The sequence below is a fragment of the Rhodococcus sp. BUPNP1 genome, assembly GCF_002215235.1.
Classification (GTDB): Bacteria; Actinomycetota; Actinomycetes; order Mycobacteriales; family Mycobacteriaceae; genus Rhodococcus.
The window spans coordinates 1-57,052 of the sequence record NZ_NERM01000024.1 but is presented as its reverse complement, the minus strand read 5'-3'; the positions used below and the strand labels follow the sequence as shown (position 1 = coordinate 57,052).

Below are 57,052 nucleotides of genomic sequence, written 5' to 3'. Positions count from 1 at the left end.
CAGTCTCGGCGACCGCATCGGACGACGCCGGCTGCTGCTCGTCGGCGCGACCGGCTTCGCCGCCGTCTCGGTGGCCGCGGCCTATGCACCCTCCGCGGAACTGCTCGTGACGGCACGCGGCGTGCTCGGCTTCTTCGGGGCCATGCTCATGCCGTCGACACTGTCGTTGCTGCGCAACATCTTCCTCGACGCCGCCCAGCGTCGCCTCGCTATCGCGATCTGGGCCTCGTGCTTCGCGGCGGGAGCCGCGCTGGGACCGATCGTGGGCGGATTCCTCCTCGAACACGCCTGGTGGGGTTCGGTCTTCCTGCTGGCGGTGCCGGTGCTGATTCCGCTGCTCGTGCTCGCGCCGATGTTCGTCCCCGAGTCGAAGGACCCGAATCCGGGCCGCATCGATGTCGTCAGCATCGCGCTGTCGATGCTGGCCCTCGCCCCGATCGTCTTCGCGATCAAGAAGATCGCCGACAGCGGTGTCGGTGCCGTCGTCATCGTCCCGGCCGTGGTCGGCGTGGTCGCGCTCGTCGCCTTCGTGCGCCGGCAGCTGCGCCGCCCGAATCCGATGCTCGACGTCCGTCTGTTCCGCGTGCCCACCTTCTCCGGTGCCGTCGCGGTGAACCTGCTGTCCGTCGTCTCCCTCGTGGGCTTCCTGTTCTTCGTATCCCAGCACCTGCAACTGGTGCTCGGGCAGAGCCCGATGGAAGCCGGACTGAGCCTGGTCCCGGGACTGGCGGTGATGGTCGTGGCCGGGATGTCGGTGGTCGCGCTCGTACGGTGGGTGCAGCCGTCGTCGATCATCGTCTGCGCGCTCCTGCTCTCGGCGACCGGCTACGCGCTGGTGTTCCTGCTGGCCTCACCGTCGGCATTCGCACCGATCATCGTGGCGTTCGCGGTCCTCGGCGCGGGTATCGGTGCGGCGGAGACGTTGTCGAACGACCTCATCGTCTCCAGCGTCCCGCCCGCGAAGGCCGGTGCCGCGTCGGCGGTGTCGGAGACGGCCTACGAGATGGGTGCCGTGCTCGGTACGGCGATCCTCGGGTCGGTGCTGTCCGCGTCCTACAGCGCACACCTGTTGCTTCCCGCCGGGCTGGACGCAGAACAGGCGCAGGCCGCCCGCGAGACACTCGGCGGCGCCCACGCCGTGGCCGGGACCCTGCCCGCCGACCGGGCCGACGCACTGCTCGCCGCAGCGGGATCGGCGTTCGACAGCGGCGTCACCATCACCTCCGGAATCGGCGTGGTCCTCATGATCGCCTCCGCCGGAATCGCGTGGTTCACGTTGCGCCCGAATCGCGTGGTTCACGCTGCGACGCCGCCCGTGACGTAGCACCCCACGCGGAATCCGACATCGTTTAAATTTGCAGGATGCGGAAACTGGTGTGGGTGCTCGTCGCCGTCGTGGTCGTGGCGCTGCTCGGCTTCTTCGTTGCCCCATGGGTATACGGGACGTTCATCGCCGAGGACGACGCACCCGCCGCGTCCGTTTCGACCGAGGGCGCCGAAGCCGCGACCGGTGAGCTCGACGGGGAGTGGACCGTCGTCGAGGGTGCCGAACCCAACCGCACCGCCGCCGGCTACACCGTGCACGAGATCCTGCGCGGGGCCGACGTCACTGTGGTGGGCAGCACCGATCAGGTCTCCGGTTCGGCGACCATCACCGACGGCACCCTCGAGACCGCCGAGGTCGTCGTGCAGGTCGAGGGCATCACCACCGACAGCGGCCAGCGCGACAACCAGTTCCGCACCCGGGTGATGGACACCGCGGCGCACCCGACGGCGACGTTCGCCCTCACCGAGCCGGTGGACCTGTCGTCCCTGCCCGACGACGGCAGCATCGGTTCCGTCACCGCGACCGGCACGCTCACCCTGCGCGGCGCCGAACGGCCCGTGACCGTGGACGTCGACGTCCTGCGTACGGGTGAGCGCCTCGTGGCGTCGGGAAGCATCCCCACCACCTGGACGGATTACGGCGTCGAGCCGCCGAACCTCGGATTCGTGACAGTCGACGGCGCGGGCAGCGTCGACTTCCTCGTCACGCTCGAGCAGAGCTGACGCTCTCGGTCTCCTCCGCGCGGGTCTGCTTCGGCACCCAGCCGGGCGGGCCGAAGGCGTAACCGAGCTTGTCGCGGAACTTCCCGGCCGTACGCCAGTCGCGGGCGATCGCCCGGTACTCGTGCGTCTGCAGGTCCCAGATGTTGTACGTGCCCACGGGCTTGGTGAGCCCGTAGGTGGGCCGGTGGTCCTCGGCCTTGAAGGTGCCGAACATCCGGTCCCAGATGATGAGGATGCCGGCGTAGTTGCGGTCGAGATAATCGGGATCGGAGCCGTGGTGCACCCGATGGTGCGACGGCGTGTTGAACACGAACTCGATCGGGCGGGGGAGCTTGCCGACCCGCTCGGTGTGCACGAAGAACTGGTAGACGAGGCTGACGGAGAAGCCGACGAAGACCATCCACGGCGGGATGCCGATCAGGGGGAGCGGCAGCCACATGATGATCTCGCCGCTGTTGTTCCACTTCTGGCGCAGCGCGGTCGCGTAGTTGAAGTATTCGCTCGAGTGGTGCGCCTGGTGGGTCGCCCAGACCAGGCGGACGCGGTGCGCCATCCGGTGGTACCAGTACCAGAGGACGTCGATGCCGACGAGCAGGATCACCCACGTGTACCAGGCGTCGGCGGGCAGGTGCCACGGCGCGACGTAGACCCACAGGGCCGAATATCCGACGAGGGCCAGCACCTTCCAGGCGGCGCTCGTGACGATGGAGACCAGGCCCATCGAGATGCTCGCGCGCGCGTCCCGCTTCTCGTAGCCGCCGCGCGGGGGATGGGCGCGTCCGTCGGGGCCCGGTTCGACGTGCTCGAGGGTGCGGGCCGCGATCCATTCGAGGATCAGGAAGGTGAGGAAGGCGGGAATCGCCAGGGTCACCGGATCGTGGAGGGGGTCGAGCAGCGACCCCCACGATTCCTGCAGGGTTTCCCACATCGCAACGACCTCCGATAGCTGTGAACAACCGTCCACGTTACCGCTCGTGTGGCATGGATCACCAGGGTCCTCGGTCGCGACCCGGGTGACGACTCGCGTCCGCACGATTCCGGGTGGTTCGGTATTGCTGGTAGGAATTGACCCGTCCCGTCGAGACGGGTCGGCCGACGACATCAGGCAGCGCGAGAGGCATGGCATGCACATCACCGCGAGGGTCGACTACGCCGTGCGGACCCTGCTCGAACTCGCGGCGATCGAGGACGGTCGCCTGACGAAGGCGGAGACCCTCGCGACGGCGCAGACCATCCCGCACAAGTTCCTCGAGGCCGTTCTCGCCGACCTGCGTCGCGGCGGGTTGGTGAACAGCCGGAGGGGACCGGAGGGTGGCTACTGGCTCGCGCGACCCGCGACCGAGATCTCCATCGCCGACATCATCCGCACGGTCGAGGGCCCGCTGGCATCGGTGCGCGGGGAGCGGCCCGAGGGCGTCGTCTACAGCGGAGCGGCCGAACGACTGCAGGACGTGTGGATCGCGGTGCGCGTGAACCTGCGCGCTGTGCTCGAGGAGGTGTCGCTCGCGGACGTCGTCGCGGGGGATCTCCCCGGTTTCGTGGAGGACCTCACAAAGGATCCGGGGGCCTGGGAGCGTCGCCGGGTGTGAAGGCCGCAATAGCCCTCGGGCGCATGTGGGCGATGTCATAACTTTGCACGACTCTGCAAACTTACAGAGCTCTGCAAAATCGGTACCTTGGATGAAGTGACCACCTCTCCGGGCCTGCGCGATCGCAAGAAGGCAGCCACTCGCGCGGCTCTCGCGACCGCCGCGGCCGAACTGGCCCGCGAACACGGTCTGCCCGCCGTGACGGCCGATGCGATCGCAGCGCGCGCAGGCGTCTCGACCCGCACCTTCCACAACTACTTCGCCAGCAAGGAAGACGCCGTCCTCGCGTATCTCGAGACCCGGGTCGAGGAGTGGATCGACCTGCTCCGCGATCGTCCCGCCGACGAGGACATCATGGACTCGCTGCTGACGGTGGCCCTGGACGTCGTGCAGAACGCCGACTGGCCGTTCGACGAGATCGTCGCGTGCATCACCCTGCTCGAGGAGAGCAACGTGCTGCTGTCCCGGCAGATCGAGGTCGAGCGGCGCTCGTCGCAGTTGCTCGTCGAGATCATCGCCGAACGCACCGGCACCGACCCCGATTCCGACCTGTATCCCTCGCTGCTGAACTACGCCGCCATGGGCGCAGTGCGCGCAGCCATGGAGACACACGCGACCGGGACGACGGACCGGTCGGTCGAAGAGCTCATCCGCGAGGCGTTCGACCGGCTCCGCCGTGGTTTCCCGTAGCCGTAGCCCCGCCCGACCGCTGTCACCGCTGTCACCGCTGTCACCGCCCCACCATCCGACCCCGCAGGATCTTCCGACATAGAAAGGGTGCCCCGTGGCGACCTACCTGTACCGGCTGGGCAAGTTCGCCCACAGACGGAAGGGCGCAGTGCTGTCCTTCTGGATCGCGCTGCTCGTCCTCTTCGGGGTCGGTGCAGCAACTCTGTCGGGGCCCACCACGGATGCGTTCACGCTTCCGGGCACCCCCGCGCAGAAGACCCAGGACCTCATGGCGGAGCGGTTCCCGTCGACCGAGGACCCGATGAACGGGCTCAGCGCGCGCTACGTCTTCGCCGCGCCCGACGGGCAGACCCTCGACGACCCGGAGAACCTGGCCGCCGTCGACGAGGTCCTCGCCGCGGTCCGCGGCATCGACCGCGTCTCGCCGCCCGCCAAGGTCGATCCCGCCACCGCCTCGCCGGAGGAACAGGCCGGCGCGCTGGTGAACCCGGTCCTCGCCGACGCCGGTCTCGTCGAGCAGATGAAGGCCGTCGCCGCGCAGCAGGGCACCCCCGAAGAGGCTGCGCTGTCCGACGCCCAGGCCCTGTCGCCGCTGAGCGCCGACCGCACCGTCGGCTTCGTCACCGTCCCGTTCGAGGGCGAGATCACCGACGTCGACCAGGCCCTGCGCGACCAGATCTTCGACGCCGCCGAGATCGGCCGTGACGCCGGCCTGACCGTCGAGGTCAGCGGTACGGCCGCCGCCGAGATGGGCATGCCCGGTGGCACCGCCGAACTCATCGGCATCGGCATCGCCGCGATCGTGCTCACCCTGACCTTCGGCTCGCTCGTCGCCGCCGGACTTCCGCTGATCACCGCACTCGTCGGCGTCGGCATCGGCAGCCTCGGCATCACCATCGCCTCCGGCTTCGCCGACCTCAGCTCGATGACCCCGACGCTCGCGGTCATGATCGGCCTGGCCGTGGCGATCGACTACTCGCTGTTCATCGTCTCGCGCTTCCGGCACGAACTCACCGTCACCTCGGATCGCACCGAGGCCGCCGGCCGTGCCGTGGGCACCGCCGGTTCCGCGGTCGTCTTCGCCGGCCTGACGGTCATCATCGCCCTCATGGCGCTGAGCGTCGTCGGCATCCCGTTCCTGTCGGTCATGGGTTACGCCGCCGCGTTCACGGTGCTCATGGCCGTGCTCATCGCCGTGTCGCTGCTGCCCGCCGTGCTCGGACTGTTCGGTGAGAAGGCCTTCGCCGGACGCATCCCGTTCCTGAACAAGCGTGGTTCCGACGACACCCCCAAGGCCGGCGCCAAGTTCGTCGGTCTGATCACGCGCCGCCCGGCCATCCCGCTGGTTGCCGCTGTGGTCGTCCTCGGCGCGCTCGCGCTGCCCGCCACCGGACTGAACCTCGCCCTGCCGTCGGAGGCCACCTCCGACCCGGCGACCAGCGCCCGCAAGGCCTACGACCTGGTCGACGAGGGATTCGGTCCCGGACGCAACGGCCCGCTGGTCGTCGTCGTCGACACCCAGGACGCCGACGTGGAGGCCCCGGTCGCGTTCGGTGCCGTCGTCGGCAAGCTCTACGAGAACGACGAGGTCGTCAACGCCCAGATCGTCGCGGTGAACGAGGCGGGCGACACCGCCCAGATCCTCGTCACCCCGCGCAGCGGCCCGACCGATCCCGCGACGATGGACCTCGTCCAGAGCATCCGCGACGGTGAGACCGAACTGAACGAGGAGTTCGGCCTGTCCTACGGCGTGACCGGCCAGACTGCGCTCGAGGGCGACGTCTCCGACAGCCTCCAGAGCGCACTGGCTCCGTACCTCGCGGTCGTCGTCGGCCTCGCCTTCATCCTGCTGATGCTGGTGTTCCGCTCGATCCTGGTGCCGCTCACCGCGACCCTCGGCTTCCTGCTCAGCGTCCTGGCGACCTTCGGTGCCACCGTCGCGGTCTTCCAGGAGGGCTGGGGCGGCCTGATCGCCAACCCGCAGCCCATCGTGAGCTTCATGCCGATCATCCTCATCGGCGTCGTCTTCGGTCTCGCGATGGACTACCAGGTGTTCCTGGTGACGCGTATGCGTGAGGACTACGTCCACGGCGCGAGCGCACTCGAGGCCGTCCGCAGCGGCTTCGCGCACGGAGCCCGCGTGGTGAGCGCAGCGGCGATCATCATGATCTCGGTGTTCGCGGCGTTCATCGCCGAACCGGACTCGCTGATCAAGTCGATCGGTTTCGCACTCGCGGCGGCGGTCTTCTTCGACGCCTTCATCGTCCGCATGGTCATCATCCCGTCGGTGATGGCGCTGCTCGGCGACAAGGCGTGGTGGCTGCCGAAGTGGCTCGACCGGATCCTTCCGAACGTCGACGTCGAGGGCGAGAAGCTCACCCGCGAGCTCGGTGCCACCGAGCCCGCACCGGAATCCGCACGAGTGTGACGAACCCCGGACGGCCACGTACCCGACACGGTACGTGGCCGTCCGGGTGGTTCGTGAAGATTGCTGCAGGGAGTCGCAGGTAGCGTAATGCCCATGTTGCTACGGCTGTTGCGCCGCTTCATGGCGCCCTATCGGGGTGCCCTCGCGGGGGTCGTACTCCTGCAGCTGGTCGCGACCGGGGGCATGTTGCTGCTCCCGAGTCTCAACGCCGACATCATCGACAACGGCGTCGCGACCGGGGACATCGACTACATCGTCCGGACCGGTCTGCTGATGCTCGTCATCAGTGCCGTCGAGGTCGGTGCGGCGACCGGTGCCGTCTACTTCGCGGCGCGTGCCGCGATGGGCTTCGGCCGCGACGTGCGGCTCGCGCTCGTCCGGAATGTGGGGCGGTTCTCGGCGCGCGAGTTCGGGACGTTCGGTGCCCCGTCGCTGATCACCCGCAACACCAACGACGTGCAACAGGTCCAGATGCTGGTGCTGATGACCTGCACCATCGTCGTGACCTCCCCGATCATGGGGATCGGTGGCGTCATCATGGCGATCCGCCAGGACCCCGGCACCTCGCTCGTGCTGGTCGTCGCCGTCCCGGTGCTGATCTTCACCATGGTCACGCTCATCGCGCTCATGCTGCCCGGCTTCCGGGTCATGCAGAAGCGCATCGACTCGGTGAACCGGGTGCTGCGCGAGCAGATCACCGGCATCCGCGTGATCAGGGCGTTCGTGCGCGACGAGACCGAGAAGGCCCGCTTCGACGGCGCCAACGACGACCTCACCGCCACCGCCCTGCGCGTCGGCCGCGTGAACTCCGTGCTGTACCCGGCGGTGCTGCTGATCTCGAACGTGAGCACCGTCGGCGTCCTGTGGGTGGGCGCCCACCGCATCGACTCCGGTGCGATGCAGGTCGGCTCCATCACCGCGATGATCACCTACATCGCCCAGATCCTCATGGCTGTGCTCATGACGTCGTTCGTCGCGATCATGGCTCCGCGCGCCGCGGTCTGCGCCGAGCGCATCCTCGACGTGCTCGACACCGAACCGACGGTGTCCTCCCCCGCCGAACCGGTCCGCGAACTCCCGCCCCGCGTCACCCTCGAACTTCGCAATGCCGGTTTCTCGTATCCCGGTGCCGACGCTCCCGTGCTCAGCGGGGTGTCGTTCCGCGCCGACCCCGGTTCCACCACCGCGATCATCGGCGGCACCGGATCGGGCAAGAGCACCCTGATGCGGCTCGTGCCGCGGCTGATCGACGTCACCGCCGGGCAGGTGCTCGTCGCGGGTGTCGACGTCCGGGCACTCGACACCGACGTGCTGCGCTCGCGCATCGCCGTCGTGCCGCAGAAGGCCTACCTGTTCTCCGGCACCATCGCCGACAACCTCCGGTACGGACGCGCCGACGCCACCGACGACGAACTGTGGCACGCCCTCGAGGTCGCGCAGGCCGCCGACTTCGTCCACAGGACCGAGGACGGACTGAACACGGTCCTCTCCCAGGGCGGCACCACGGTCTCCGGCGGACAGCGGCAGCGACTCGCGATCGCCCGCGCCCTCGTCCGCCGGCCCGCCATCTACCTGTTCGACGACGCCTTCTCCGCACTCGACCCGGCGACGGATGCCCGCCTGCGCGCGGCGCTCGAACCCGAGACGCGCGACGCGTGCGTGCTCATCGTCGCGCAGCGGGTCTCCACCGTGCAGGACGCCGACCGCATCGTCGTCCTCGACAACGGCGTCATGGTCGATTCCGGGACGCATCTCGGTCTGCTCGGCCGGTGCCGGACGTACTCGGAGATCGTCGAGTCGCAGAGGATGGCCACGGTATGACGACTCCGGAAGCGGCGGCACCGTCGCGTCTGCGCACCATCCGCCGGGTGCTCGGCCTACTCCACCCGCACCGATACGCCGTCTACTCGGTGCTGCTGTCCGCCTTCCTCGGTGTCGTGAGCATGTCGGTGGCGCCCTTCGTGCTCGGCCGCGGCACCGACGTCATCTTCGACGGGGTGGTGGGCATGCAGCTCCCCGCCGGACAGACCAAGGACGAAGCCGTCGCCGGTCTGCGCGCCGAGGGCCGCGACCAGTTCGCCGACATGGTCTCGGGGATGGACGTGGTGCCCGGACTCGGCATCGACTTCTCGGCCCTCGGCCGGATCCTCGTCATCGTCCTGGCGCTGTACCTGCTCTCGTCCGGTCTGATCTGGGTCGCCGCCTACGGCCTCAACGAGATCGTGCAGCGCGTCGTGCGCGACATGCGGTCGCGGATCGAACGCAAGATCCACCGGTTGCCGCTGCGGTACTTCGACACGCATTCGCGCGGCGACCTGCTCAGCCGCGTCACCAACGACATCGACAACGTCGCGGCGGGCATGCAGGAGTCCATCTCCCAGCTCGTCCTCGCGGTGCTGACGCTGCTCGGTCTCGTGGTGATGATGCTGTTCATCTCCCCGATGCTCGCGCTCGTCGCGATCCTGACCGTCCCGGCGTCGGTCGTGGCGACGGCAGTGATCGCGCGTCGCTCGCGCAAGCACTTCCTCGCGCAGTGGGAGACGACCGGCAAGCTCAACGGGCAGATCGAGGAGGCCTTCACCGGGCACGAGCTCATCACCGCCTACGGCCGGACCGCGGAGGTGCAGCGACGCTTCACCGACACCAACGAGTCGCTGTACCAGGCCTCCTATCGCGCGCAGTTCGTGTCCGGCCTGGTGATGCCGTTCGTGACCTTCCTCGGCAACGTCGGCTACGTCGTCATCGCGGTGCTCGGTGGTCTGCGGATCGCGTCGGGCACCGCGACGCTCGGTGAGATCCAGGCGATGATCCAGTACTCGCGTCAGCTCGTGCAGCCGCTCGCGCAGATCGGCGCGATGGTCAACCTGCTGCAGTCGGCGTCGGCGTCGGCCGAGCGGGTGTTCGCGGTGCTCGACGAACCGGAGGAGGAACCGGAGGTCGCGGCGCCGACGATGCCGTGGAGCCGGCACGGACTCGTCGAGTTCGAGAACGTCGCCTTCTCGTACACCCCCGACCGGCCGCTCATCGAGAACCTGTCGCTGCGGGCCGAACCGGGCCAGATGATCGCGATCGTCGGACCCACGGGCGCCGGCAAGACCACCCTCATCAACCTGATCCTGCGCTTCTACGAGGTCGACGCGGGCCGGATCCTCGTCGACGGCGTGGACATCCGTTCGATGTCCCGCGACGAACTGCGCTCGCGCATCGGCATCGTCCTGCAGGACACCTGGCTGTTCGGCGGCACCATCCGCGAGAACATCGCCTACGGCAACCCGTACGCGACCGAGAACCAGATCATGTCCGCGGCCAGGATGAGTTACGTCGACCGTTTCGTGCGGGCCCTGCCCGACGGCTACGACACGGTCATCGACGAGGAGAACGACGGCAACCTCAGCGCCGGCGAGCGTCAGCTCATCACGATCGCGCGGGCGTTCGTGTCCAAGCCGTCGATCCTCATCCTCGACGAGGCGACGAGTTCGGTCGACACCCGCACCGAACTGCTCGTCCAGCAGGCCACCGCGCGATTGCGCGACGACCGCACCAGCTTCGTCATCGCCCACCGCCTGTCGACCATCCGCAACGCCGACCGCATCGTGGTGATGGAGGACGGACGGATCGTCGAACAGGGCACGCACGAGGGGTTGCTCGAGGCGGCGGGTGCGTACGCGAGGCTGTACGACGCGCAGTTCAAGGCACTCGTGGAGTGAACGCGGGAGACTTCGGCGCGGCCTGATACAAACCATTCCGTCCTCGCGGGCGGAGCGGGACACTTCTGGCCATGACGGGGGTGCGGACAACAGCGGTACGGTCACCTCTCGATCTCCTGCGCCCTGCGCGATCGGGGGTCTTTGTGCGCTCTGGGCGACCGGGGGTCTTCCGGGTCGACGAGACCACGCCGGCGGGGTGGATCATGCAGCACCTGCGACGTGGGGGACCGGCGACCCGCACGATGCTCGCCGACTTCACGGGCCTGTCGGCGTCGACGGTCAACCGGGCGGTGACGTCGTTGCTCGATCACGGGTTGCTGCGCGACCGCCCCGATCTCGCTCCGCGGGGGCGGGTGGGTCGGCCGCACGTGCCGGTGGAGGTGGACACCGAACGGGGCTTCCTCGCCGGTATCCATCTGGGGGAGCGGGAGACCCGGGTGGTCTCCGGCGACCTGCTCGGCCGGGAACTGCACCGGACGACCTTCACGACACCGGCGTCGGCGTTCGACGTGTTCGCCGCGATCGGTGCGGCGCTGCGGGTGCACGAGTCACGGCTGCACGGCAGGCAGCCGCTGTGGGCCGGCCTCGCGGTGGGCGGTCTGTACGACGAGCACCGAGGGGTGCTCGACCACCCGCGACTGGGCTGGTGCGAAGCGCCGGTGGACGTGTTGTTCCGGGCGATCGTGCCCACGCCGTACACGGTCGTTCCGTACGTGGAGGCGGTCGCGGAGGTCGAATACCGCCGGTTCGAGAGTGCCTTCCGGCGACGACCCGAGAGCTGGCTGTATCTGTGTGCGGAGGAATCGATCTCGATGGCGTGGCTCGTGGACGGTCTCGCGCGGTCGTCGGCGGACGACATCGAATCGTTCTGTGCTGCACTCGGACCGGGGAGCGCCGACGGTACCGATCCGTCGCCGAACCGGGCGGTGCTCCTCGGCCGTGCGGTCGCACTGGTGCGCGACGTCGTCAATCCCGAGGTGGTGACCGTCGGTGGTGAGGCGTTCACCCGGCACGGACGGGAGCGCGAGGACGTGTTCGACGGTTACCGGCAGCGGTCGTCGTACAACGATGTGCCGCTGCGGTTCTCGGAACTCGACGACGATCTTCGGTCGGCGGCGGCGCTCGGTGCGGCGTCGCGGGTGATGTACGTCGACCCGATCGGCGCGATGCAGGCGCGGTGAGACGAGAGCGTCGGTGACCCGTCCGAGTCGGATGCGTGGTCCGATCGACAGGCGCTCGATATCCCGAACGGGCCACCGACGCACGGACTCCGGAATTCAGGAGTCCGAGGTGTCACGGATTCCGGAATCCAGGAGTCCGAGGTTTACTGTGGTCGAACTCTAGGGACGCGCGACGACCGGCATGGTCAGCTTGCCGATCGCGGGGATGGTGAGCACGACGGTGTCGCCGGGCACGATCTGCGCGACGCCCTCGGGGGTGCCGGTGGCGATGATGTCACCGGGCTGCAGGGTGATCACCTGCGAGTACTCCGAGATCAGCTTGGCGATGCCCCAGATGAGGAAGGACGTGTTGGACTTCTGCCGCATCTCGCCGTTCACGGTGAGCCAGAAGTCGAGGTTCTCCGGGTCCTCCACCTCGTCGGCGGTGAGGATGTAGGGGCCGATCGGGGTGAAGGTGTCCATGGACTTGCGCCACGACCGGTCCTCGTCGCCGCGCAGGGTGATGTCGAGCAGCGGGGTGTATCCGAAGACGTAGTCGAGTGCCTCCTCGACGGAGACCCGCTTCGCCTCCTTCGAGATGATGATGCCGACCTCTGCCTCGTGGTCGAAACGTCGGTCCTCGTAGGGGAGTTCGATCGCGCCGTCCGGGCCGACGATGGACGTGACGGCCTTGAGGAAGCCCTTGCGGACCGAGACGTCGAGGATCTTGCGATCGGTGTAGACGCCCTTCTCCCCACCCATCTCCTGCTGGTGCTTGTGGTAGTTGACCGGCGCGGCGAACAGGTTGCGCGGCTGGGGTTGCGGCGCGCGGACGGTCACCGAGTCCAGTGCCTGCCCGCCGCCGGCGGCGACGCGGGACGAGACGTCGGCCGAGACCGTCGACCAGGCGCGGATGAGCGCGTTCGTGCGCTCGCGCGGTTCGGTGTGCTCGGGGACGAGATCGGTGATGTCGACGAGGGTGCCGTCGGTGGCCTCGACGCCGAGTCGGTAGTCGTTGTAGACGTAGAGCTTCATGATTCCTACTCGCTGGGTCGGATGCGGCCGATTCCGAGCGCATCGATGGCGGGCTTGTCGGTGTACGAGAACAGGATTGCGTCCTCGCCGGTCGGATTGTGGTGGGAGTGCTCGTACCACAACGGAATTGCGATGGTGTCGCCCTTGGTCCAGTCGATACGCCGGCCGTCGACGATCGAGTATCCGGATCCGTGGACCACGTGGTAGACGGTCGAGTGGGTGTGCCGGTGGGCGCGGGTGTCGACGCCCGGGCGGATCAGCTGGAGGTAGGCGCCGATGGTGGTCATCACCGGTCCGCCGGTGATCGGGTTGCGGTACTCGACGATGATGTCGTCGAAGGGATCGCCTTCGCGCGTACGCAGGTACTCGATGGTCTCGAGTGCATCGGCGAGCTTGTACACCATTGGCTGCTCGACCTTTTCGGGTTCACCCCAGGGCTTGGCGAACAGTCCGTTGCCGTAGGCGGCGGGGAGGGGGGCGTCCACCTCCTGGCATTCGGGGTCCTCTTCGATGATGTACTGGTTCAGCCGCGACATCAGCGGGGAGTCGAGTCCGTCGAGCCAGATCATCGGGCCTTCGCCCGTGTGGCCGTGCTCGTGCCAGTGCCCGTTGGGGGTCAGCAGGAAGTCGCCCTCGTCCATCGGGACGCGCTGGCCGTTGACGACGGTGTAGGCGCCGTCGCCCTCGACGATGAAGCGCAGTGCGGACGGCGTGTGGCGGTGTGCCGGGGCGATCTCTCCCGGGAGCACCAATTGCAGTGCGGACCAGAGGGTGTCGGTGGCTCCGGTGCGCTGGTGCGGGAGGCAGCCGGGGTTGCGGAAACCGAGGACGCGGCGGAGTGCGTCCTCGAGCGGGACGATCTCGCCGGCCTCGACCATCAGCCGCCGCGCCTGCTCGTAGCGCCAGATGTGCGGCACCAGAGTAGTTTTCGCTTCCGGGCCCAGATTGCCCATGAGCTGCCAGAGCGGGGAGTAGTGGTTGTCCGCGAGTTCGGCGTAGAAGTCGTCGTGCACCGTCTCGTCGGACCGGGTGGTGTCGACACTCATCGCACGATCCTCTCTGTTCTGCAATGCGGAGGTTGATTCCTCGATACAGAATTAATACGTGATTTGGGGTGGTTGGTCAAGGAATAACTACGAATCGTTCTGTTATAAAGAATCATGGCCACTGACTCTGCGCGTCGAGACGCACCGGCATATCCGGTCGGTTCGGTCGACAAGGCTCTCCGACTGCTCCTCGTGGTCGCCGAGCGACCCGACGGACTGCGGGTGGGCGATGCCGCCGCCCTGCTGGGTATCGCCCCGTCCACCGCGCACCGCCTGTTGCAGATGCTGGCGCACTACGGCTTCGCCGAACAGGATCCGGAGTCCAAGATGTACCGGGCCGGTCCCACCATGGAACGGCTGTCGAACTTCCGCGGCCGGGTCATCGACCTGGCCCGTCCGATCCTGGAGCGGTTCGTGGCTCTCACCCAGGAGACGGTGCACCTCGCCACCCTCGACGGGGATCGGGCCCTGACGCTGCTCTCGGTGGAGAGCCCGCATCTGCTGCGCGTGGGCGACCGGTCGGGTCATTCGCAGCCGGCCTATTCGAGCGCCATGGGTAAGGCGCTGCTCGCCGGGATGGGCGGGGACATCGAGCCTCATCTGCCGAACGGCCTGCAACAGTCCGAACGGGAAACCCTGCTGTCCCAGCTCGAGGTGATCCGGGAGCGCGGTTACTCCGCACAGGACGGCGAGGTCGAGTCGGGTGTCAGCGCGGTGGCCGTCTCGGTGGGTGCTGCTTCCGCCGGGATCTCCGGCGCGGGCACCCCTACCGGGTTCACCGGTGCAAGCACCTCCGGCTTCGCCATCGGTATCACCTTCCCGACCGGGCGGATCGGCGTCGACCGCTGGGGCGAGGTGCTCGCCGCCGCCCGGAAGGCGGCCGACGAACTCGCCGACGCCCTCGCCGGTTCCGGACGGTAGCCCCGTCGCCGGCCGGATGGACGTCCGGCCGGCGACGATGCAGGTCAGTACGGGTAGTTGCGGGTGTCGCCGGCCACCGACAGCGGCATGAACATCCAGTCGAGGTTCTCGTAGTCGGTGGGGTTGTGGTCCTTGAAGGAGTAGTTGCGCAGCGCGCGGCCGACGCCGTCGATGTGGAACAGCTCGCCGGCGACCCGGGCGAGGCGCTGGATGTTGCCGGTGTGCGGCGCCCGTCGTGCCTCGAAGGTCTTGAACGCGGCCTCGACGTTCGGCTCGGTCACGAGCGCATCGACCATCGCGAGCGAGTCGTCCAGCGACTGTGCGCCACCCTGGGCGAGGTACTGGAGCATCGGGTGGGCGGCGTCGCCGATGAGGCTGACCGCGCCCGAGGTCCAGGTGGTGACGGGCTCCCGGTCGTACATCGGCCAGCGGATCTCGCGGTTGAGGTACTGCCCGGCCTCGCGGACCTTGTCGCAGCACAGGCCGAAGCGGGCGTCGAGCTCCTCCTCGGTTCCCCAGTTCTCGTGGTCGGGGGAGTAGAAGTCCGAGCGGAAGACGGCGACGTTGTTGTAGAGCTTGCCGCCGCGAAGCGGGTACTGGATCAGGTGCATGTGCGGGCCCAGCCAGCACAGCACCATCGGGGTCTCCACGGCGTCGGCCGGCACCATCTCGATGGGCACGGTGCCGCGGTAGGCGACGTACTCGGAGGGGACGGGCTCGTCCTCGACGATCAGCGGACGGATCGCCGAGCGCAGTCCGTCGGCGCCGACCACGGCGTCGGCGACGTACTCGGTGCCGTCGGCGCAGACCACCTTCGCGCGGCCGTCGGGCAGGTTCTCGGCGCGGAGGACCTCGCGGTTCGTCTCCAGGGTGACGAGATCGCTCGCGCGGCAACCCTCGAGGAGGGCGCCGTGCAGGTCGGCCCGGTGCGTGACGACGTAGGGGTAGCCGTAGTGTTCGACGAACTCCGGTCCGAGATCGACGGTGCCGATCTCCTCGCCCGTCACGGCGTCCATGTACCGCTTCTTCTGCGGGAGGACGGCGTCCTTCATGATCGCGTCCATCACGCCGAGGCTGTCGAGGACGGCCATGGCGTTGGGGGCCAGCTGGATGCCGGCACCGACCTCGCCGAACTCGGGAGCGCGCTCGATCACGTGTGCCGGGCGACCCTTACGGGCGAGGCCGAGGGCTGTGGCCAGGCCTGCGATGCCGCCGCCGACGATGAGCAGGGGGACGTCGATGATTTCTGCCGAGGTGCTCATAGGGCAACCTTTCCGGGGGATCACAGAGATGTTCTGTATCGAGGAATTCGATTCTGCAGGACAGATTAAATCCGCAGGAATGGCTGGTCAACCCTCGACCGTTCGATTCCTGCGATTCCGAAAACGATCTATCACTGAGTGACAGTCGACGTTGTTCGACCGTGCCGGACGGTCCTAATCTCACGGCTACCGTCCGTCGGGAGTTCCCGACCACCGATTTCCACGAACCATTTCACTGGGTGATAGATGGGCTTCTGCGCCGTCTCGACGTCGGATTGGCTGTCATCACACCCACGACATGCAGGAGAGGTCGCCGTGACCGCAATCGAATCGTCCGCCTTCAGTCTCACGGAAGAACAGCGCGCCATCCGTAGCGCCATCGACGAGTTGTGCGAGCCGTTCGACAACGACTACTGGCGTGCCTGCGACGCCGCCGGTGAGTACCCGGAGAAGTTCGTCGACACGCTCTACGAGACCGGCTGGATGGGCATGCTCGTCCCCGAGGAGTACGGCGGAGGCGGAGCCGACATCCGCGATGCCGCAGTCGTTCTCGAGCAGCTCGAACGCAACGGCTGCCACGCCGGTGCAGCGCGCGCCGGCATGTACACCATGGGCGCCCTGCTCCGTCACGGCAACGACGAGCAGAAGCAGCGCTTCCTGCCGAAGATCGCCTCCGGCGAACTGCGCCTGCAGTCCTTCGGTATCACCGAGCCCGATGCCGGCTCCGACACCACTCGCATCCGCACCTTCGCCCAGCGCGAGGGCGACGAGTACGTCGTCAACGGCAACAAGATCTTCATCTCCCGCATCCAGCACTCCGACCTGCTGCTGCTGCTCACGCGCACCAAGAAGCGCGAGGACGCCACCAAGCCGTCCGACGGTTTCACCGTGCTGCTCGTCGACCTGCGCAAGGCGATCGAGGACGGCACCATCCGGGCCACCCCGATCAAGACCATGGTCAACCACGAGACCAACGAACTCGCCATCGAGAACCTGCGCGTGCCGGTCGAGAACCGGATCGGCGAGGAACACAAGGGCTTCAAGGTCATCCTCTCCGGCATGAACTCCGAGCGCATCATCGTCACCTCGGAGTACATCGGTGCCGGCTTCCACCTCATCGACCGCGCCGTCCAGTACGCCAACGAGCGGCACGTCTTCGGCCGTCCGATCGGCATGAACCAGGGCGTCCAGTTCCCCATCGCCCAGGCCTACGCGAACCTGCAGGCCGCCTCGCTCATGCGCTGGCGCGCCGCCGAGATGTACGCCGCCGGCGAGAACCCCCGCTTCGAGGTCAACGGCGCGAAACTGCTCGCCTCGCAAGCACTCTGGCAGGCAGCACAGGCCGCCTTCGACACCTTCGGCGGATACGCCGCGGCCGAGGAGTACGGCATCGAGCGCAAGTGGCGCGAGGCCCGCCTCCCCTCCACCGCGCCGATCTCCAACAACATCGTCCTCGCCGGCATCGCGCACGCCACGCTCGGCCTGCCGAAGTCGTACTAGGAGAAGCACGATGGGTGCACCCATGCCGCCGCGGACCGACACCGACGGACTGACGTCGGTGCTGGCCGCCTTCGCCGCGGGCGACGAGACCGCCCGCGACGAGCACGAGGACCTTCTCGGCCGCATCCTGGTCGACACCGTCGGCTCGGCTCTCGCCTCCGCGCACGAGCCCGCCGAACGGATCCTGCAGAACTGGGCCGCGGCCGAGGGAACCTCGGGCCGGGCAACGGTATGGACGACGGGCCGCACGGCGAGCGCTGCCACCGCAGCGCTGCTCAACGGCACCGCCGGGCACCAGCTCGACTACGACGACATCTCGCCGAGCATGCCCATCCACCCCAGCACGGTGATCGTTCCCGCGCTGCTCGCCGTCGCCGAGCAGCGCGGGACCGACACCCGTCGGCTGGTGCAGGCATACGACGTCGGTGCCGCCGTCTTCCGCGCGGTGGCGGACCTGCTCCCGCAGCACGTCCACTACGCCCGCGGCTGGCACACCACCTCCACGGTGGGCCGGCTCGCCGCGGTCGCGGCCGTCGCACGCCTGGTGGAGATGTCGTCCGAGCACACGGCGCACGCCCTGGGCATCGTGGCCTCGATGGCCGCGGGCTCGCGTCCCAATTTCGGTTCGATGACCAAGCCGCTGCACGCCGGTCTCGCCGCCCGCGACGCCGTCACGGCCGTCGACCTCGCCGAGGCCGGCTTCACCGCCAACCCTCGCGAGCTCGAAGCGGACGCCGGGTTCTTCGACCGCTACGGCGATCCCGAACTGGCGCCGCTCGGCGATCCGGACGAGACCCTCGCCGAACGCCTCGAATACTGGCTGGACGCGTGGCCCACCGACTGGGGTATCAAGCGGTATCCCGCCTGCTACGGCACACACCGCAGCATCGACGCGAGCCTGGCACTGCGCGAACGCATCGCCGGCGCCCCGATCCGCGAGGTGCGGATCACCGTGCACCCGAGGGGAACCCGCGCGCTCGTGGCGTTCCCGCCGACCTCGGCCACGGCCGCGAAGTTCAGCGCCGAATACGCAGTCTCGGTCGCCCTGCAGCGCGGAGCCGTCGTCCTGGCCGACTTCACCGAGGACGCGTTCGCCGAACCCGAGACCATCCGCCTGATGAACGCGGTGAGCATCACCGAGAGCGCCGAGCCTCCCGCCGGCGCACCGACCTTCGCGGGCGGGTACTCGGTGGTCGAGGTCGTCACCGAGGACGGTGCACGACACACCGAACGCGTCGACATCACCCGCGGCGACGGCCGCAACCCGCTGAGCGACGAGGAACTACGAGACAAGTTCGACGACTGCTGCGCCACCGGCGGACTCACCGCCGAAGCGGCATCGACCCTGCACACCGCGCTCGTCGCATCGGCGCGCGGCGGAGCCCTGCAGCAGGTCGCCGCGGCCCTGGCGCCGGAATACCGTACGGAAGGACGACTGGCATGACCGCCACACAGCGCTCGCACCCGCGGGTGGAGATCGTCGAGGAAGGCATGCGCGAGGGCATGCAGATCGAGAGTGCGCACATCCCGGTCGAGGACAAGATCCGGCTGTTGGACGCACTCTCGGCCACGGGCCTGAAGACCATCGTGGTCGGCTCGTTCGTCTCACCCAAGTGGGTGCCGCAGATGGCGGAGATCGAGAAGATCGTCGAGGGCTTCACCCCGGTCGAGGGAGTGCGCTACACCGCCCTGGCACTCAACCAGAAGGGTGTCGAGCGGCGCGCGTCGTTCGCTCCGAAGATCACCCCGCCGGATCCGCGCGTCGGGCAGTCCAAGATCCACCTCGACGACGTCTTCGTCCAGCGCAACACCGCACGGTCGATGCAGGACGAGATCGACGCGCTCGACGGTGTCATCGCCCGCGCCGTCGAACGCGGCGCGCAGGAGGCCCAGGTCTCCGTCAACGCGTGCTGGGGATCGAACTGGACCGGTGAGATCGGCGAGGACCGCCGCATGAAGATCCTGCAGCTGCAGATCGACAAGTGGACCGCCGCAGGCGTTCCCGTCACGCGCGTGCACCTCGGTGATCCGATGAGCTGGAACACCCCCGCCGCCATGCGTTCCCAGATCCGCCGGATCCTCGAGACCTGGCCCGAGATCTGGCACTTCCAGGTGCACCTGCACAACGCGCGCGGCATGGCGCCGCTGAGCGCCTACGCCGCCTTCTGCGAACTCGACGAGCGCCACACCCTCGTCGTCGACACCGCCATCGGTGGACTCGGCGGCTGCCCCTACTGCGGCAACGGCCGGCTCACCCGCATGATCCCCACCGAGGACTTCGTGCACTTCCTCGAGAGCGAGGGCATCGACACCGGTGTCGATCTCGCGGCTCTCATCGAGGCCGTCGTGCTCGCCGAGGAGATCGTCGGGCACGAACTGTGGGGCCACGTCTCGAAGGCGGGTCCGCGTCCCTACGGCAGCGACGTCTACGCGATGGACATGCCGTTCATCGAAACATTCGAACAGGCACAGCATTTCCGGCTCGGACCGCAGGTCTACGAGGGTGCGCTCTCGCCCTGGAAGACCGAGATCCGCTCGGCCGCCCGCGACGACTTCGAACGCACGCTGCTCACCGGTGCGTCGTCCCGAACAGGAGATTCCGCATGAGCACTCCCATCCAGGAGCCCACACCCGGTTCCCTCACCGGCCTGCGCGTGATCGAGATCAGCACCTCGGTCGCCGCACCGTTCGGCGGGCAGATCCTCGGTGATCTCGGTGCCGAGGTCATCAAGATCGAGCGGCAGGCCGGGGACGACACCCGCAAGTGGGCCCCGCCCGCATGGAACGGCGAGTCGATCGCGTTCATGTCGTTCAACCGCAACAAGAAGTCCGTCGTGCTGGACTACAAGACCGACGAGGGCAAGAAGATCCTGGTCGATCTGCTGCGCGACGCCGACGTGCTCGTCCAGAACCTGCGCCCCGGTGCACTCGCCAAGGCGGGCTTCACGTGGGAGTACCTGCACGAACTCAATCCGCGGCTGATCTACTGCGAGATGTCCGGCTACGGCCACACCGGCCCCCGCGCGATGCAGCCCGCCTACGACCCGCTGCTGCAGGCGTTCTCGGGCATCGTGTCGATGACCGGTGAGGACGGCGGCGAACCCGCCCGCGTGCCCGTCTCGCTGCTCGACATGGGCACCGGCATGTGGATGGCGATGTCGGTGCTCGAGGCGCTGCGCCGCCGCGACATGACGGGCAACGGCTGCCACGTGCAGAACTCGCTGCTGCAGACGGCACTGACCTGGATCACCTCGCCGCTGATCGGGATCGCCGCCGGCAACCCCGCCCCGCGTCGCCTGGGCTCCGGCTTCCGCGGCGTGGTGCCCTACGGCGCCTTCCCGACCGCAGACGGCCACATCTTCATCTCGGCCGGCAACGACGACATCTTCCGTCGCCTGCTCGAGGCCATCGATGCGCAGGACCTGGGGGAGCGCGAAGGTTTCACCAGCAACCCCGTACGCGTCGAGAACCGCAAGCTCGTCCAGGACGTCCTCGGCGAGCGCACCTCGCAGTTCACCCTCGACGAGCTGCTCGTCCGGCTGAAGGCCGCCAACGTGCCGCACTCGCCGGTGAACACGGTCGACATGGTGTACCGCGACGAGCAGGTCAAGGCGACCGGCATGCTGCAGCCGCTGCCGCATCCCGTCGTCGAGGATCTCGAGGTCGTCAACCTGCCGGTCACCTTCGACGGGCAGTACCCGCCGCTGACCAAGTGCCCGCCCGCCCTCGGTGAGGACACCGTCGAGGTGCTCGCGGCGCTCGGACGCAGCGAGGACGAGATCCGCGCACTGATCGCCGACGGTGTGGTGCGAGCCGCCACCGAGCAGGCCCCGGCCTGACGAGACCGCGAAAGGAACGAAAGAGCATGACCACCACAGAAGTCGGTTCCGTCGACAACGCCGAGCCGGACTACTCCGACGAGGTCCTCTACGAGGTGCGCGGCAACGCCGCGTGGATCACGATCAACCGCCCGCATCGCCGTAACGCGATGGCGCGCCGCACCGTCAACCAGCTCACCGAGGCGTTCGTCGAGGCGGGGGAGGACCCGGACGTCTTCGCCGTCGTCATCACCGGTGCCGGGGACAAGGCGTTCTGCGCCGGCGGCGACATGAAGGAGATGGACGACATCGCCCGCTCGGGGCGTCAGGTCCACGTCCCGATGACCGGCCTGTACCGCGCGCTGTTCGAGGTGATGCTCGAGACGTACAAGCCCGTCATCGCCGCGATCAACGGCCACGCCATCGCAGGTGGCTGCGAGATCGTGCTCTCCAGCGACGTCCGCATCGCCGTCGAGGGTGCCACGATCGGCCTGACCGAGGCACGCCGCGGCATGGGCGCCAACCTCGGCTCGGTGCTGCTGCCGCGTCTGGTGCCCCGCGCCGTCGCGATGGACCTGCTCTACACGGCGCGGACCATCCCGGTCGAGGAGGCCAAGGAGATGGGCCTGATCAACCGCGTCGTCCCGCGCGAGGACTTCGAGGCCGAGGTCCAGAAGTACGTCGACGACATCCTCGCGAACTCACCGGTGACGTTGCGCCGCTACAAGGAGATGGCCACCAAGAGCTGGGGTCTGCCGCTGCCGAGCGCCCTGCGCCTGAACGTCGGCCCCAATCCGTACCTGAGCGAGGACCGCGTCGAAGGTGTCCGTGCCTTCCTCGAGAAGCGCGCACCCGTGTGGAAGAACCGCTGACCGAACCGACGCCGCGGCGCCTGCAAGGAGCATGATGAACCTTCTCGATCCCGGCCGTTGGGCCGGCAACATCCACAGCGGTGGCTGGATCCCCGGAGCGGCGGGCGACCAGCCGGCGCTCGAGGCCGCCACCGGCACGGAGCTCGGCCGGATCGGTGTCGCCGACGCCGGCCAGGTCCGGGCTGCGGCGACCGCTGCAGCCGGTGCGCAACGGGCGTGGGCCGCGACGAAGCCTGCCGACCGGGCTGCCGTGCTGCGTCGCGCCGGCGACCTGTTCGCCGAGCACGCCGGGGAGATCGAGGAGTGGCTGGTCCGCGAGTCGGGTGGCACCCGGCTCAAGGCCGGCCGGGAGCTCGCGGCAGCGCGAGCGGAATGCTATGAGGCGGCCGGTCTTCCGACGCATCCGTCGGGAGAGGTGTTGGCCACCGACAGTGACCGCTGGTCGTTCTCGCGTCGCCGTCCCGCGGGCGTGGTGTCGGTGATCGCTCCGTTCAACTTCCCGCTGACGCTGTCGATCCGTTCCGTCGCACCGGCGCTCGCGCTCGGCAACAGCGTGCTGCTCAAGCCCGATCCGCGTACGTCCGTGAGCGGTGGGGTCGTTCTCGCGCGGATCTTCGAGGAGGCCGGTCTCCCCGAGGGTGTGCTCCACGTGCTCACCGGTGGCGCCGACGTCGGGGAGGCCGTGGTCTCCGCACCGGAGGTCGCCGTCATCTCGTTCACCGGTTCCACCGCAGCCGGGCGCCGGGTCGGGGAGGCCGCATCGCGCCTGCTCAAGCGGGCCCACCTCGAGCTCGGAGGCAACAACGCGCTGATCGTGCTGCCCGGAGCGGACCTCGACCGCGCCGCCTCCGCCGGAGCCTTCGGGTCGTTCCTGCACCAGGGGCAGATCTGCATGGCGACCGGCCGCCACATCGTCCATCGCGACATCTACGACGAGTACGTGGCGAAGTTGGCCACGAAGGCCGACGCGCTGCGGGTCGGCGATCCGTTCACCGACGACGTCGATCTCGGCCCGATCATCGACGAGCGACAGCTGAAGTCGATCGACGCGATCGTGCGCGACGCCGTGGACGCCGGTGCCCGGGTGTGTGCCGGTGGCACCAACGACGGCCAGTACTACCGGCCCACCGTGCTCGCCGACCTCGACCTGTCGATGCGGGCGTGGACGGACGAGATCTTCGGACCGGTCGCCCCGGTCGTGCCGTTCGACGACCTCGACGAGGCCGCTGCCCTGGTGAACGCGAGCGAGTACGGACTGTCGGTCGGCATCCTCGGCGAAGTGGAGCTCGCGATGCAGTTGGCCGATCGCATCGACTGCGGCAAGCTGCACATCAACGAGCAGACCGTCGGCGACGAAGCGTACGCGCCGATGGGGGGCACCGGGGCGTCGGGAACGGGTTCCCGCTTCGGTGGTCCGGCGGCGAACTTCGAGGCCTTCACCGAAACCCAGTGGGTCACAGTGCGGTCGGAGATCGCGCCGTATCCGTTCTGAGAACGATCGACGGTGCGCGACACGGCTGTCCGGGACGGTGCGTGCGGGATGTGATTCGATGTTGTCGTACACATCCCGCACCACCCCAGGACGAGCCATGAGCAACAACGACGACGGCAAGCGGTCGGTCCTGGGTCGTGCCTTCGAGATCCTCGACTGTTTCGCCGGGGGCGCCGAGATGACGGTCGCGGGGATCTGCGAGCGCACGGGGCTCCCGCCGGCCACGGTGCATCGGATGCTCGCGGCGCTGGTGCGGTGGGAGGGCGTCGAACGCCTGTCCCACGGCCGTTACCGTCTCGGACGGCGGATCTGGAGCCTGGGAATCGGTGCGCCGCAGGTGCGTCGCCTGCGGGAGCTCGCGCAGCCCTATCTCGTCGACCTGCACGTCGCCACACGCGGCACCGTCTACCTGGGTGTGCGGGACGGATCGGACGGGATCTTCTCCGACCGCATCACCCGCGTCAAACCCACCGCCAACTCCTCCCGGGCGACCCGCAGACTTCCGTTGCACCGCACCGGAGGTGGGCGCGTCCTGCTCGCCTACAGCCCCGAGGCCTGGGACGAACTCGTCGCCGATGCGGGGTCGGATCCGGAGATGGCGGCACGTATCCCGGAACTGCGCGCGCAGCTCGCGGAGATCCGCCGCACGGGTGTGGGGATCGCTCGCAACGACGGCCTGCCCGGCCGCACCTCCGTCGCGGCTGCCGTGCTCGATTCGCAGGGCGCCATCGTCGCCAGTGTGACGGTGGCCTTCCCCGAGTCCCGGATCCCGCAACCCCAGCAGATCGTGCCGCGCGTGATCGCCACGGCGCGTGCGATTTCCCGCGATCTCGCGGCCACCGGCGAGTTCTGATCTGTGGCCTGCGGGCGGCAGTAACCGCTACCGTCCCGGTCATCCGCTGCGGTCATTTGGGGGAGCGGATGACGAACAGGCGAGCGGATCGCTACGCCGGGTCGACGGTCGAACCGTCGCCGAGGATCTCGACGACGAGCTCGCGCAGCCAGTCGATCTCGGGGGACGGCAGGTCGCGCCGGATCGTGTACAGCGATACCACCGATTCCGGTACCTCGAAAGGCAGTTCGTACAGGCCGACCTCACCGAGACGGGCGGAGCGTTCGGCGTAGACGCGCGGGGCGAATCCCAGATAGGTGGTCGAGGCCAACACGCCGGCGATGCCGGTGAAGCTCGGGAGGGTCACCGCGACGTCGCGGTGGATTCCGAGTTCCCGGATGCGCAGATCCACTGCAGTATGTCCGGTTTCGACGGCAACCGACACGTGCCGTTCCGCCTCGAATTCCGCGAGGTTCGGTGTCGGTCCGATGCGTGGATGGTCGGGTCGGCGCACTCCGATGTAGGGCTGCGTGAACAGCGGCGTGCGGTCGAGATCCTGCCCGTTCAGAACCGGTGTGCACACCACCGCGTCGGCGTCCCCGAGCCACAGCGCCTCGCCTGCGTGCGAGAGGGCGAGGGGAACCACGTCGACGCTCGCGAGGGGAGCCCGAACGGACAGGGCAGCCATGATTTTGGGCAAAAGCCCCGTAATGCCCACATCGGACAGCACCAACCGGAAGGTCCGGGTCGTGGCGGCCGGGTCGAACGCCTCGGCGGCGTTCATGACGGCATCGAGACGCTCGAGCACCTCCCGCAGGCGGGGGTAGAGTTCGTCGGCCAGTCGTGTGGGTACGAGTTGCTGGTGGCGGCGGACGAACAACTCGTCGCCGAATCGCTTGCGCAGCTTGCCAAGTGCGTAGCTCACGGTCGGCTGGGCCACGAAGAGGTTCTCGGCGGCGAGCGTGACGCTTCTGGTCTTGTAGACGGATACGAACACCCGCAGCATACTGAGGTCGTAGTTGTTCGCCATTCGGTCGACTATAGATGCATTGAATAATGCGATCGGCAGAATCTATTGGATCTATGTGACCGCTCTAACATAGTGTGCTGATAAGTGGTCGTCCCGACCCTATGAATTCTCTTCTCGTCCTGCTGTAAGGGGACCTCTGCATGCCCACGATTCGCGAAGTGACCTTCGAGCTGCTGCGCCGGCACGGTATGACCACGATCTTCGGCAACCCCGGCTCGAACGAACTTCTGTTTCTCAAGGATTTCCCCGAGGACTTCGAGTACGTCCTCGGTCTCCACGAGGGCGCCGTGGTGGCGATGGCGGACGGTTACGCGCAGGCGAGCGGACAGCCGGTCTTCGTGAACCTGCACGCCGCAGCCGGCACCGGCAACGGCATGGGGGTGCTCACCAACTCGGTGTACTCGCACTCGCCGCTGGTGATCACCGCGGGGCAGCAGGTGCGCGACACCATCGGCCAGGAAGTCATGCTGGCCAACGTCGATGCGGCGAGCCTGACCCGACCGCTCACCAAGTGGAGCGCCGAACCGACCTGCCCCGAGGACGTGCCCCGCACCATCAGCCAGGCCGTCCACATGGCGACCCTGCCCGCCCCCGGCCCGGTCTACGTCTCGGTGCCCTATGACGACTGGGAGCACGAGGCCCCGGCCAACACCTCCTACCTCGCCGAGCGGCGCGTCACCACGACGACCGAACCGTCCGAGGCGATGACGGTCGAACTGCTCGCCGCCCTCGACGGTGCGGTCCGTCCCGCCCTGGTCCTCGGACCGGACGTCGACGCGGAGCGCGCGAACGGCTTCGCGGTGCAGCTCGCGGAATCGCTCGGAGCCGCGGTGTGGATCGCACCGTCGCCGTCGCGGTGCCCCTTCCCCAACACCCATCCGCTGTTCCGGGGGGTGCTGCCCGCCAACGTCATGTCCATCCACGAGGCACTGGCCGACCATGACGTGGTGCTCGTCGCCGGTGCCCCGGTCTTCCGCTACCACCACTACCGTCCGGGTCCCTTCCTGGCGGAGGGCACGCGCGTGCTGCACCTGTCCGAGGACACCGGCGAGGTCGCCCGTGCGCCCTTCGGCGAGGCCTACCTCGCGCCGGTCGGCGCGACGCTGCGCATCCTCGCCGAGCGGGTCCGCAGCCGCGACCTTCCGGCAGAGCCGGCACGGGAGGCGTTCGCACGCGGAGCCGATCGCACCGAGGCCATGCACCCCGACACGGTGTTCGCCACCATCGCCGAGATCGCTCCCCGCGACGTGGTCTACGTCAACGAATCCACCTCCACAGCGGACGCCTTCTGGCGGCACGCGCAACTCGTCGAACCGGGTTCGTTCTACTCGCCGGCCTCCGGCGGCCTGGGCTTCGGCCTGCCCGCTGCCGTCGGCGTCCAGCTCGCCCATCCGGAGCGTCGCGTGGTCGCGACCATCGGTGACGGATCCGCCAACTTCGGGATCACCGCACTGTGGACCGCGGCCCGCCGCGACGTGCCGGTGGTGTTCGTCATCCTCAACAACGGTACGTACGGTGCGCTGCGCCGGTTCACCCGCGCTCTGGACACCGGCGACACCCCGGGACTCGACGTGCCCGACATCGACTTCGTCAAGATCGCGGAAGGCTACGGCGTGAAGGGCGAACGGGTCACCGGTGCCGAGGAACTGAAGGCGGCCCTGCACCGAGCCTTCGAAGGCACCTCCCCGGTGCTGATCGAAGCCGTCACGTACTTCGAGTAGGACCCGACACCCGCCGGAAAGACAACCTGAGGAACCACTATGAAGATCACGATCGAGAACCTGCAGCTCCGCTACGGGAAGTTCACGGCCATCGAGAACCTCAACCTCGAGATCGACGAGGGCGAATCGGTTGTGCTCCTCGGGAAGTCGGGCTGCGGCAAGACCAGCACCATGCGGTGCATCGCCGGCCTCGAGGAACCCACCGCCGGTCGCATCACCATCGGCGACACGGTCGTCTTCGACGCGGCGAAGGGCATCAACCTGCCGCCCAACAAGCGCAACGTCGGCATGGTCTTCCAGTCGTACGCGGTCTGGCCGCACATGACCGTCTTCCAGAACGTCGCGTACTCGCTGAAGCTGCAGAAACTCCCTGCGGCGGAGATCAAGTCGCGTGTCGCGGAGGTGCTCGAGCTCGTCGGTCTGTCGGACTTCGCGCAGCGTGGCGCGAGCCTGCTCTCCGGTGGACAGATGCAGCGTGTGGCACTCGCCCGCTCGCTCGTGATGCGCCCCTCGGTGCTCATGCTCGACGAGCCGCTGTCGAACCTCGACGCCCGCCTGCGCGACCGCCTGCGGGTGGAACTGCGGGAGATCCAGCTGAGCCTCGGCCTGACCACGGTCTACGTCACGCACGACCAGCAGGAGGCATTCGCACTCGCCGACCGCATCGCGCTCATGCAGGGCGGACGGATCGTGCAGATCGGCGGCCCCACCGCGATCTACAACGAGCCGGCGAGCGCGTCGATCGCGCACTTCCTCGGTGTGTCCAACATCTTCGACTGCACCGCCACCGTCGGCACCGACGGTTACGTCACGGCCGTTCGCGACGGGGGAGAGGTGATCCGCACCGAGCAACGCGGCCTCGCCGCCGCCGACGACTTCAAGGCGTGCATCCGGTCCGAGGACCTGATGCTGTCGACTGTGTCCGGCGGTGGCACCAACGAGTTCTCGGGTCGCGTCGCCGTCACGAGCTTCCAGGGCTCGAGCGTCCGCTACGCCGTCACCCTCGACAATGGGGGTGAGCTCGACATCTTCGCCCCGACGAAGGGCGCCGAGCGCTTCGAGATCGGCGATCGCGTGTTCGCTTCGGTCTCACCGGAGAACGTCCAGGTCCTGCCGGCCGATGTGGCACGACAGGCACGACTGCAGGAGGTCGCGGCATGACCCAGCTGGCCACACCCCCCGAAACACATCCGGTCGACGACCTCGAGCCGGAGACCCCGGTATCGGCGCCGTTGTGGCGCAGGGGAATCCTCCGCAAGAACGGCGCGGCACTGGTGGTCCTCGCCGTCCTGGCCGTCCTGGTCATCATGCCGATGATCCTGGTGCTCGTCGCCGCGATCGCCACCGAGGTGCCGCGTCCGGGCAACAGCGGTCTCGGTGCCCTCACACTCGACAACCTCAAGGTGCTCACGAGTCCCGACGCCGTCAAGGGCCTGGTGAACTCCCTCATGCTCGGCCTCGGGGCGACGGTCATCGCGCTCGTGATCGGTGCGTCGCTCGCCTTCATCTGTGCTCGCACCGATGCGCCCTGGCGCCGGTTCATCTTCTTCATCGGCATGGCGCCGGTGTTCGTGCCGGCTCTCGTGGGTGCGCTCGCCTGGTCGCTGCTCGCTTCTCCCAGTGCCGGATTCGTCAACATCCTGCTTGCCGACCTGGGCCTGGGCATGACGATCAACATCTACAGCATCCCCGGCCTGATCTTCGTTCTCGGCCTGTTCTACGCGCCGTACGTGTTCATGCTGGTGCACAGTTCGCTGTCGATGATGAACGCCGACCTCGAAGAGGCCGCGACCGTGCACGGCGCCTCCCTGAAGACGATGTTCCGGACGGTGACCCTGCCGCTCGCCATGCCGGCCCTGCTCGGTTCGGGCATCCTCGTCTTCGCGCTGAGCATGGAGAACTTCCCGGTCGCGGCGGTGCTCGGTAACCCCGCGGGGATCGAGACCCTGCCCACCTACATCTTCCGGCTCATGGGTGCAGCCCCGGCCCAGGCGAACGCCGCCGCCGGTATCGCCATCCTGCTCACGCTCGGCCTGGTCTTCGTCACCATGGGCCAGCAGTGGATCGTCAACCGCCGCAAGTTCACGACGATGACCGGCAAGGGTGCCCGTCCCCGTCAGGTGCCGCTGCGCGGCTGGCGTTGGCCGGCAACGATCTTCGCGCTCGTGTACTTCCTGCTCGCGATCGCACTGCCGATGGGCGCGCTCTTCCTCGCCGCCACCCAGGACTCACCGTACCTGTACAGCATGTCCCAGATGTTCCAGGGCGGAATGTCGTTCGACAACATCGTGGAGGTGGCCTCGGCGGCCGACTTCCAGAAGGCGCTCGTGAACTCGGTGGTCGTGGCCGTCGTCGCCGCCTTCGCCGGTACGACGATCAGCTTCTCCGCCTCGTACATCCGCTACCGGACCAAGAGCCGCCTCGGCGCCCTGCTCGAGCAGATCGCCACCGCACCGCTCGCCATCCCGTCGATCGTGCTCGGCATGGGCATCCTCTGGACCTGGCTCAGCCTGCCGATCCCGATCTACGGCACGCTGATCATCCTCGCCGTCGCCTGTGTCGCCGTGGCGTTGCCGCAGGGCTACCGCTCGATCTCGTCGTCGATGCTGCAGCTGCACAGCGACCTCGAGGACAGTGCCGTGATGCTCGGCGCCCGCCGGTCGCGCGCCATCGTCAACGTCACCGTGCCGCTGATGCGCGTCGGTATCGTGTCGACCTTCCTGCTCCTGCTCATGCTGGCGATGCGCGAACTGTCGGCCTCGCTGTTCCTGTTCACCTCCGACACCCGGATCCTGTCGATCCTGGTCTTCGACAACTTCGAGAACGGGCAGACAGCGGTTGCGGCTTCCATCAGCGTGCTGTTCGTCCTGGTGATCGCCGTGCTGGCCGTCCTCGCCCAGCTCGCCGGCAACCGGGAGAAGAAGCAGCTCGCCGAAGCGTCGGACTCCGGAACCAATTCGCTCTGATCGGACTTTTCGAGAAACGAAAGGCCTCACCATGAAAACGCGCAAAGTAGCGCTCACCGCTCTGTCGGTCGTCCTCGCCACGACACTCGCGGCGTGCGGCGGCGGAGATTCCGACGGCGTCACCTCCCAGGCCGAGGTCGACACCTCGGAGGGTCTGGTCATCGACGGCGAGACCATCGCCGACAAGGAGACCTACGAGGCAGCGAAGTCGCAGACGTTGAGTCTGTACTCGAGCTACCAGGAATCCAACGAGCAGGCCTTCATCGAGGCGTTCACCCGGGACACCGGCATCAAGGTCGACCTGATGCGCCTCGTCCCGGCCCGCCTGGCCGAGCGCGTGCTCTCCGAGCAGGGCGCCGGACGTCTGAACGCCGACGTGATCCGCACCTCCGATTACGACATCGTCGACAGCTTCACCGAGGCCGGCGTGTGGAACCCGTACATCGTGCCCGGCACCGAGGAACTCGAGGAGGTCGTGATCCAGGACGGCAACTTCTCCCGGGTCACCAACGTGGTGCAGACCTTCGGTTACAACACCCGCGCCGTCACCGAGGAGGAGGCACCCACCTCGTGGGCCGACCTGCTCGACGAGAAGTGGCGCGGCAAGATCGGCATCTCGCAGGGTGCGACGGGCGGTTCCAACGTCGCACTCAACTGGTTCGTCGAGGAGAAGCTCGAGGACGGCTACTGGGAGAAGCTCGCGGCGCTGCAGCCGACGATCTACGACGGTGCCGGCCAGAAGCTGACGGCCTTCGCCCGCGGTGAGGTGCCGATCGCGACCACGGGTTCGGCGTCGGTGAACGTCACCGCCACCGAGGACAAGGCGCCCATCGACTTCGTCGTGCCCGAGGAAGGCTTCGTGACCTTCGACTACTACCTGGGCAGGACCGCCACCGCCGAGAACGCGGAAGCGGCCGAGGTGTTCATGAACTACAACTTCTCGAAGCGCGGCCAGGAGCTGTTCACCGAGCTGGGCGACTACAGCGTACGACCCGACGTCGCACCGCCGACCGCGCTCGGCCGTGAACTCCCGCCGCTCGACTCCGACAAGGTCTGGCGTATGCCGCTGACCGAGGTGGAACGTCAGGCCGAGTACTCGCAGCACTGGGCAGAGGCGTTCAACTACTGATCCGCATCACGACGAGAGCGGCCCGAACCGGAGCAATCCGGTTCGGGCCGTTCTCATTTCGGAAGGTCGGGTTCGGGAGGTCAATGCAGCACTTCGCGCGCGGTGCGACGGACCGCATCGGTCAGCGCGTCGAGAACGGGAGAGTCCAGCCGCCACCGCTGCCAGTACAGCGGCACGGCGATCGGGTCGTCCGGGGCCAGGCTCACGAGATCGGTCGTGTCGGCGACCATCGCGTCGGGGAGCATGGCCCAGCCCAACCCCAGCCGCGCGGCCTCGACGAACTCGAGGGCGCCGGGAACGTAGTTGCGCGGCGGATTCAGCCGCCGCCGGGTCCGCTTGCGGACGAAGCGATCCTGCATGTCGTCCTTACGGTCGAAGGTGAGCATCGGGGCCTCCCGCAGTTCGGTGGGGGTCATACCCTCGGGGAACCAGCGTTCGGCGAAGTCGACGCTCGCCATCGCGTGATAGCGCATGGCGCCGAGCTTCTCGGACGTGCAGCCCTGCACGGGTTCGGGGACGGAGGTGACCGCCGCCATGGCGGTGCCGTCGCGCAACAGATCCGTGGAGTGGAACTCGTCTTCGCGGTGCAGTTCGAACAGGGCTCGGTAGCGCACGGGCATCCGGGCCAGGGCGCGCAGCATCCAGGTGGACATCGAGTCGGCGTTGACGACGAGCGGAATCGTGGCGTAACTCCCGGTGTCGGCGCCGAGACCGAGTTCCTCGGAGGCGTCCTGCTCCAGCCGCGCGACCTGCCGGGCAAGTCGCATCACCACTTCGCCGGCCGCGGTCGCGCTGACGGGCCTGGTCCGTCGCAGCAGTACCTGACCGACGTGTTGTTCGAGCGACTTGATGCGTTGGCTCACCGCGGACGGTGTGACGCGAAGAACAGCCGCCGCACCCTCGAAAGTGCCCTCGTCCAATACCGTTGCAAAAGTGCGCAGTTGAGCGAAGTCCAGGTCCATATTAAGAAACTCTAATGCAGGTACAGCACAATCAACTGTTCTTATCTCGGCAGGATTCCTAGCGTCGATGCCATGTCACTCGTCGTCGCCGGATTCGTCACAGGTCTGTCCCTCATCGTCGCCATCGGTGCGCAGAACGCCTTCGTCCTGCGCATGGCGATCGCGCGACGATTCGTGCTGCCTGTGATCGCGATCTGCGTGATCTCCGACGCCGTGCTCATCACCGCGGGCATCGCCGGGATCGCGACGATCCTCGACCGCGCTCCCGGCGCGATCGACGTGATCCGTTGGGCAGGTGCCGCTTTCCTCATCTGCTACGGACTCTTCGCGGCACGTCGCGCGCTGAAGCCGTCGGCACTGTCCGCCGCCCCGGGCGGTGCCGTCACCATCGGCGCGGCCCTGCTGACCTGCCTGGCGCTGACCTGGCTCAACCCGCACACCTATCTCGACACCGTGCTCATGCTCGGTTCGGTGGCCAACCATTACGGCAACCCCGGCCGGTGGTGGTTCGGTGCGGGGGCGATCACCGCGAGCGTCGTGTGGTTCGCCGCCCTCGGGTACGGCGCCCGTTATCTGCGTGCCTGGTTCGCCAAGCCGTCCTCGTGGCGCATCCTCGACGGCGGCGTCGCGGTCCTGATGCTCGGCCTCGGTGCCGGGCTCGTCGCCTCGGCCTGATCACCTCACCTGCGTCCCGTGGGGGCGCGGTCGGGCTCGAGATGGCTGAACACCACGACGCCGGGCAGTGCCTCGCCGAGATCGGCCTCGATGCGGTCGAGCAGGTCGTGGCCGGCGCGCACCGTCCAGTCGCCCGGCACCCGCACGACGAGGTAGACGAAGCGCTGCCGTCCCGACTCGCGGGTGCGCGGCGGCAGGATCGTCACCACCCCCGATTCCCGATAGCGGTCGAGGACGGCGTTCACCGCCGTCACGTCCTCCGGGGGAAGAACCGCGTCGAGCATGCCGACGACCGCCTGCCGCACGAGCCCGAAGCCGATCCGCAGGATGTTCAGGGCGACGAGGATCGCCACGATCGGGTCGAGCACGTCCCACCCGGACAGCGCGACCAGCGCGACGCCGACGAGCACGCCTGCCGACGTCCACACGTCCGTCAGCAGGTGTTTCCCGTCGGCGACCAGCGTGATCGACCGATGTGCGCGGCCTTGCCGGATGAGCAGCAGACCGACCACGAGATTGAGCGCCGACGATCCGGCCGACAGGACGAGACCGAGTCCGACCTCGGTCACCGGCTGCGGGGAGATCAGGCGCTCGACCGAGGTCCACAGGATCACCGTCGCGGCGGCGAAGACCATGGTGCCCTCGACCGCGGCGGAGAGGTACTCGGCCTTCCCGTGCCCGAAATCGTGGTTCGCGTCGGCCGGCTTCGCGGCGAGACGTAGCGCCGCGAGACCGACGAGCGCCGCGACGAGGTTGACCCCGGATTCGAGCGCGTCCGACAACAGACCCACCGATCCGGTGATCCACGCCGCCGATGCCTTCAGCAGCATCGTCGCGAGCGCGGTCGCCACCGACAGCAGCATGAACCGCATCAACAGGCGGTGCTGCTGCGCAGAGGGCGCCACCGTTCAGCGCTTGACGAGCGTGAGCTGCATCCCGGTGAGGTCGGTGGCCGTCAGCGCGACGTAGTCGTATTTCGGGGTGGGAACCCACGGCGACAGTCCGAGGGCGTCGATCCGCGCCGCATCGTCGAAGCTCCGCAGGATCCGGGCGTGTCCGTGCAGCACGACGCTCCACGCGGAGTCCTCGCGGATCTCGTCCACCTCGAAGGCCACCTGCGGGTGCACCGCCAGTTCGGAGAGCTTGCTGCCCTCACCGCTGCGGAAGTACACCGTGCGATCGTCGGTGACGTAGTTGACGGGATAGATCTCCGGTCGCCCGCCGACGACGGTGACGAGGCGGCCCACCTTGCCCGTCGCGAGCAGGTCCCAGCACTGGTCCTCGTCGAGTGGGACGACAGGATCGTCGGTGTTCGGGTTGTCGCTCATCGCGTTCACTCCTCCGGTTCCGCTGCCGTATCCAGCACATCACGAACCGGCTTCCGGCGCAGTGGAACGCTCCGCCGGTTACGGTGAAACCGGCCGTCAGGACCGTGTTCGCCCGATCCGCCGAGAGCAGACCGAACGAGGAGTGCCGATGTCCGCACAAGCTCCCGCGACCACCTCGAGTTGGCACACCCGCGCCGCGACCGACGTCGCCGAGGCGTTCGAGGTCGATCCGCAACGAGGGTTGAGTGCGGACGAGGTCGAACGACGGCGTGGCGAGTACGGCCCGAACCTGCTCGACGAGGCGAAGAAGGTACCGACCTGGCGGCGCGTGCTCTCGCTGCTGGCCGACAGGATGACCCTCGTTCTGGTCGTGGCGGCGGTGGTCAGCGCCACCGTCTCCCGCGAGTGGGAGACCCCCGTCGTCATCTTCGCGGTGATCGCGCTCAACACCGTGCTGAACTACGTGCAGGAATCCCGGGCCGAGAGCAGCCTCGCCGCGTTGAAGAAGATGTCGGTGTCGACCAGCCGGGTGCTGCGCGACGGCAGGGGGACGGAGGTGCCCCGCGCCGAACTCGTCCCCGGAGACGTGGTGCTCCTCGAGGCCGGCGACACCGTCCCGGCCGACGGCCGACTCGTCACCGCCGTCCGGCTGCAGGTCGCGGAGGCCGCCCTCACCGGTGAATCCCAGCCCGTCGACAAACAGGCCGACGTCGTCGACGATCCCGACGCGCCGCTCGGCGACCGCACCGACATGCTGTTCATGAACACCGAGGTCACACGCGGACGTGCCGCGATGATCGTCACCGGCACGGGCATGCGTACCGAAATGGGTGCCATCGCAACCCTTCTCGGATCGGCCGGTGGCGAACAGACGCCGCTGCAACGGCGCATCGGCCAGCTCGCCCAGACCCTGACGATCGTCGCGATCGTGACGGTGGCGCTGGTGTTCGTCCTCGGTCTGCTGCGGGGACAGACCTGGTCGGATCTCCTCGTCACCGCGGTGTCGTTGGCGGTCGCGACGATCCCCGAAGGGCTCACGGCCGTCGTCGCCTTCACCCTCGCGATGGGAGCCTCACGTCTCGCGGCCCGCGGTGCGATCGTCAAACGCCTCGCCGCGGTCGAGACGCTCGGCAGCACCACCCACATCTGCACCGACAAGACCGGCACCCTCACCCTCAACGAGATGACGGTGCAGCGACTGCTCGTCGCGGGTCGTGCCTTCCGCGTCACCGGCACCGGGTACGGAACCGACGGCAAGATCCTCGTCGGTGACGGTCTGCCCGCACCGGACTTCACGGACGCACTGCTCGGGATGGGACTGTGCAACGACGCGACCGTGCGCAACGGAGTGCTGGTCGGCGATCCCACCGAGGGTGCCCTCGTGGTGCTCGCCGAGAAGGGCGGCATCGACGTCGAGGGTGCGCGGGCCGCGCTGAACCGCATCTCGGAGGTGCCGTTCGACTCGGACTACAAGTACATGGCCACCTTCCACACCCTGCCGAACGGCGGATACCGCTGTTTCGTGAAGGGCGCGCCGGGTGTGCTCCTCGATCGTGCCACCTCGATCGCCGGTCCCGACGGCCCGATTCCGCTCGACGACGACGGTCGCGCGAGGATCCAGCGGGCCGTGGAGGCGCTCGCGTCGGAAGGTCTGCGAACCCTCATGATCGCCGGTCGCGACCTCGATGCCGTTCCCCGCGGCGACACCGATGCGCTGCAGGAGAAGGTGGCCGACCTGACGATCCACGCGATCGTCGGCATCGTCGACCCGCCGCGGACCGAAGCCGAGGATGCGATCGCCGTCGCCCACGAGGCGGGCATCTCGGTGCACATGATCACCGGCGACCATCTGGTGACGGCTTCCGCGATCGCCGAGGAACTCGGAATCCGCGGGTCGGCTGCCTCCGGTTCGGATCTCGACAAACTCACCGACGACGAACTGCGCCGGAGGGCAAAGAAATTCGGTGTCCTCGCTCGCGTGGCGCCCGAACACAAGATCAGGTTCGTCGAAGCGCTGCAGGCCGACGGGCAGATCGTCGCGATGACGGGCGACGGCGTCAACGACGCTCCCGCGCTCGAACAATCCGACATCGGTGTGGCCATGGGGATCACGGGAACCGACGTCTCCAAGGGCGCCGCGGACATGATCCTCACCGACGACAACTTCGCGACCATCGTCGCCGCCGTGGCCGAGGGACGCGGAATCTACGACAACATCGTCAAATTCGTGAAGTTCCAGCTCACCACGGCGTGGGGCTTCGTCCTCATCTTCCTGACGGCCGGTGTGCTCGGACTCGCGGGTGGCGCGCCCTTCAGCGCACTGCAGATCCTGTGGGTGAACATCATCATGGACGGACCGCCGGCGCTCGCACTCGGTGTCGACCCGACCGCCCCCGACGCGATGAGGCGACGACCGCGGCCCGCGAACGAGGCCCTGCTCGAACGCTCCCGGGTCCAGCGCATCCTCGGCCTCGGCATCGTGATGACGGTGGGCACGATCGCAGTCCTGCACTTCGGACCGGAACTGTTCCCCGACAGCGCATCCGACCCGTTGTTCGCCACCACCCTCGCGTTCACGACGTTCGTCTTCTACCAGGTGTTCAACCTGTTCAACGTGCGCTCGGATCTCGGATCGGTGTTCTCGGCGCAGACGTTCACCAACCACACCATCTGGATCGCGATCGGCGCCGTCGTCGTCCTGCAGATCTGCGTCGTGCAACTCGGCGCCCTGCAGGGATTCATGGACACCACCTCCCTCACCTCCGAGCAGTGGCTGCTCGCGGTCGCAGTCGGCTCGTCCGTGCTGTGGGTGGACGAGATCGGCAAGTTCGTCGCCAGGAGGATCGAGGCGCGCAGGGCCGAGCGGGCGGATACGACCTTCCTCACCTGACGATCGGGAGATGGCGGAACTCACGTCGCCGCGGGGAGAAGTGCGAGGCCGCACTGCCCCAGAATGGAGGCTGCCCCGCGTTGCTCCCCGAGCGCGCCCGCGTTCCGGCCCGCACGACCTCCGGCTCCGGGACTCTCGACAGATCGAAGGTTTCCTCACCGATGACCACCACGGCTTCCGGCCGCCCACTCGACGATCCTGCCCACACCGACTCCGGACATCCCGCGCGCACGCTCGTGATGTGGGCGCTCGCCCTCGGCGGGTTCGGGATCGGAACCACCGAGTTCGTCGCCATGGGGTTGCTCCCCGAGATCGCGACGAGCATCGGGGTCTCCGAACCCACCGCGGGCCACGTCGTCTCCGCCTACGCGGCCGGTGTCGTCGTCGGTGCCCCGCTCATCGCGACGATCGCCGCCCGCGTGCCGCGCAAGACACTGCTGGTCGCGCTGATGGTCGCGTTCACCCTCGGCAACGCCGCCACGGTGCTGGCCCCGAACTACGGTCTGCTCGTCGTCTCCCGGTTCGTCGCCGGCCTGCCGCACGGCGCGTACTTCGGGGTCGCCGCGCTGGTCGCGGCGCATCTCGCCGGACCCGGTCGCCGCGCGCGTGCGGTGTCGCTGGTGATGATGGGGCTGTCGGTGGCGAACGTCGTCGGGGTGCCCGCCGCCGCGTGGCTCGGCATGGCGTTGGGCTGGCGCGCGGCGTTCGTGCTGGTCGCGGTGATCGGAGTGGCCACCGTCGTCGCTCTCGCCGCCTGGGTGCCGACACTGTCGATACCGACGACCAGCGTGCGGGTCGAACTCGGGGCGTTGAAGAGCAGCACCGTCTGGCTCACGCTCGCCGTGGCCGTCATCGGCTTCGGTGGTGTGTTCGCGGTGTACACCTACATCAGCACCACGCTGACCGACGTCGCCGGAGTGTCGAGATCGCTCGTGCCGGTCGCGCTGATGCTCTTCGGCGTGGGCATGGTCGTCGGCAATGCCATCGGTGGTCGCGTCGCCGATCGCGGTGTGATCCCCGGCGTCTACGCGTCGATCACTTCGCTCGCGGTGCTGCTCGCGCTGTTCGTCGCCGCGGCCCACAACCCGTGGACCGCCTTCGTGATGGTCTTCGGTCTGGGTGTCGGATGCGCCGCGGTGGGCCCGGCTCTCCAGGTGCGGTTGATGGATGTCGCGGAGGACGCCCAGACGCTCGCGGCGTCGCTGCACCACGCCGCGTTCAACCTGGCGAACGCGTTCGGTGCGTGGATCGGCGGGGTCGTGATCGCGGCCGGATTCGGCTACACCGCTCCCGCCGCGGTCGGTGTGCTGCTGGCGCTCGCCGGTGTCGCCGTGTTCGCGATCTCCGTTCGCCGCCGTGAGAAGGCCGCACCTTCCCGACGTGATTGGATACGGAAGTGACCGATTCCAGCATTCCGACCCCGCCCGATCCCTTCTTCACGGTCGGAGCGCGTCTCGACAACGGACTCGGCCGCACGGGCACGATCCACACCCCGCACGGAGACATCCGCACCCCGGCCTTCGTCCCGGTGGGTACGAAGGCGACCGTCAAGGCGGTGCTGCCCGAGACGATGGCCGAGCTCGGCTCGCAGGCGCTGCTCGCCAACGCCTACCACCTCTACCTGCAGCCCGGCTCCGACATCGTCGACGAGGCCGGCGGGCTCGGGAAGTTCATGAACTGGCCCGGCCCGACCTTCACCGACAGCGGCGGATTCCAGGTCATGTCGCTCGGGGCCGGGTTCAAGAAGGTCATCGCGATGGAGTCCGTCGGCGTCCAGAACGACGACGTCATCGCCAAGGGCAAGGAACGGCTCGCCCACGTCGACGACGACGGGGTGACCTTCAAATCGCACCTCGACGGGTCGCGGCACCGGTTCACCCCCGAGGTGTCGATGCGCATCCAGCACGAGCTCGGCGCCGACATCATGTTCGCCTTCGACGAGCTCACGACCCTCATGAACACCCGCGGCTATCAGGAACGCTCCCTCGAGCGGACCCAGGCGTGGGCGGTGCGGTGCATCGCCGAGCACGAGAAGCTCACCGCCGAACGTGCCCACCGTCCCTACCAGGCGTTGTTCGGCGTCGTGCAGGGCGCGCAGTACGAGGACCTGCGACGACAGGCGTGCCGGGGCCTCGAGTCCATCGTCGGCGAGACCGGCCGCGGGTTCGACGGCTACGGCATCGGTGGGGCGCTCGAGAAGCACAATCTCGGCACGATCGTGCGGTGGTGCACCGAGGAGCTGCCCGAGCACAAGCCGCGGCACCTGCTGGGCATCAGTGAACCCGACGACATCTTCGTCGCGGTCGAGCACGGCGTCGACACCTTCGACTGCGTCAATCCGTCGCGGGTCGCGCGCAACGCCGCGATCTACCATCCGGACGGCCGGTTCAACATCAACACCAGCCGTCACCGGCGCGACTTCACGCCGATCGACGAGAACTGCGACTGCTACACCTGCCGGAACTACACGCAGGCGTACATCCACCACCTGTTCAAGGCGAAGGAGATGCTTGCCTCGACGTTGTGCACGATCCACAACGAACGGTTCACGGTGCGCCTCGTCGACGACATCCGGACGAACATGGAGAACGGCACGCTCGCCGAGTTCAAGGCCGAGACGCTCGGCCGGTTCTACGCGAGCCGGCGCCAGGCCTGAGTCGTCCGGCTCGAGTCGTCAGGCGTGAGTCGTCACGCGTAGGAGGGTTCGCGCTTCTTGACGTAGGCGATCACGCGGTAGGTCACCGGGAGCACGACGATCTCGACCAGCGTCTTCCACAGGAACCCGACGATCACGAAGTTGACGAAGTCGGCCCAGGTCGTGATGCCGATGGCCCCTGCGGCGATCGAGCAGAAGATGAGGGTGTCGGCGAACTCACCCACGACGGTCGACCCGATCAGCCGCGCCCACAGGTGCTTCTCCCGGGTGCGTTCCTTGATGCGGACGAGCACGTACGAGTTGAGCAGCTGCCCGACCGCGTACCCCGCGAGCCCGGCGATGAGCATCCGGGGCACCACGCCGAGGACGTTCTCGAAGGACTCCTGACCGGCGTAGAAGTCGGCCGGAGGCAGCTGCTGCGTGATCCAGAAGCACAGCGCGGACAGCGCGACCGCGCCGAAGCCGTAGAAGACGGCGCGGCGGGTGGCCGCGAAGCCGTACACCTCGCTGAGCACGTCGCCGAGGATGTAGGCGAGGGGGAACAGGAAGAACCCGCCGTCGGTGATGATCGGCAGGATCTGCAGCGGGCCGACGGCGAACTCGGAGTCGGTGAAGAACGCGATGCCCTTCGTCGCGGAGATGTTGGAGATCATCAGCACCGCGGTGAACAGCACGACGATCCCCGTGTACGGGCTGCGGCCCACGCGCGCGAAGGCGGCGTGGTCGAAGAGGGCGGGGGAGGTGTTCGATCCGTGCTCGGTCACCCGGACATCCAAGCATCACCACGGGGCGATCACGAAGTTGCGGATGGTCTGTACGTGCGCGAACACCCCATATGCGACGAACGGGTCCCGTCCTGGCGGGGACGGGACCCGGAGCGCGCGGGAGATCAGGACTTGCGTACCCGGGTGCCGCCGGCGAACTTGTCGTGGAAACCCTGCTTGTTGCCGTCCTGCTCGATGGTGACCGCGATACCGATGTATGCGGCGAGCGACAGCAGACCGGCGAGGAAGCCCAGCAGCGGGACACCGGTGAGGATCTGCAACGCGACGAACGCGTTGCGCTTGGCGGCCTGCTCGAGGGTGGGATTGCCACCGGCAGGGCCGGCGACCGACAGGCCGAGGAGCTTCTTGCCGACGGTCGCGCCCCGAGCGGACTCCATGTACGTCCAGTAGCCGAAGGCGACGATACCGCTGGCGACCGTCATGAAGAAGTTCACGAAGCCGCTTCCGCCGCTCGCGAGGAGCATGATCGCGGTCAGGATCCCCATGGGGATACCGACGATGAGGCCGTCGATGATGCGGGCGCCGAGACGCGGGAGCAGCTCTCCCGGGGCGCCGGTGCCGAAGTTCGGATCCGGGCCGGGGAATCCGGGGCCGCCGAACCCACCGCCCTGCGGCGCCCCGTACTGCGGTGCACCGTACTGGGGAGCACCGTACTGGGGCGATCCGTTCTGCGGGGTTCCGTACTGCGGTGTTCCGTACTGGGGCGCGCCGTACTGAGGGCTACCGTTCTGGGGCGCGCCGTACTGCGGGAACTGCTGGGTGTAGTCGGGCGGGGTGGCGCCGTAGGACGGGGCGCCGCCTGGATGACCGCCCGTCGCCCGAGGATCCTGCTGAGGGGGTGGATAGCCACCAGTGGTCACTTATGTCTCCCTTGTCGCGATCGGCATGGCAACGCGCCACGGTACAGCGTGCCGTGGCGCGTCGGTAGATGCCTCCGGATGCGACGGGAGGATCCCGCCGGGGGTTGTGTCAGGCCGCTACGGGACCACCCGTGGTGACCCGGTAGGCGTACGTGACGGCGATGATCGACACCGGCACCGTGACCAGCAGGCCGATCAGGCACAGCAGGGCACCGACGAGGTTGATGCCGAGCAGTGCGAGGGCGAGCAGCACCAGCGTTCCCGCATTCGATTTCACGGCATTGAAGCTCGACTTGATCGCGGTGACGGCGTCCTGATTGCGATCGATGACGAACTGCATCGTCCACCACGCGAAGAACGCGAACACCAGGCCCGGGATGATGCACAGCACGAGACCGATCGACGTGCCGATGCCCACGAGCAGACCTGCGACGATGACCGCGCCGATCGGACCGATCTGGAGGAACGTTCCGAAAGCGGGTCGTTGCCCATCGGTTTCGGCCAGTGCGCCGCGTACGAAGGCGGCCTGGATCAGGTATCCGACGATCGTCGTGACGATGCTGCCGATCGCGTTCAGGAGGGTGAAGTCCGTCGCCTCGTCGGTGAAGTCGAACCCGTTGAAGATGCCACTGATCAGGCCCTGGAGGACGAACGCGGCGAGCATGAAGACGATCCACACGCCGGCGTTGCCGCTGAACTTCGACCAGCCGTAGGAGATCGCGTCGCCGACACTCAGCTGATTCGGGGGCGGACCACCGAAGCTCCCGGCGCCGTATGCACCCGGCGGAGGCGGGTAGTCACCACCCGACGGAGGAGGCGGATAGTTCCCCGGCGGCGGGTAGGACCCACCCGGCGGCGGGTAGTTGCCACCCGAGGGCGGGGGATAGCTCCCCGGCGGCGGGTAGTTGCCGGGCGGAGGATAGTTCCCACCCGACGGAGGAGTGCCACCGCCCGAGGGCGGCGGATAGTTTCCGGGTGGCGGGTAGTTTCCGGGTGGCGGATAACCACCCGGGTTCTTCGGATCCTGATTCGGGTCGTAACCACCGGTGGTCATGGCTGCCTCTCGTCTCCGGGATCGGACACTTCCGAGAGAGTACGGATATCACCTCGGGTCTGCATCCGCTATGTCCGCATCGTGTCCTATCGGATGCCTTCCTCCGACGGGGTGAACACCCACGGATCCCGGGGAAGCAGCACGGGATTCCAGCGGTCCAGCAACAGTTCCGGCGACACGGGCTCGCCGGGGTCGGCGAGTCGCAGCGACACGGCGATCGTGCCCAGCACGTCGGCGGCCGTGTGTCCGAGCGCGAGCTGATCGGCCAGTGTCACCGCGCCGTCCCGTTTGGCCAGTCGCTTGCCCTCCTTGTTGAGCGCGAGCGGCACGTGCGCGTAGACGGGCTCCGACAGTCCGAGAAGGTGTGCGAGACAGGCCTGTCGGGGCGCGGAGGTGAGCAGATCGTCGCCGCGCACCACCTGATCGATGCCCTGGTCGGCGTCGTCGACCACCACCGCGAGGTTGTACGCGGGGGTTCCGTCGTTGCGGCGCAACACGAGATCGTCGACGATGCCCGTGAAATCGCCGTGCAGCAGGTCGTGGACGGTGAACCACTCCTCGGTCGCCCGCAGCCGGATCGCGGGGGCGCGGCCGGAGGCCCGGCGCTCGGCCCGCTGCTCGTCGGTGAGATTGCGACAGGTGCCCGGATAGGCGCCCGCAGGGGCGTGGGGTGCGGAGGTGGCCTCGAGGATCTCGCGTCGGGTGCAGTAGCACTCGTAGGTCAGGCCGGCCTGCTCGAGCCGCGCGATCGCCTCGTCGTACAGGCGCCGGCGGCGGGACTGGTGGACCACCCGACCGTCCCAGTCGAGACCGATCGCCGCGAGATCCGCGAGCTGGCGTTGCTCCGCGCCGGGACGCACCCGGTCGAGATCCTCGACGCGCACGAGGAACCGGCGGTTCGTCGACCGCGCGAACAACCACGCCAGGACGGCGGTGCGCAGATTGCCGAGATGCAGGTCGCCGGAGGGACTCGGTGCGAAGCGACCCGCTCCTGCTTCGTCCTCGTCCGAAAGTGACACCCGTGCACTCTATCGAGCGACACCCAGGAGCACCGCTCGCTGGGCGTGCACGACCTCCCGGATCGCCGCGACTGCGGCCGCGACCTCCGGCCGCCGCAGCGTCTCCGAGCGCGCGACGAGCCAGTAGGCCAGACGCGCCTCGACCTCGCCGGGCAGGACCCGGACGAGATCGGGGTGCCGGTCGGCCATGAAGCACGGCAACAGACCGAGGCCTCCGGCGGCGCGGGTCGCCTCGACGTGCACGAACACGTTCGTCGAGCTGATCGAATCCTGCATGTCGGGGGCGATGCGCCGCGCGACGTCGAGATCGTCGACCTGCAGCATCGAATCGATGAAGTACACGAGGGTGTGCTCGCGCAGGTCGCGGACCGACGACGGGGAGCCGTGCGTGGCGAGATAGTCGCGCGAGGCGTACAGGCCCAGGTTGTAGTCGGCGAGGCGGTGCGCTTCGGCCCGATGCACCTGCGGGCGTCCCACGACCACCTCGATGTCCATGCCGGATCGTTGCTGCGAGGCGCGACGGGTGGTCGCGACGATCTCGACGGAGATACCCGGGTGGCGTTGCCGCACGAGCGCGCCGGCCGGGGCGGCGATGTAGGCGCTGAAGCCGTCGGTGGCGGAGATACGCACGACGCCCTCGAGGCGGCGCTCGCCCCGGGGGTTCCGCAGACTTCCGACCGCGGCCTCGATGCGTTCGGCGGCCTCGAGCGCCTCGCGACCGCGGTCGGTCAGTTCCCATCCCGCCGCCGACCGCGTGAGCACGCGACCGCCGAGGCTGCGCTCGAGCGCGGCGATCCGCCGGGAGATCGTGGTGTGGTTGACGCCCAGGTCGTCGGCGGCGCTGGTGAACCTGCCACTGCGCCCGACGGCGAGCAGGACGAGGAGGTCATCGGCCGAAGGCACGCTCATGTGTGCAGTTTTGCAGATCGCATCTGCGAATCGCGTCATTGTGGATGCATATGTGCGTACCGATACTCGGCATATGTGTTTGGAAGTGTTCCCCGTCACAGAGCATTCCGGGAGGGTGCAGGCATGAGCGTCGAACAGGCACGAACGGACGGGCCGGAGAGCTCGCCGTCGGCATTGCGCAGGGTCGTCGGTGCGTCCATGGCGGGCACCGTCGTCGAGTGGTACGAGTTCTTCCTCTACGGCACCGCCGCGACCCTCGTCTTCGCCAAGGTCTTCTTCCCCGACGGCGGCAACGAACTCGACGCGATCATCGCGGCGTTCGTCACCTACGCCGTGGGCTTCGTCGCCCGGCCGCTCGGCGGCATCGTCTTCGGCCACTTCGGTGACCGGTTCGGACGCAAGCAGCTGCTGCAGACCAGCATCATCATGGTCGGCGTCGCGACCTTCCTCATGGGCTGCCTGCCGACCTTCGGTGCCATCGGGTACTGGGCGCCGGCGCTGCTCGTGACGCTCCGGTTCGTCCAGGGCTTCGCGGTCGGCGGCGAGTGGGGCGGCGCGGTGCTGCTGGTCGCCGAACACAGCCCCAACCGCTCGCGCGGGTTCTGGTCGTCGTGGCCGCAGGCCGGCGTTCCGATGGGCAATCTTCTCGCGACGATCGTCCTGCTCGTTCTCACCACCACGCTGCCCGAATCGGCCTTCCTGTCGTGGGGCTGGCGAGTCGCGTTCTGGCTCTCGGCCGTCATCGTGCTGATCGGCTACTACATCCGCACCAAGGTCACCGACGCGCCGATCTTCCTCGAAGCGCAGCAGGAGGCCGACAAGCTCAAGGAGACGTCGTTCAACGTCTTCGAGGTGCTCAAGCGCTACCCGCGCGGCGTGTTCACGGCGATGGGCCTGCGGTTCGCTGAGAACGTCATGTACTACCTCGTCGTCACCTTCTCGATCACCTATCTGAAGATCGTCGTCGGTGCCGACACCAGCCACATCCTGTGGTGGATGCTCGCCGCGCACGCCGTGCACTTCGTGATCATCCCGGTGGTCGGGCGACTGTCGGACACGCTGGGACGCCGCCCCGTCTACATGATCGGTGCCGTCACCGCCGGTGCCTGGGGCTTCCTCGCCTTCCCGATGATGGACACCGGCAACAGCGCGTGGATCGTCTCGGCGATCGTCATCGGACTCGTCTTCCACTCGTTCATGTACGCCGGGCAGCCCGCGATCATGGCGGAGATGTTCCCGACCCGCATGCGCTACTCGGGCGTCTCGCTCGGCTACCAGGTCACCTCGATCGTCGCCGGGTCGCTCGCCCCGATCATCGCCGCGAGCCTGCTCAGCCGTTTCGATTCGTCGGTCCCGATCTCCTTCTACCTGCTCGGATCGTCGCTGATCACGATCGTCGCGGTGATCGTGGCCCGGGAGACGAAGGGCATCTCGCTGCGCGACATCGACGCCGCGGACGCGGAGACGGTTGCCCAGGAGAAGGCCGCCGAGAACACCAGGGTCTCGGCATGAGGGCCCGCACCGCACTCGTGACCGGTGGTGCCGGCGGGATCGGGGCGGCCTGCGCCCGCGCGCTCGCTCGGCAGGGAGTCCGCGTGACCGTCGCCGACGTCGACGAGGTCGCCGCGAAGACGCTCGCCCACGAGATCGGGGGAGAGGCGTGGAGCGTCGACCTGCTCGACACCGACGGCCTCGACGGTTTCCGCCTCGACGTCGACATCCTCGTCAACAACGCCGGCATCCAGGTGGTGCGGCCGGTGGAGGACTTCGCCCTCGCCGACTTCCGCCGCATCCAGACGCTCATGGTCGAGGCGCCCTTCCTGCTCGTGAAGGCCGCGCTGCCCGGAATGTACGAGCGGGGCTTCGGCCGGATCGTGAACATCTCGTCGGTCCACGGGCTGCGGGCGTCGGCCTTCAAGGCCGGGTACGTCACCGCCAAGCACGGCCTCGAGGGGTTCTCCAAGGTCGTCGCGCTCGAGGGTGGCCCCCACGGCGTGACGAGCAACTGCGTCAATCCGGGTTACGTGCGTACCCCGCTGGTGGAGAAGCAGATATCGGAACAGGCTCGCGCGCATGACATCCCGGAGGATCGCGTGCTCTCGGATGTCCTGCTCACCGATCAGGCGGTGACCCGGCTGGTCGAGCCGGAGGAGGTGGCCTCGCTCGTGTCGTGGCTGGCCTCCGACGAGGCCGGGATGGTCACCGGCGCGTCGTACACGATGGACGGCGGCTGGTCGGCCCACTGACCGCACTGATCGCACTGTGCGATCGCCTTCACCGACCCGCGTCCCGGATTCCGGGGCGCGGGTCAGTGCGCGTCGGCGCCGTCGAGGACGAGCTGGACCTGGGCGTGCAGAGCGTGGGTCAGATACTCCCGCGGGTAGAGCTCGGGGCTGGCCGCCGCGTCGAGCGCGAGCCCGTTCGCGGCCGAGAGCAGCAGGGCGGCCCGGGTCTCCGGATCGGGTGTACCCGCGCGGATCAATACGCGCGCTATGCCGGTGCGGATCGTGAACAGGGTGGCGGTGCGGATGGCGCTCAGCGCGGGGGAGGTGACCGCCCGCACGGCGAACGCCGACATCACGTGCACCTCGCTGCCGCGTTCCTCGTCGAGCGGGAGCAGTTGGCTGAGCGCGGAAAACAGGGTGCGCGCCGGATCGATGTCGGGATCGACGTTCGTCAACCGGTTCAGCACCCGGTCCGAGAGGGTGCGGAACGAGTACGCGAGCATCTCGTCCTTGGTCGGGAAATGGTGCTGCACCGCCCCGATCGAGACCCCTGCCTCGTTGGCCACCTCCCGCACACTCGCCGCGTCGAGACCGTTGCGTGCGGCCACGTCGAGCAGGGCCGCAGCGAGCCTGGTGGGGCTGGTGGTGACGTAGGGGCGCGTGCGCATGGGGAGCACCGTAGCCGAGCTCTCCACCGTACGAACGTACGGGGAGGCGGGAATCACATCCCGCCGGTGAGCTCGCGATCGGAGAGGAAACGGACCGATACCGTCAGCGCGGCCGCGAACGCCGCTGCGATCCACAGGGCGTGCAAACCCAGCACCCGGTGGGCGAGCGCGCCGAGAACGGCACCCGTCACCAGACCGCCCCACAGACCCAGATAGGGCAGCCAGCTCCAGCGCGGACCACCGAAGAACGCCGCCGCGATCCGCTGCCCGATCTTGACCAGCGCACCCGTCATGTAGGTCAGGGCGACGGTCGTCTCCCCGTGCCGCCGGAACACCGAGTTCTCCGTTCCCATGGCCAAGGTCATCGCGATCACAGCGACCGGCGTCCAGCCCACGAGCACGGCCGCGGCGGCGATCGTCAGCAACACCGTCACCGTCGCCAGAACCGCGGTCTTGCGGGTCCGCCGATCTCGGTCCGTCAGTTCCGCCACCACGCTGCCGAGGATCACCCCGACCACGAACAGCGCGAGCACGCCGCCGATGAGGGCGACCGTCTGCCACGCACCGTCGGCCGCCCCGACCGCGAAACGCGTGGAGTTGCCGCTCATGAACGACACGAAGACGCCGCCCAGGGTGATGAAACCGAGGGCATCGATGAACCCTGCGAGAGAGGACAGCGCGATGGCGAGTCCCTGCAACTGCCTGCCGTAACCGACCACCAGACGATAGTAGGAACCGTTCCCGCCGGGATGCCGACGACGTCGGCTCCCGGATACTTACGCGGTGTAACGACCGGGCGTCATGGGCGCGATGGACAAGGGGAGCCGTCCGGCACCGTCGTTCTCAGGAGTTCCCTCGATGTCCTTGCCCCGCTTGTCGTCCCGGCTGTCCCTGCTCGTCGTCGCGACGGTCGCGGGTCTGACCCTCACCGGGTGCGATTCGACCACCGAGGACACCTCCGTCGCTCCGGCGGCGACTTCCGAACAGTCCCCGGCGCCGAGCTCCGAAACTCCCACGACGACACCGTCACCCACCACGACGCGCCCCACCTCGACGACTGCACCGAGTCCGGCTGCGTCGAACCCGGCAGTGTCGAACCCGGCAGCGTCGGCGGATTCGTCGGAGGCCCTGGCCCGGCTGGCGACCCTGCCCGTCAAGGGGCGCGCACCCAAGACCGGGTACAGCCGCGACCTGTTCGGCCAGGCGTGGAGCGACGACGTGTCTGTGGAGTTCGGAGGCAACGGCTGCGACACCCGCAACGACATCCTGCGACGCGACCTCGTCGACATCGTCTACCGGCCCGGTACCCGCGACTGCGTCGTCGCGTCCGGAACCCTGAACGACGTGTACACCGGCACGACGATCGCGTTCACGCGCGGCCAGGACACCTCGACCGCGGTGCAGATCGATCACGTCGTCGCGCTGTCGGACGCGTGGCAGAAGGGTGCGCAGCAGCTCGACGCGGGAACCCGTGCCGATTTCGCCAACGACCCGCGCAACCTCCAGGCCGTGGACGGGCCGACCAACCAGCAGAAGAGCGACGGCGACGCCGCGACCTGGCTGCCGCCGAACCGCGCGTACCGCTGCACGTACGTCGCGCGGCAGATCGAGGTCAAGGCGATCTACGGCCTGTGGGTGACGCAGGCCGAGCACGACGCGATGGTGCGGGTCCTCACCGAATGCGGAGGCGGAGCTCCCGCCGCTGCACCCGCTCCCGCACCCACCACGACGACGCGACCGGCCCCCGCGCCTGCGCCGGCACCCGAACCGGCTCCGGCTCCGGCTCCGGCTCCGGCACCCGCACCCGCACCCGCACCCGCACCCGCCGAGCCGGCCCCTGCTCCGGCGGACGTGTACTACAAGAACTGCGCGGCGGCCCGGGCCGCCGGAGCTGCGCCGCTGTATGTGGGTGAGCCCGGCTACCGGCCGAAGATGGACGGTGACGGGGACGGCGTCGCCTGCGAGTAGCGCACACCGCCGTGATCTCCAGGTCAGCTGAAGCGGTCGGTGAGATTGCGGCGCATGCGGTGCAGCTCGCGGAGCTGGGCGCCCAGCCGCTCGACCTCGGCGTCGAACCGGCGCGCCCGGTCCACGGCCCCCACCCGGTGTTCGGCGAGGGCCTTCTGTTCGGTCTTCTCGATGGCTGCGGACACCTCGTCGATCTCCCGGTCCAGCATCTCCACCCAGACCGAAGCCTGCTCGTGGTCGGCGTCGCCGGCGAGCGGGAAATTGTCGTCCGCGGTCACGAGACGCATCGTGCCCGAGATCGGCCCGGTACGCGAACAGGGGGCGGCGGAAAAGCAGAAACCCCGTGGGACGCTGTGCGCCCCACGGGGTTCCGTGGCGGAGGATAGGGGATTTGAACCCCTGAGGGCGTTAACCCAACCCGCGTTCCAGGCGAGCGCCATAGGCCACTAGGCGAATCCTCCGTGGGGAAGCATACCGAATGGAGACCCCAACTTGCCAAACGAGCACGTCGCACCCTGGTTCCGGGGGTGCTGCGGGGGCGGGTTCGCCGCCGGGGCGCTCGTTCCTCTACACTTGCCGATGGATCCCGCGCGGCGCGCATCCTGTGAACTCCCCCAGGGCCGGAAGGCAGCAAGGGTCAACGGGCTCTGCCGGGTGCGCGGGGTCCTCTTAATTTCCGCCGATGCCCGTGTCGCCGTGCACGGTGAAAGGTCCCTCCGCATGCCTACGCAGACCCAGTACGGGTTGATGAGCCATGAGGAACTCGTTGCAGAGCACGAGCGCCAGTCCGCCAACTACGAACGGTTGAAGTCGGAGAAGCTGACGCTGGACCTGACCCGCGGCAAGCCCTCGCCCGAGCAGCTCGACCTCTCCGCGGAGTTGCTGTCGCTGCCGGGCGCCGACGACTTCCGCGACGGCAAGGGCACCGACACCCGCAACTACGGCGGCCTCACCGGCCTGCCCGAGCTGCGCGCGATCTTCGCCGAGCTGCTGAACATCCCGGTCGAGAACCTGCTCGCCGGCAACAACGCGAGCCTCGAGATCATGCACGATCTCGTCGTCTGGTCGCTGCTGCACGGCACCGTCGACTCGCCGCGCCCGTGGTCGCAGGAATCGGTCGTCAAGTTCCTGTGCCCGGCGCCCGGCTACGACCGGCACTTCGCGATCACCGAGTCGCTCGGCATCGAGATGATCCCCGTGCCGCTGCGCGAGGACGGCCCCGACGTGCGGTTCATCGCCGATCTCGTCGCGAACGACCCGCAGATCAAGGGCATGTGGGCCGTGCCGACCTACTCGAACCCCACCGGCGCGGTGTACTCCGAGGAGATCGCCCGCGAGCTGGTGTCGATGCCGACGGCCGCTCCCGACTTCCGCATCTTCTGGGACAACGCCTACGCGGTGCACCCGCTCACCGAGCACCTCGCGCCCGCGATCGACATCCTCGGTCTGGCCGCGCAGGCCGGTCACCCCAACCGTGTGTTCGCGCTGGCGTCCACCTCGAAGATCACCTTCGCCGGTTCGGGCGTGAGCTTCTTCGGCAGCTCCACCGAGAACCTCACCTGGTACCAGAAGCATCTGGGCATCAAGACCATCGGCCCCGACAAGGTCAACCAGCTGCGTCACCTGCGTTTCTTCCGCGACGCCGAGGGCGTGCGTGCCCACATGGCCAAGCACCGCGAGATCCTCGCGCCGAAGTTCGCGCTGGTGCGCCGCATCCTCGAGGAGCGTCTCGGCTCGTCGAAGGTCGCGTCGTGGACCGAGCCCGAGGGCGGCTACTTCATCAGCCTCGACGTCGTCGAGGGCACGGCGGCCCGCGTCATCGCCCTGGCGAAGGAAGCGGGTATCGCGCTGACGGGTGCCGGTTCGGCGTTCCCGTACAAGAAGGACCCCGAGGACAAGAACATCCGCCTCGCGCCGAGCTTCCCTTCGCTCGGCGAGCTCGAGAAGGCCATGGACGGCGTCGCGACCTGCGTGCTGCTGGCCGCGGCGGAGAAGGCGCTCGCCGACAAGTAGTGCGCGGGTAGGTACGCAACGCGAGGACGAGGCTCGCAACATCGGCAGTCACTGCCGACGTTGCGAGCCTCGTTTCTTTGTTGCGTGCCTCCGTCGGCAACAATCTGCACTCCGAGTGTGAGTTTGTTCCCAACCTGTGGATAAAGTTGTGCACAACACGTGGACCGACGGTGGACAACTCGGATCACCCCTGGTCGGGGCGTTATCGGTACCCGCCGTGACAGCGACTTGCTTTCCCCGACCGACCTGACATACTCGCTGGTCAGGGTCGCCGCATACCGTGCGGCGGGTTCGGAAGTGGTGAGTGTGATGGAAAACCGCGCTCTCGTGAACTCCGGAGTCGGCGCATCGGCCGTCGGATCTGTCACGGGGTGTCTCGGTGTGCTGAAGGTGTTCCTCCTGGCGCTCGACATCGAGGCGGCGCCCGAGACGCCACCGCGGGTCCCGCCCGTCGAGAAGGTGGAGCCTTTCCTGCCGGCACGTATCGCCGATCGGCCCGATTCGGACCACGGTGTGCGTCCGCCGTGTCTGCTCGCGTTCCGGCACGTCGTCGACCCGGCACGACCGGAGGTCTCGTTCGGTGCATCGACGGGTTCGCTGCGTGAGGCGCCGGACGCGACCCGGCCGTATGTGGGACACCCCGCGACATGCGTGTCGCTGTGGGACGTCCCCGGCCATGGCCTCGTCCTGGCGTTGGAGTCGCTGACGGACCACGGCCCGCCGTTGATCGACTGGCGCAGCGACCCGCTGCAGGACCGCGACGGCGCCGGTCTGCGCCCGGTGCTCGGCGAGTTCCTCGCGCCCTTCGAACTGACCTCCGACGCCTGCCTGAACGACGTGTTTCCCGGACTGAACAGGCGGTTGTGCGCGCCGACGACCTACCGGCCCCTGCACGAACTCGTCGTCCACCGTCACCGGGGGGTCGGTGATCGGGAGGTCGTCGAGGGGATGGTCGTGGAAGTGGTCTCGAGCGGCGGCGAACGGGTCCGCTCGCTCGTCGACGGTCCGCGCATCGGACCCCAGGCCCGCGCCGCCGCTCGGTCCTGGGGCGTGTTGTGGAAGTGGGATCGGGTTCCGCTGGTGGACCGGCCCGTGCAGCCGGGAGCGGCCATCGCCGTGCGGGAGGACTCCGGTGCGGTGCTGTTCGACCTCGAAGCCACCGCCCTCGGCAGCGACTACGTCGGGCACGGCACCCGCGAGATGATCTACGGGCTCATCCCGTGGGTGGCGGTGCGGGCACGGGCCTCCGCCGACTACTGGACGACCGTGGAGCACCTGCGCCACCCCGACGGGCTCGACGGCGATCGGCTGGCCACGGTCCTCGACGACATCGCGGTCATGCAGGCCCGCCGGATGGAGCGTGCCCTGCTGCGCAAGGAATCGATCCACGACGACCGGTTCCATTCGTGGACACAACCCACCCAGCTGCGAGCGCTCATGGCCGGCCGGGTCGCCGACGAGATGGCCGAACTCGACGCGGAACTGTCCGATGCCGTGGACGTCGTCGAGCACGCCCTGCTGCGCAGTGCGGAGTTGCGCGGCGCGAGGCACACCCGCCTGGCCCAGGGCTGGTCCGCGGCGGCCTCGGTCATCGCCGTCGTGGCGCTGTTCGCCGCACTCGCTGCCGTCCCGGCAACGTCACAACCGACGCTCTTCCCGCACTGGTTGCATGCTCTGACCACGTCGATCGCGCTCACGCTGGGCATCGTGATCGCGGTGGTCGTGTGGCGCCGCCCCTGACGCGCAGGGCATGATCGTCTGCATGTCATCGACGCTGAACCTGGTCGGAGATCCCGACGCCGACGCACTGCTGGCCGAGAACCCGCTGGCGCTTCTCATCGGCATGCTGCTCGACCAGCAGGTGGCGATGGAGGTCGCGTTCGCGGGACCGAAGAAACTCGCCGACCGTCTCGGCGGTCTCGACGTGGACCGCATCGCGTCGGCCGATCCCGACGAGTTCGTCGCGGTGTGCGCGCAGCAACCGGCCGTCCACCGGTTCCCCAAGTCGATGGGACAGCGGATCCAGGCGCTGTGCGCGGCGATCGTCGAGGACTACGACGGAGACGCCTCCGCACTGTGGACCTCCGGCGACCCGGACGGCAAGGAAGTGCTGCGACGGTTGAAGAAGCTGCCGGGCTACGGCGACCAGAAGGCACGTATCTTCCTGGCGCTGCTCGGCAAGCAGATGGGTGTGCGGCCCGAGGGATGGCGCGAGGCCGCCGGCGACTACGGGCACGAGGATGCGCGCCGGTCGATCGCCGACGTCGTCGACGAGCAGTCGCTGCGCGAGGTGCGCGAGTTCAAGAAGTCGATGAAGGCAGCGAAGAAGTCATGAGGCGTGTCGTAGCAGTGTGCGGCGCCGCCGTCGCCTTCGCCGCGGGGGCCGTGGGCGTGGCCTCGGCCGGCGGGGGAGACGACCGGGTCGTCCTCCGGCCCGGCGACGGGATCGTGTTCTCCGCAGAGCCGACACCGGGTTGGTGTTCCGTGGCAGCGGTCGGACACGACGACGCGGGTCGTCTCGTCGCGATCACGGCGGGGCACTGCTACCAGACGGGATCGTCGCCCGTCTGGAAGGTCGACGAGCAGCATCGAGGGCCGATCGGAACCGAAACGGACGTCGCGAGTACGGGTTCGGTCGATCAGCTGGGATTCCCCACCGACGAGATCGCCGACTACGCGGTGGTCGTGCTCGACGAGACCCGCGTGCGGGGATCGAATACGTCGGTGCCCAACGACCGGGGAGAGCGAGTCGTGCTCGAATCGGTCGCGGCGTTCGGCGAGGGTGAACTGCCGGTCGGAACACATTGTGCGGCAGGGCGGAGCACGTCGGTGGCCTGCGCGACCGGCGATGTGCGGGTGGACGGGAACCTGATGTCGTCGCCGCTGCTCATGCGGCCGGGCGACTCCGGCGGTCCGCTCGTGCGCGCCGAGACGGGGGAATGGATGGGACTGTCGGTGGGCTACCGGTTCCCGCAGACCGCGGTCTCCGACGACCGGCAGGTTCCCGACACGAGGTTCGCCGCCTACCAGCGGGCCGATCGGATCCTCGCCGAGATCGACGCGCGCGACGGGATCGGCTCGGGGTTCCGTCTCGTCGACACCCCCTGACCGATCCCGCCCGCGTTACCGTCAGAGCGTGTCGAAACGCGGAATCAGATGTTCCGCAACGTTCTTCGCCTCGTCGATGAGCGGCCATCCGGCGAGGATCAGGGAGGTCAGTCCGGTCGCGTCGCGCAGGGTGCGCACGTGGCCGGTGATCTCGTCCGGGTCGCCGACGTAATAGACCGCCGACGAGCCCGTGGCGAAGATGTCCAGCGGTGACCACGCGGTGATGCCCGCGTAGAGTCCGTCGCCGAGATACAGGTCCTCGGGTTCGGGGAGCTTGCCGGCGTTGATGGTGTCGACCCAGCCCTGCCGCTGCGCGTCGCGCGCGGTGAAGGTCTTCAGATCCTGCTTGCCGTGCGTGCGGCGGCGCACCGCCTTGTCGAGCACGTCCTGGATCTGCTCGATCCCGGCCTTCTCGAACAGCGACCGGAACCGCTCGAGTGCCTCGTCCCGGTTCGGACGCACGATGACGCCGGACAGGGCGCCGAAGTCGGTGTACCCGCGCCCCTCCGCTGCAGCGGATTCGCGTGCAGCGGTGAACTTCTCCGTGACGAACGAGGTCTCGCGCAGCATGATCAGGTAGGCGTCGAGCACCTTGCCGGCGTTCTGCAGACCGGCGGGGGAGTCGCCCGTTCCCCACAGCGGGACCGAGTGGTCCGCAGGAGCATCGATGCGCAGCGGGGTGTTCGGGAAGTTCGACGCGGTGCCCTCGGCATAGATGCGCCGGAACTCCGCCCAGTACTTCTCACCGAGCTCGTACCGACGGTCGTGCTCGACGTTCATGTCGTACTTGGTGAGGATGTTCTCCCGGCCGTTGACCGAGTTGATCATCAGACGACCACCGCTGAACGCGTCGAAGGTCAGGGCCTTCTCGGCGAGCAGTCGCGCGGGCGTCATGTTCGCGTAGATCGCGACGAGGAACTTCATCCGGCTGGTGTGCGCCGCGGCCCAGGTCGCCGAGATGAAGGGGTCGTTCGGCCAGGTCGCGACGAGCGCACCTTCGAAGCCGCCGTCGTCGATGGTCTTCGCGAGTTCGATCTGCCGCTGCCCGTCCACCGGGTACAACCCGCCGGGGCTCCAGGGGTAGTCGCCGTCGGCCTGGGTGAGATACCAGAAGGTCTTGATGGGCATTACTTCGTGTCCTTCGAGGGGAGTTCGAACGGTTCGACGCGGGCGCGAGCACGCAGCGTGTCGGCGTCCACGGCGAACAGGGCGTCGAGATAGGCGACGGCGAACGAGCCGGGGCCGGTGGAGTTCTCCTCGGCGATCTCGGACGCGACGGCGACGTGCGCGTGGGCGGCCGCGAGGCCGACGAGAGGGGTCTCCGCGACCGCGAGATAGGCCGCGACGAGTCCGCCGAGGGAGCATCCGGTGGAGGTCACACGCGGCAGCATGGCGCTGCCACCGGCGATGCGCAGCCCGACGATCCCACCGTCGCGGTCGCGGCCGACGAGGTGGTCGACGGGACCGGAGGCCGACACGGCATCCGCGCGGTCGAGCAGCGCGAGCGCGGCGGGCACGGCGGCAGCGGCCTCGTCGGCGCTGTCGACGCCGCGCGTATCGCCGCCGAGGCCGGCGAGCGCGATGATCTCGGAGGCGTTGCCGCGGATCGCGGTGGGGTGGAACTTCAGCAGGTCGGCGGCGAGCGAGGTGCGCCACGCGAGTCCGCCCACGCCGACGGGGTCGAGGACCCACGGGGTGCCGGCGTCGTGCGCGGCCTCCGCCGCGCGGGTGAAGGCCACCGAGGTCTCGTCGAAGGGCGTACCGAGGTTGACGAGCACTCCACCGGCGATGCGCGCGAAATCGCCTGCCTCGTGCGCGTTGTCGATGTGCGCGTTGCTGGCGCCTGCGGCGAGCAGCACGTTGGTGAGGAAGTTGGCCGAGACGATGTTGGTCAGCGAGTGCACGAGCGGCGTCCGGGCACGCAGGGCGTCGAGGGTGACGGCGAGATCGTCGACGGTGGGGGTCGTGGTCACGGAAGATCCTGTCGGGAGATGGGGGAGGGGATGAAGCGGGTCAGGATCGCGGACATCGCATCATGCGTCGCCCTTCCCTTTCTCCGAGTGTCCGCATGGGGAGCGCGGGGTCGGCCGTCCACTCCTCGAGGGATCCGTCGTAGACGGCGATGTCGTCGTGGCCCGTCCGGACCAGTGCGAGCGCCACCAGGCAGGCCGAGACGCCGCCACCGCAGTAGAGGATCAGGGGCCGGGCCGTATCGGCGAGGGCCTGCTCGGCCATCTCGGCGATCCGATCGGTGCTCCGCAGGATGCCGTCGGCGAGCAGGCTCTTGGCCGGCAGGTTCCGGCTCCCGCTGATGTGCCCGCGGCGCGCGTAACGAGTGGTGGCGGTGCCTGCGAACTGCTCGGCGTCGAGCGCGCAGACGAGGGTGCCCGGTGCGTCGCCGGAGACCACGGCGAGCACGTCGTCGCGGTCGCGCCACAGGCCGCGGTCGGGCAGACCGGTCCGGGATGTGGTGGCGCGGCGTTCGGCGGCGTCGCCGGTCTCCACGGGCAGATCGAGCTCGGTCCAACGGGCGAAGCCACCGTCGAGGACTCGGGCCGAGATGCCGATGTTGCGCAGCATCCACCACAGCCGGGAAGCCCAGGTCATGCCACCGTCGTCGTAGATCACGAGGTCGGCGTCGGGGGCCACGCCGAGTTCGGCCAGGGCCGCTGCCAGGTCGTCGGG

At 68.3% G+C, this 57,052-nt stretch carries 50 protein-coding genes, 1 tRNA gene and 1 other RNA gene (1 of these 52 cut by a window edge); 32 read left to right on the top strand and 20 right to left on the bottom strand.

Annotation, left to right across the window (positions count from 1 at the left end; translation table 11 throughout):
- Together B9C99_RS20490 and B9C99_RS20485 are read left to right on the top strand one after the other, a co-directional pair.
- Window positions 1–1,324, top strand: partial view of an MFS transporter gene (locus B9C99_RS20490; protein ID WP_088899153.1) — the 3' portion only. It extends 218 nt beyond the left edge of the window; the window shows 1,324 of its 1,542 coding nt (coding positions 219–1,542); its start codon lies beyond the left edge, outside the window; the stop codon is at window positions 1,322–1,324.
- Between the two features lie 38 nt (window positions 1,325–1,362).
- Complete coding sequence (locus B9C99_RS20485; protein WP_088899152.1) at window positions 1,363–2,049, top strand: YceI family protein; 687 nt, start codon at window positions 1,363–1,365, stop codon at window positions 2,047–2,049.
- Here the strand turns inward: B9C99_RS20485 and B9C99_RS20480 are convergent.
- Window positions 2,030–2,977 (bottom strand): sterol desaturase family protein, encoded by a 948-nt coding sequence (locus B9C99_RS20480; protein ID WP_016690967.1) that lies wholly within the window; start codon window positions 2,975–2,977, stop codon window positions 2,030–2,032. The two genes, B9C99_RS20485 and B9C99_RS20480, sit on opposite strands and share 20 nt — an antisense overlap.
- Window positions 2,978–3,173: 196 nt before the next feature.
- On the opposite strand from B9C99_RS20480, the gene B9C99_RS20475 reads away from it, so the two are divergent.
- The 6 genes from B9C99_RS20475 to B9C99_RS20450 all read left to right on the top strand — a co-directional run bounded on the left by B9C99_RS20475 (window position 3,174) and on the right by B9C99_RS20450 (window position 11,644).
- Window positions 3,174–3,638, top strand: a complete 465-nt coding sequence (locus tag B9C99_RS20475; protein ID WP_088899151.1) for an Rrf2 family transcriptional regulator — start codon at window positions 3,174–3,176, stop codon at window positions 3,636–3,638.
- A gap of 96 nt (window positions 3,639–3,734) precedes the next feature.
- Window positions 3,735–4,328, top strand: coding sequence for a TetR family transcriptional regulator (locus B9C99_RS20470; RefSeq protein WP_016690969.1), 594 nt, complete (start codon window positions 3,735–3,737; stop codon window positions 4,326–4,328).
- A gap of 94 nt (window positions 4,329–4,422) precedes the next feature.
- Window positions 4,423–6,756: an MMPL family transporter gene (locus tag B9C99_RS20465; RefSeq protein WP_088899150.1), complete on the top strand. Its 2,334-nt coding sequence runs from the start codon at window positions 4,423–4,425 to the stop codon at window positions 6,754–6,756.
- A gap of 93 nt (window positions 6,757–6,849) precedes the next feature.
- A complete protein-coding gene (locus tag B9C99_RS20460) occupies window positions 6,850–8,577 on the top strand; it encodes an ABC transporter ATP-binding protein (protein ID WP_088899163.1) in 1,728 nt (575 codons plus the stop codon).
- On the top strand, window positions 8,574–10,463 hold the full coding sequence (locus B9C99_RS20455) for an ABC transporter ATP-binding protein (protein WP_088899149.1): 1,890 nt from the start codon (window positions 8,574–8,576) through the stop codon (window positions 10,461–10,463). The genes B9C99_RS20460 and B9C99_RS20455 overlap by 4 nt, the downstream gene beginning before the upstream one ends.
- A 203-nt stretch (window positions 10,464–10,666) precedes the next feature.
- A complete protein-coding gene (locus B9C99_RS20450) occupies window positions 10,667–11,644 on the top strand; it encodes a helix-turn-helix domain-containing protein (protein ID WP_088899162.1) in 978 nt (325 codons plus the stop codon).
- Window positions 11,645–11,803: 159 nt separating this feature from the next.
- On the opposite strand, the gene B9C99_RS20445 is transcribed toward B9C99_RS20450, so the two are convergent.
- Window positions 11,804–12,658 (bottom strand): fumarylacetoacetate hydrolase family protein, encoded by an 855-nt coding sequence (locus B9C99_RS20445; RefSeq protein WP_088899148.1) that lies wholly within the window; start codon window positions 12,656–12,658, stop codon window positions 11,804–11,806.
- A gap of 5 nt (window positions 12,659–12,663) precedes the next feature.
- Window positions 12,664–13,704, bottom strand: coding sequence for a cupin domain-containing protein (locus tag B9C99_RS20440; RefSeq protein ID WP_088899147.1), 1,041 nt, complete (start codon window positions 13,702–13,704; stop codon window positions 12,664–12,666).
- A gap of 114 nt (window positions 13,705–13,818) precedes the next feature.
- Here B9C99_RS20440 and B9C99_RS20435 point away from each other — a divergent pair, with 114 nt between their 5' ends.
- The gene (locus B9C99_RS20435) at window positions 13,819–14,625 is read left to right on the top strand and encodes an IclR family transcriptional regulator (protein ID WP_088899146.1); all 807 of its coding nucleotides are present in this window, start codon (window positions 13,819–13,821) and stop codon (window positions 14,623–14,625) included.
- Between the two features lie 44 nt (window positions 14,626–14,669).
- On the opposite strand, the gene B9C99_RS20430 is transcribed toward B9C99_RS20435, so the two are convergent.
- Window positions 14,670–15,887 (bottom strand): FAD-dependent monooxygenase, encoded by a 1,218-nt coding sequence (locus tag B9C99_RS20430; protein WP_059383230.1) that lies wholly within the window; start codon window positions 15,885–15,887, stop codon window positions 14,670–14,672.
- A gap of 315 nt (window positions 15,888–16,202) precedes the next feature.
- Between B9C99_RS20430 and B9C99_RS20425 the strand changes: the two genes are divergently transcribed.
- The 7 genes from B9C99_RS20425 (at window position 16,203) to B9C99_RS20395 (ending at window position 24,422) form a co-directional block, all read left to right on the top strand.
- Entirely contained in the window at window positions 16,203–17,387 is a 1,185-nt protein-coding gene (locus B9C99_RS20425; RefSeq protein WP_088899145.1) for an acyl-CoA dehydrogenase family protein, read from the top strand.
- 10 nt (window positions 17,388–17,397) lie between these two features.
- Window positions 17,398–18,831: an MmgE/PrpD family protein gene (locus tag B9C99_RS20420; protein WP_088899144.1), complete on the top strand. Its 1,434-nt coding sequence runs from the start codon at window positions 17,398–17,400 to the stop codon at window positions 18,829–18,831.
- Window positions 18,828–19,994: a citramalate synthase gene (locus B9C99_RS20415; RefSeq protein ID WP_088899143.1), complete on the top strand. Its 1,167-nt coding sequence runs from the start codon at window positions 18,828–18,830 to the stop codon at window positions 19,992–19,994. Before B9C99_RS20420 ends, B9C99_RS20415 begins: the two co-directional genes overlap by 4 nt.
- Entirely contained in the window at window positions 19,991–21,226 is a 1,236-nt protein-coding gene (locus B9C99_RS20410) for a CaiB/BaiF CoA-transferase family protein (protein ID WP_016690981.1), read from the top strand. Before B9C99_RS20415 ends, B9C99_RS20410 begins: the two co-directional genes overlap by 4 nt.
- A gap of 26 nt (window positions 21,227–21,252) precedes the next feature.
- Window positions 21,253–22,077: an enoyl-CoA hydratase-related protein gene (locus B9C99_RS20405; protein WP_016690982.1), complete on the top strand. Its 825-nt coding sequence runs from the start codon at window positions 21,253–21,255 to the stop codon at window positions 22,075–22,077.
- A 34-nt stretch (window positions 22,078–22,111) separates the two neighbouring features.
- Window positions 22,112–23,569, top strand: a complete 1,458-nt coding sequence (locus B9C99_RS20400; RefSeq protein ID WP_088899161.1) for a benzaldehyde dehydrogenase — start codon at window positions 22,112–22,114, stop codon at window positions 23,567–23,569.
- A gap of 97 nt (window positions 23,570–23,666) precedes the next feature.
- The gene (locus tag B9C99_RS20395; protein WP_088899142.1) at window positions 23,667–24,422 is read left to right on the top strand and encodes an IclR family transcriptional regulator; all 756 of its coding nucleotides are present in this window, start codon (window positions 23,667–23,669) and stop codon (window positions 24,420–24,422) included.
- Window positions 24,423–24,513: 91 nt separating this feature from the next.
- On the opposite strand, the gene B9C99_RS20390 is transcribed toward B9C99_RS20395, so the two are convergent.
- Complete coding sequence (locus B9C99_RS20390) at window positions 24,514–25,431, bottom strand: LysR family transcriptional regulator (RefSeq protein WP_088899141.1); 918 nt, start codon at window positions 25,429–25,431, stop codon at window positions 24,514–24,516.
- Between the two features lie 140 nt (window positions 25,432–25,571).
- Here B9C99_RS20390 and mdlC point away from each other — a divergent pair, with 140 nt between their 5' ends.
- From mdlC to B9C99_RS20370, 4 genes are read left to right on the top strand one after another with little or no spacing between them, the layout of a single operon-like run.
- Window positions 25,572–27,152, top strand: coding sequence for a benzoylformate decarboxylase (mdlC, locus tag B9C99_RS20385; protein WP_016690986.1), 1,581 nt, complete (start codon window positions 25,572–25,574; stop codon window positions 27,150–27,152).
- Between the two features lie 39 nt (window positions 27,153–27,191).
- Window positions 27,192–28,313 (top strand): ABC transporter ATP-binding protein, encoded by a 1,122-nt coding sequence (locus tag B9C99_RS20380; RefSeq protein ID WP_016690987.1) that lies wholly within the window; start codon window positions 27,192–27,194, stop codon window positions 28,311–28,313.
- On the top strand, window positions 28,310–30,118 hold the full coding sequence (locus tag B9C99_RS20375; RefSeq protein ID WP_016690988.1) for an iron ABC transporter permease: 1,809 nt from the start codon (window positions 28,310–28,312) through the stop codon (window positions 30,116–30,118). The genes B9C99_RS20380 and B9C99_RS20375 overlap by 4 nt, the downstream gene beginning before the upstream one ends.
- A gap of 31 nt (window positions 30,119–30,149) precedes the next feature.
- Window positions 30,150–31,247, top strand: coding sequence for an ABC transporter substrate-binding protein (locus B9C99_RS20370; protein ID WP_088899140.1), 1,098 nt, complete (start codon window positions 30,150–30,152; stop codon window positions 31,245–31,247).
- An 80-nt stretch (window positions 31,248–31,327) separates the two neighbouring features.
- Here B9C99_RS20370 and B9C99_RS20365 read toward each other — a convergent pair whose 3' ends face one another.
- Window positions 31,328–32,209, bottom strand: a complete 882-nt coding sequence (locus B9C99_RS20365) for a LysR family transcriptional regulator ArgP (protein WP_024102747.1) — start codon at window positions 32,207–32,209, stop codon at window positions 31,328–31,330.
- A 72-nt stretch (window positions 32,210–32,281) separates the two neighbouring features.
- Here B9C99_RS20365 and B9C99_RS20360 point away from each other — a divergent pair, with 72 nt between their 5' ends.
- Window positions 32,282–32,884 (top strand): LysE/ArgO family amino acid transporter, encoded by a 603-nt coding sequence (locus tag B9C99_RS20360; RefSeq protein WP_016690991.1) that lies wholly within the window; start codon window positions 32,282–32,284, stop codon window positions 32,882–32,884.
- A gap of 5 nt (window positions 32,885–32,889) precedes the next feature.
- On the opposite strand, the gene B9C99_RS20355 is transcribed toward B9C99_RS20360, so the two are convergent.
- Window positions 32,890–33,756, bottom strand: coding sequence for a cation diffusion facilitator family transporter (locus B9C99_RS20355; RefSeq protein WP_172415036.1), 867 nt, complete (start codon window positions 33,754–33,756; stop codon window positions 32,890–32,892).
- A gap of 36 nt (window positions 33,757–33,792) precedes the next feature.
- Window positions 33,793–34,212 carry a pyridoxamine 5'-phosphate oxidase family protein gene (locus tag B9C99_RS20350; RefSeq protein WP_026060903.1) on the bottom strand — a complete coding sequence of 140 codons (420 nt, stop codon included), beginning with the start codon at window positions 34,210–34,212 and terminating at the stop codon, window positions 33,793–33,795.
- A gap of 148 nt (window positions 34,213–34,360) precedes the next feature.
- On the opposite strand from B9C99_RS20350, the gene B9C99_RS20345 reads away from it, so the two are divergent.
- The 3 genes from B9C99_RS20345 (at window position 34,361) to tgt (ending at window position 39,758) form a co-directional block, all read left to right on the top strand.
- On the top strand, window positions 34,361–37,102 hold the full coding sequence (locus B9C99_RS20345) for a calcium-translocating P-type ATPase, PMCA-type (RefSeq protein ID WP_088899160.1): 2,742 nt from the start codon (window positions 34,361–34,363) through the stop codon (window positions 37,100–37,102).
- Window positions 37,103–37,341: 239 nt separating this feature from the next.
- Entirely contained in the window at window positions 37,342–38,502 is a 1,161-nt protein-coding gene (locus B9C99_RS20340) for an MFS transporter (RefSeq protein ID WP_253250150.1), read from the top strand.
- Window positions 38,499–39,758, top strand: coding sequence for a tRNA guanosine(34) transglycosylase Tgt (gene tgt, locus B9C99_RS20335; protein ID WP_172415034.1), 1,260 nt, complete (start codon window positions 38,499–38,501; stop codon window positions 39,756–39,758). The genes B9C99_RS20340 and tgt overlap by 4 nt, the downstream gene beginning before the upstream one ends.
- A gap of 32 nt (window positions 39,759–39,790) precedes the next feature.
- Here the strand turns inward: tgt and B9C99_RS20330 are convergent, their stop codons facing one another.
- The 5 genes from B9C99_RS20330 to B9C99_RS20310 all read right to left on the bottom strand — a co-directional run bounded on the left by B9C99_RS20330 (window position 39,791) and on the right by B9C99_RS20310 (window position 44,385).
- Complete coding sequence (locus B9C99_RS20330; RefSeq protein WP_229568233.1) at window positions 39,791–40,462, bottom strand: queuosine precursor transporter; 672 nt, start codon at window positions 40,460–40,462, stop codon at window positions 39,791–39,793.
- A 185-nt stretch (window positions 40,463–40,647) separates the two neighbouring features.
- Window positions 40,648–41,403, bottom strand: coding sequence for an RDD family protein (locus tag B9C99_RS20325; protein WP_088899136.1), 756 nt, complete (start codon window positions 41,401–41,403; stop codon window positions 40,648–40,650).
- 109 nt (window positions 41,404–41,512) lie between these two features.
- Window positions 41,513–42,457 (bottom strand): hypothetical protein, encoded by a 945-nt coding sequence (locus B9C99_RS20320; RefSeq protein WP_088899135.1) that lies wholly within the window; start codon window positions 42,455–42,457, stop codon window positions 41,513–41,515.
- A gap of 86 nt (window positions 42,458–42,543) precedes the next feature.
- Window positions 42,544–43,476, bottom strand: a complete 933-nt coding sequence (gene gluQRS, locus B9C99_RS20315; RefSeq protein WP_088899134.1) for a tRNA glutamyl-Q(34) synthetase GluQRS — start codon at window positions 43,474–43,476, stop codon at window positions 42,544–42,546.
- A gap of 9 nt (window positions 43,477–43,485) precedes the next feature.
- The gene (locus B9C99_RS20310) at window positions 43,486–44,385 is read right to left on the bottom strand and encodes a LysR family transcriptional regulator (RefSeq protein WP_016691002.1); all 900 of its coding nucleotides are present in this window, start codon (window positions 44,383–44,385) and stop codon (window positions 43,486–43,488) included.
- 123 nt (window positions 44,386–44,508) lie between these two features.
- Here B9C99_RS20310 and B9C99_RS20305 point away from each other — a divergent pair, with 123 nt between their 5' ends.
- Window positions 44,509–45,897, top strand: coding sequence for an MFS transporter (locus B9C99_RS20305; RefSeq protein ID WP_016691003.1), 1,389 nt, complete (start codon window positions 44,509–44,511; stop codon window positions 45,895–45,897).
- Window positions 45,894–46,631, top strand: a complete 738-nt coding sequence (locus B9C99_RS20300; RefSeq protein WP_088899133.1) for a 3-hydroxybutyrate dehydrogenase — start codon at window positions 45,894–45,896, stop codon at window positions 46,629–46,631. Before B9C99_RS20305 ends, B9C99_RS20300 begins: the two co-directional genes overlap by 4 nt.
- Window positions 46,632–46,693: 62 nt before the next feature.
- Here the strand turns inward: B9C99_RS20300 and B9C99_RS20295 are convergent, their stop codons facing one another.
- Together B9C99_RS20295 and B9C99_RS20290 are read right to left on the bottom strand one after the other, a co-directional pair.
- Window positions 46,694–47,278, bottom strand: a complete 585-nt coding sequence (locus B9C99_RS20295) for a TetR/AcrR family transcriptional regulator (protein ID WP_088899132.1) — start codon at window positions 47,276–47,278, stop codon at window positions 46,694–46,696.
- Between the two features lie 53 nt (window positions 47,279–47,331).
- Window positions 47,332–47,997 (bottom strand): YoaK family protein, encoded by a 666-nt coding sequence (locus B9C99_RS20290; RefSeq protein WP_088899131.1) that lies wholly within the window; start codon window positions 47,995–47,997, stop codon window positions 47,332–47,334.
- Between the two features lie 139 nt (window positions 47,998–48,136).
- Here B9C99_RS20290 and B9C99_RS20285 point away from each other — a divergent pair, with 139 nt between their 5' ends.
- Window positions 48,137–49,246 carry a DUF1524 domain-containing protein gene (locus B9C99_RS20285; protein ID WP_253250148.1) on the top strand — a complete coding sequence of 370 codons (1,110 nt, stop codon included), beginning with the start codon at window positions 48,137–48,139 and terminating at the stop codon, window positions 49,244–49,246.
- A 23-nt stretch (window positions 49,247–49,269) separates the two neighbouring features.
- On the opposite strand, the gene B9C99_RS20280 is transcribed toward B9C99_RS20285, so the two are convergent.
- Together B9C99_RS20280 and B9C99_RS20275 are read right to left on the bottom strand one after the other, a co-directional pair.
- Entirely contained in the window at window positions 49,270–49,533 is a 264-nt protein-coding gene (locus B9C99_RS20280; protein ID WP_016691009.1) for a hypothetical protein, read from the bottom strand.
- Window positions 49,534–49,619: 86 nt separating this feature from the next.
- Window positions 49,620–49,707, bottom strand: a tRNA-Ser gene (locus tag B9C99_RS20275).
- Window positions 49,708–49,824: 117 nt separating this feature from the next.
- On the opposite strand from B9C99_RS20275, the gene ffs reads away from it, so the two are divergent.
- The 5 genes from ffs to B9C99_RS20250 all read left to right on the top strand — a co-directional run bounded on the left by ffs (window position 49,825) and on the right by B9C99_RS20250 (window position 54,367).
- Window positions 49,825–49,919: signal recognition particle sRNA small type (gene ffs, locus B9C99_RS20270), an RNA gene on the top strand.
- Between the two features lie 47 nt (window positions 49,920–49,966).
- Entirely contained in the window at window positions 49,967–51,259 is a 1,293-nt protein-coding gene (locus tag B9C99_RS20265) for an aminotransferase class I/II-fold pyridoxal phosphate-dependent enzyme (protein ID WP_088899130.1), read from the top strand.
- Window positions 51,260–51,640: 381 nt separating this feature from the next.
- Window positions 51,641–52,999, top strand: a complete 1,359-nt coding sequence (locus tag B9C99_RS20260; protein WP_253250147.1) for a hypothetical protein — start codon at window positions 51,641–51,643, stop codon at window positions 52,997–52,999.
- A gap of 22 nt (window positions 53,000–53,021) precedes the next feature.
- Window positions 53,022–53,594 carry an HhH-GPD-type base excision DNA repair protein gene (locus B9C99_RS20255; protein ID WP_088899157.1) on the top strand — a complete coding sequence of 191 codons (573 nt, stop codon included), beginning with the start codon at window positions 53,022–53,024 and terminating at the stop codon, window positions 53,592–53,594.
- Window positions 53,591–54,367: a trypsin-like peptidase domain-containing protein gene (locus B9C99_RS20250; RefSeq protein ID WP_088899128.1), complete on the top strand. Its 777-nt coding sequence runs from the start codon at window positions 53,591–53,593 to the stop codon at window positions 54,365–54,367. The genes B9C99_RS20255 and B9C99_RS20250 overlap by 4 nt, the downstream gene beginning before the upstream one ends.
- 21 nt (window positions 54,368–54,388) lie before the next feature.
- Here B9C99_RS20250 and B9C99_RS20245 read toward each other — a convergent pair whose 3' ends face one another.
- The 3 genes from B9C99_RS20245 to B9C99_RS20235 form a co-directional block, all read right to left on the bottom strand.
- Window positions 54,389–55,495 (bottom strand): LLM class flavin-dependent oxidoreductase, encoded by a 1,107-nt coding sequence (locus tag B9C99_RS20245; protein ID WP_088899127.1) that lies wholly within the window; start codon window positions 55,493–55,495, stop codon window positions 54,389–54,391.
- Window positions 55,495–56,340 (bottom strand): hydroxyethylthiazole kinase, encoded by an 846-nt coding sequence (thiM, locus tag B9C99_RS20240; RefSeq protein WP_088899126.1) that lies wholly within the window; start codon window positions 56,338–56,340, stop codon window positions 55,495–55,497. The genes B9C99_RS20245 and thiM overlap by 1 nt, the downstream gene beginning before the upstream one ends.
- Window positions 56,341–56,380: 40 nt before the next feature.
- On the bottom strand, window positions 56,381–57,052 hold a 672-nt coding region (locus B9C99_RS20235), incomplete at its 5' end, for a sulfurtransferase (RefSeq protein WP_088899125.1).

What these genes read in the sequence shown, in the direction of transcription:
- B9C99_RS20440 (WP_088899147.1), bottom strand. Translation starts at nt 13,704, where the DNA reads ATGAGTGTCGACACCACCCGGTCCGACGAGACGGTGCACGACGACTTC.
- B9C99_RS20250 (WP_088899128.1), top strand. Translation starts at nt 53,591, where the DNA reads ATGAGGCGTGTCGTAGCAGTGTGCGGCGCCGCCGTCGCCTTCGCCGCG.
- B9C99_RS20485 (WP_088899152.1), top strand. Translation starts at nt 1,363, where the DNA reads ATGCGGAAACTGGTGTGGGTGCTCGTCGCCGTCGTGGTCGTGGCGCTG.
- B9C99_RS20455 (WP_088899149.1), top strand. Translation starts at nt 8,574, where the DNA reads ATGACGACTCCGGAAGCGGCGGCACCGTCGCGTCTGCGCACCATCCGC.
- B9C99_RS20460 (WP_088899163.1), top strand. Translation starts at nt 6,850, where the DNA reads ATGTTGCTACGGCTGTTGCGCCGCTTCATGGCGCCCTATCGGGGTGCC.
- B9C99_RS20355 (WP_172415036.1), bottom strand. Translation starts at nt 33,756, where the DNA reads ATGCGGTTCATGCTGCTGTCGGTGGCGACCGCGCTCGCGACGATGCTG.
- B9C99_RS20450 (WP_088899162.1), top strand. Translation starts at nt 10,667, where the DNA reads ATGCAGCACCTGCGACGTGGGGGACCGGCGACCCGCACGATGCTCGCC.
- B9C99_RS20445 (WP_088899148.1), bottom strand. Translation starts at nt 12,658, where the DNA reads ATGAAGCTCTACGTCTACAACGACTACCGACTCGGCGTCGAGGCCACC.
- B9C99_RS20340 (WP_253250150.1), top strand. Translation starts at nt 37,342, where the DNA reads ATGTGGGCGCTCGCCCTCGGCGGGTTCGGGATCGGAACCACCGAGTTC.
- B9C99_RS20305 (WP_016691003.1), top strand. Translation starts at nt 44,509, where the DNA reads ATGAGCGTCGAACAGGCACGAACGGACGGGCCGGAGAGCTCGCCGTCG.
- B9C99_RS20350 (WP_026060903.1), bottom strand. Translation starts at nt 34,212, where the DNA reads ATGAGCGACAACCCGAACACCGACGATCCTGTCGTCCCACTCGACGAG.
- B9C99_RS20320 (WP_088899135.1), bottom strand. Translation starts at nt 42,457, where the DNA reads ATGACCACCGGTGGTTACGACCCGAATCAGGATCCGAAGAACCCGGGT.
- B9C99_RS20475 (WP_088899151.1), top strand. Translation starts at nt 3,174, where the DNA reads ATGCACATCACCGCGAGGGTCGACTACGCCGTGCGGACCCTGCTCGAA.
- B9C99_RS20400 (WP_088899161.1), top strand. Translation starts at nt 22,112, where the DNA reads ATGAACCTTCTCGATCCCGGCCGTTGGGCCGGCAACATCCACAGCGGT.
- B9C99_RS20360 (WP_016690991.1), top strand. Translation starts at nt 32,282, where the DNA reads ATGTCACTCGTCGTCGCCGGATTCGTCACAGGTCTGTCCCTCATCGTC.
- B9C99_RS20395 (WP_088899142.1), top strand. Translation starts at nt 23,667, where the DNA reads ATGAGCAACAACGACGACGGCAAGCGGTCGGTCCTGGGTCGTGCCTTC.
- B9C99_RS20435 (WP_088899146.1), top strand. Translation starts at nt 13,819, where the DNA reads ATGGCCACTGACTCTGCGCGTCGAGACGCACCGGCATATCCGGTCGGT.
- B9C99_RS20345 (WP_088899160.1), top strand. Translation starts at nt 34,361, where the DNA reads ATGTCCGCACAAGCTCCCGCGACCACCTCGAGTTGGCACACCCGCGCC.
- B9C99_RS20415 (WP_088899143.1), top strand. Translation starts at nt 18,828, where the DNA reads ATGACCGCCACACAGCGCTCGCACCCGCGGGTGGAGATCGTCGAGGAA.
- B9C99_RS20430 (WP_059383230.1), bottom strand. Translation starts at nt 15,887, where the DNA reads ATGAGCACCTCGGCAGAAATCATCGACGTCCCCCTGCTCATCGTCGGC.
- B9C99_RS20265 (WP_088899130.1), top strand. Translation starts at nt 49,967, where the DNA reads ATGCCTACGCAGACCCAGTACGGGTTGATGAGCCATGAGGAACTCGTT.
- B9C99_RS20285 (WP_253250148.1), top strand. Translation starts at nt 48,137, where the DNA reads ATGTCCTTGCCCCGCTTGTCGTCCCGGCTGTCCCTGCTCGTCGTCGCG.
- B9C99_RS20255 (WP_088899157.1), top strand. Translation starts at nt 53,022, where the DNA reads ATGTCATCGACGCTGAACCTGGTCGGAGATCCCGACGCCGACGCACTG.
- B9C99_RS20370 (WP_088899140.1), top strand. Translation starts at nt 30,150, where the DNA reads ATGAAAACGCGCAAAGTAGCGCTCACCGCTCTGTCGGTCGTCCTCGCC.
- B9C99_RS20310 (WP_016691002.1), bottom strand. Translation starts at nt 44,385, where the DNA reads ATGAGCGTGCCTTCGGCCGATGACCTCCTCGTCCTGCTCGCCGTCGGG.
- B9C99_RS20380 (WP_016690987.1), top strand. Translation starts at nt 27,192, where the DNA reads ATGAAGATCACGATCGAGAACCTGCAGCTCCGCTACGGGAAGTTCACG.
- B9C99_RS20420 (WP_088899144.1), top strand. Translation starts at nt 17,398, where the DNA reads ATGGGTGCACCCATGCCGCCGCGGACCGACACCGACGGACTGACGTCG.
- B9C99_RS20390 (WP_088899141.1), bottom strand. Translation starts at nt 25,431, where the DNA reads ATGGCGAACAACTACGACCTCAGTATGCTGCGGGTGTTCGTATCCGTC.
- B9C99_RS20300 (WP_088899133.1), top strand. Translation starts at nt 45,894, where the DNA reads ATGAGGGCCCGCACCGCACTCGTGACCGGTGGTGCCGGCGGGATCGGG.
- mdlC (WP_016690986.1), top strand. Translation starts at nt 25,572, where the DNA reads ATGCCCACGATTCGCGAAGTGACCTTCGAGCTGCTGCGCCGGCACGGT.
- B9C99_RS20280 (WP_016691009.1), bottom strand. Translation starts at nt 49,533, where the DNA reads ATGCGTCTCGTGACCGCGGACGACAATTTCCCGCTCGCCGGCGACGCC.
- B9C99_RS20365 (WP_024102747.1), bottom strand. Translation starts at nt 32,209, where the DNA reads ATGGACCTGGACTTCGCTCAACTGCGCACTTTTGCAACGGTATTGGAC.
- B9C99_RS20245 (WP_088899127.1), bottom strand. Translation starts at nt 55,495, where the DNA reads ATGCCCATCAAGACCTTCTGGTATCTCACCCAGGCCGACGGCGACTAC.
- B9C99_RS20295 (WP_088899132.1), bottom strand. Translation starts at nt 47,278, where the DNA reads ATGCGCACGCGCCCCTACGTCACCACCAGCCCCACCAGGCTCGCTGCG.
- B9C99_RS20405 (WP_016690982.1), top strand. Translation starts at nt 21,253, where the DNA reads ATGACCACCACAGAAGTCGGTTCCGTCGACAACGCCGAGCCGGACTAC.
- B9C99_RS20375 (WP_016690988.1), top strand. Translation starts at nt 28,310, where the DNA reads ATGACCCAGCTGGCCACACCCCCCGAAACACATCCGGTCGACGACCTC.
- B9C99_RS20410 (WP_016690981.1), top strand. Translation starts at nt 19,991, where the DNA reads ATGAGCACTCCCATCCAGGAGCCCACACCCGGTTCCCTCACCGGCCTG.
- B9C99_RS20480 (WP_016690967.1), bottom strand. Translation starts at nt 2,977, where the DNA reads ATGTGGGAAACCCTGCAGGAATCGTGGGGGTCGCTGCTCGACCCCCTC.